Annotated in this window: 52 protein-coding genes, 1 tRNA gene and 1 riboswitch; of the genes, 45 read left to right on the top strand and 8 right to left on the bottom strand. The window is 65.2% G+C overall.

Going from position 1 to position 51,755, the window contains the following annotated elements; all coding sequences use genetic code 11:
* The 4 genes from QQS14_RS03410 to QQS14_RS03400 all read left to right on the top strand — a co-directional run.
* On the top strand, positions 1-863 hold an 863-nt coding region (locus QQS14_RS03410; RefSeq protein WP_285905498.1), incomplete at its 5' end, for a phage Gp37/Gp68 family protein.
* Complete coding sequence (locus QQS14_RS16595) at positions 863-1,900, top strand: DNA cytosine methyltransferase (RefSeq protein WP_425607908.1); 1,038 nt, start codon at positions 863-865, stop codon at positions 1,898-1,900. The genes QQS14_RS03410 and QQS14_RS16595, both read left to right, overlap by 1 nt.
* Positions 1,897-2,127: a hypothetical protein gene (locus QQS14_RS03405; RefSeq protein ID WP_285905497.1), complete on the top strand. Its 231-nt coding sequence runs from the start codon at positions 1,897-1,899 to the stop codon at positions 2,125-2,127. The genes QQS14_RS16595 and QQS14_RS03405 overlap by 4 nt, the downstream gene beginning before the upstream one ends.
* Positions 2,128-2,129: 2 nt before the next feature.
* Positions 2,130-2,390 carry a helix-turn-helix transcriptional regulator gene (locus QQS14_RS03400; RefSeq protein WP_285905496.1) on the top strand — a complete coding sequence of 87 codons (261 nt, stop codon included), beginning with the start codon at positions 2,130-2,132 and terminating at the stop codon, positions 2,388-2,390.
* On the opposite strand, the gene QQS14_RS03395 is transcribed toward QQS14_RS03400, so the two are convergent.
* On the bottom strand, positions 2,347-3,504 hold the full coding sequence (locus QQS14_RS03395; protein WP_285905495.1) for a tyrosine-type recombinase/integrase: 1,158 nt from the start codon (positions 3,502-3,504) through the stop codon (positions 2,347-2,349). The genes QQS14_RS03400 and QQS14_RS03395 overlap by 44 nt on opposite strands.
* A 329-nt stretch (positions 3,505-3,833) precedes the next feature.
* Between QQS14_RS03395 and QQS14_RS03390 the strand changes: the two genes are divergently transcribed.
* Positions 3,834-4,325, top strand: coding sequence for a hypothetical protein (locus QQS14_RS03390; protein ID WP_285905494.1), 492 nt, complete (start codon positions 3,834-3,836; stop codon positions 4,323-4,325).
* Positions 4,326-4,357: 32 nt separating this feature from the next.
* Here the strand turns inward: QQS14_RS03390 and QQS14_RS03385 are convergent, their stop codons facing one another.
* The gene (locus QQS14_RS03385) at positions 4,358-4,747 is read right to left on the bottom strand and encodes a bacteriohemerythrin (RefSeq protein ID WP_285905492.1); all 390 of its coding nucleotides are present in this window, start codon (positions 4,745-4,747) and stop codon (positions 4,358-4,360) included.
* Positions 4,748-4,910: 163 nt separating this feature from the next.
* Between QQS14_RS03385 and QQS14_RS03380 the strand changes: the two genes are divergently transcribed.
* The 3 genes from QQS14_RS03380 (at position 4,911) to QQS14_RS03370 (ending at position 7,761) form a co-directional block, all read left to right on the top strand.
* A complete protein-coding gene (locus QQS14_RS03380) occupies positions 4,911-5,201 on the top strand; it encodes a hypothetical protein (RefSeq protein WP_285905491.1) in 291 nt (96 codons plus the stop codon).
* Positions 5,202-5,300: 99 nt separating this feature from the next.
* The gene (locus QQS14_RS03375) at positions 5,301-7,145 is read left to right on the top strand and encodes a UbiD family decarboxylase (RefSeq protein WP_285905490.1); all 1,845 of its coding nucleotides are present in this window, start codon (positions 5,301-5,303) and stop codon (positions 7,143-7,145) included.
* A gap of 106 nt (positions 7,146-7,251) precedes the next feature.
* Positions 7,252-7,761 (top strand): hypothetical protein, encoded by a 510-nt coding sequence (locus tag QQS14_RS03370; RefSeq protein WP_285905489.1) that lies wholly within the window; start codon positions 7,252-7,254, stop codon positions 7,759-7,761.
* Positions 7,762-7,838: 77 nt separating this feature from the next.
* On the opposite strand, the gene QQS14_RS03365 is transcribed toward QQS14_RS03370, so the two are convergent.
* Both QQS14_RS03365 and QQS14_RS03360 read right to left on the bottom strand, forming a co-directional pair.
* A complete protein-coding gene (locus QQS14_RS03365; RefSeq protein WP_285905488.1) occupies positions 7,839-8,234 on the bottom strand; it encodes an Hpt domain-containing protein in 396 nt (131 codons plus the stop codon).
* Positions 8,231-9,175 (bottom strand): chemotaxis protein, encoded by a 945-nt coding sequence (locus QQS14_RS03360; RefSeq protein ID WP_285905487.1) that lies wholly within the window; start codon positions 9,173-9,175, stop codon positions 8,231-8,233. Before QQS14_RS03360 ends, QQS14_RS03365 begins: the two co-directional genes overlap by 4 nt.
* A 216-nt stretch (positions 9,176-9,391) precedes the next feature.
* Here QQS14_RS03360 and QQS14_RS03355 point away from each other — a divergent pair, with 216 nt between their 5' ends.
* The 23 genes from QQS14_RS03355 (at position 9,392) to QQS14_RS03245 (ending at position 36,592) form a co-directional block, all read left to right on the top strand.
* Complete coding sequence (locus QQS14_RS03355; protein WP_285905486.1) at positions 9,392-12,346, top strand: NAD-glutamate dehydrogenase domain-containing protein; 2,955 nt, start codon at positions 9,392-9,394, stop codon at positions 12,344-12,346.
* Positions 12,347-12,425: 79 nt separating this feature from the next.
* Positions 12,426-12,944 carry a thiol peroxidase gene (tpx, locus tag QQS14_RS03350; protein ID WP_285905485.1) on the top strand — a complete coding sequence of 173 codons (519 nt, stop codon included), beginning with the start codon at positions 12,426-12,428 and terminating at the stop codon, positions 12,942-12,944.
* 130 nt (positions 12,945-13,074) lie between these two features.
* Positions 13,075-13,431 carry an ArsR/SmtB family transcription factor gene (locus QQS14_RS03345; RefSeq protein ID WP_285905484.1) on the top strand — a complete coding sequence of 119 codons (357 nt, stop codon included), beginning with the start codon at positions 13,075-13,077 and terminating at the stop codon, positions 13,429-13,431.
* Positions 13,432-13,694: 263 nt separating this feature from the next.
* Positions 13,695-14,861, top strand: coding sequence for an SO_0444 family Cu/Zn efflux transporter (locus QQS14_RS03340; protein WP_285905483.1), 1,167 nt, complete (start codon positions 13,695-13,697; stop codon positions 14,859-14,861).
* Between the two features lie 111 nt (positions 14,862-14,972).
* Positions 14,973-15,914, top strand: coding sequence for an ABC transporter substrate-binding protein (locus tag QQS14_RS03335; protein WP_285905482.1), 942 nt, complete (start codon positions 14,973-14,975; stop codon positions 15,912-15,914).
* 22 nt (positions 15,915-15,936) lie between these two features.
* Complete coding sequence (locus QQS14_RS03330; RefSeq protein WP_425607909.1) at positions 15,937-16,671, top strand: ABC transporter ATP-binding protein; 735 nt, start codon at positions 15,937-15,939, stop codon at positions 16,669-16,671.
* A gap of 35 nt (positions 16,672-16,706) precedes the next feature.
* Positions 16,707-17,429 (top strand): ABC transporter permease, encoded by a 723-nt coding sequence (locus QQS14_RS03325; protein ID WP_285905501.1) that lies wholly within the window; start codon positions 16,707-16,709, stop codon positions 17,427-17,429.
* Positions 17,430-17,529: 100 nt separating this feature from the next.
* Entirely contained in the window at positions 17,530-18,492 is a 963-nt protein-coding gene (locus QQS14_RS03320; protein ID WP_285905480.1) for a PhoH family protein, read from the top strand.
* Positions 18,492-18,956 carry an rRNA maturation RNase YbeY gene (gene ybeY, locus QQS14_RS03315; RefSeq protein WP_285905479.1) on the top strand — a complete coding sequence of 155 codons (465 nt, stop codon included), beginning with the start codon at positions 18,492-18,494 and terminating at the stop codon, positions 18,954-18,956. The genes QQS14_RS03320 and ybeY overlap by 1 nt, the downstream gene beginning before the upstream one ends.
* Before the next feature lie 16 nt (positions 18,957-18,972).
* A complete protein-coding gene (locus QQS14_RS03310; protein ID WP_285905478.1) occupies positions 18,973-20,538 on the top strand; it encodes an AlbA family DNA-binding domain-containing protein in 1,566 nt (521 codons plus the stop codon).
* Between the two features lie 117 nt (positions 20,539-20,655).
* Complete coding sequence (gene argF, locus QQS14_RS03305) at positions 20,656-21,558, top strand: ornithine carbamoyltransferase (RefSeq protein WP_285905477.1); 903 nt, start codon at positions 20,656-20,658, stop codon at positions 21,556-21,558.
* Positions 21,559-21,588: 30 nt separating this feature from the next.
* Positions 21,589-22,821, top strand: a complete 1,233-nt coding sequence (locus tag QQS14_RS03300; protein ID WP_285905476.1) for an argininosuccinate synthase — start codon at positions 21,589-21,591, stop codon at positions 22,819-22,821.
* 4 nt (positions 22,822-22,825) lie between these two features.
* The gene (argH, locus tag QQS14_RS03295; protein ID WP_285905475.1) at positions 22,826-24,214 is read left to right on the top strand and encodes an argininosuccinate lyase; all 1,389 of its coding nucleotides are present in this window, start codon (positions 22,826-22,828) and stop codon (positions 24,212-24,214) included.
* Positions 24,215-24,407: 193 nt separating this feature from the next.
* Positions 24,408-26,450 carry an ATP-dependent zinc metalloprotease FtsH gene (ftsH, locus tag QQS14_RS03290; protein WP_285905474.1) on the top strand — a complete coding sequence of 681 codons (2,043 nt, stop codon included), beginning with the start codon at positions 24,408-24,410 and terminating at the stop codon, positions 26,448-26,450.
* A gap of 10 nt (positions 26,451-26,460) precedes the next feature.
* Positions 26,461-27,318 (top strand): dihydropteroate synthase, encoded by an 858-nt coding sequence (gene folP / locus QQS14_RS03285; protein ID WP_285905473.1) that lies wholly within the window; start codon positions 26,461-26,463, stop codon positions 27,316-27,318.
* An 8-nt stretch (positions 27,319-27,326) separates the two neighbouring features.
* Positions 27,327-28,076 (top strand): diadenylate cyclase CdaA, encoded by a 750-nt coding sequence (cdaA, locus tag QQS14_RS03280; protein WP_285905472.1) that lies wholly within the window; start codon positions 27,327-27,329, stop codon positions 28,074-28,076.
* Positions 28,077-28,079: 3 nt separating this feature from the next.
* On the top strand, positions 28,080-28,985 hold the full coding sequence (locus QQS14_RS03275) for a CdaR family protein (protein ID WP_285905471.1): 906 nt from the start codon (positions 28,080-28,082) through the stop codon (positions 28,983-28,985).
* A gap of 29 nt (positions 28,986-29,014) precedes the next feature.
* A complete protein-coding gene (gene glmM, locus QQS14_RS03270; protein ID WP_285905470.1) occupies positions 29,015-30,367 on the top strand; it encodes a phosphoglucosamine mutase in 1,353 nt (450 codons plus the stop codon).
* A 29-nt stretch (positions 30,368-30,396) separates the two neighbouring features.
* Positions 30,397-31,269, top strand: a complete 873-nt coding sequence (gene galU, locus QQS14_RS03265) for a UTP--glucose-1-phosphate uridylyltransferase GalU (protein ID WP_285905469.1) — start codon at positions 30,397-30,399, stop codon at positions 31,267-31,269.
* Entirely contained in the window at positions 31,257-32,105 is an 849-nt protein-coding gene (locus QQS14_RS03260; RefSeq protein WP_285905468.1) for a hypothetical protein, read from the top strand. The genes galU and QQS14_RS03260 overlap by 13 nt, the downstream gene beginning before the upstream one ends.
* Before the next feature lie 9 nt (positions 32,106-32,114).
* Positions 32,115-34,493, top strand: a complete 2,379-nt coding sequence (priA, locus tag QQS14_RS03255) for a replication restart helicase PriA (RefSeq protein ID WP_285905467.1) — start codon at positions 32,115-32,117, stop codon at positions 34,491-34,493.
* Between the two features lie 112 nt (positions 34,494-34,605).
* Positions 34,606-35,115, top strand: a complete 510-nt coding sequence (locus QQS14_RS03250) for an OmpH/Skp family outer membrane protein (protein ID WP_285905466.1) — start codon at positions 34,606-34,608, stop codon at positions 35,113-35,115.
* A gap of 10 nt (positions 35,116-35,125) precedes the next feature.
* On the top strand, positions 35,126-36,592 hold the full coding sequence (locus tag QQS14_RS03245) for an SH3 domain-containing protein (RefSeq protein WP_285905465.1): 1,467 nt from the start codon (positions 35,126-35,128) through the stop codon (positions 36,590-36,592).
* A 64-nt stretch (positions 36,593-36,656) separates the two neighbouring features.
* Here QQS14_RS03245 and QQS14_RS03240 read toward each other — a convergent pair whose 3' ends face one another.
* Positions 36,657-37,094, bottom strand: coding sequence for a hypothetical protein (locus QQS14_RS03240; protein ID WP_285905464.1), 438 nt, complete (start codon positions 37,092-37,094; stop codon positions 36,657-36,659).
* A gap of 241 nt (positions 37,095-37,335) precedes the next feature.
* Positions 37,336-37,439: riboswitch (TPP riboswitch) on the top strand.
* A gap of 90 nt (positions 37,440-37,529) precedes the next feature.
* On the opposite strand from QQS14_RS03240, the gene thiS reads away from it, so the two are divergent.
* From thiS to QQS14_RS03205, 7 genes are all read left to right on the top strand, one after another.
* Positions 37,530-37,730, top strand: coding sequence for a sulfur carrier protein ThiS (thiS, locus tag QQS14_RS03235; protein ID WP_285905463.1), 201 nt, complete (start codon positions 37,530-37,532; stop codon positions 37,728-37,730).
* A gap of 13 nt (positions 37,731-37,743) precedes the next feature.
* The gene (locus tag QQS14_RS03230) at positions 37,744-38,526 is read left to right on the top strand and encodes a thiazole synthase (RefSeq protein WP_285905462.1); all 783 of its coding nucleotides are present in this window, start codon (positions 37,744-37,746) and stop codon (positions 38,524-38,526) included.
* Positions 38,523-39,683 (top strand): 2-iminoacetate synthase ThiH, encoded by a 1,161-nt coding sequence (thiH, locus tag QQS14_RS03225; protein ID WP_285905461.1) that lies wholly within the window; start codon positions 38,523-38,525, stop codon positions 39,681-39,683. The genes QQS14_RS03230 and thiH overlap by 4 nt, the downstream gene beginning before the upstream one ends.
* Positions 39,680-40,309 (top strand): sulfur carrier protein ThiS adenylyltransferase ThiF, encoded by a 630-nt coding sequence (gene thiF, locus QQS14_RS03220; protein WP_285905460.1) that lies wholly within the window; start codon positions 39,680-39,682, stop codon positions 40,307-40,309. Before thiH ends, thiF begins: the two co-directional genes overlap by 4 nt.
* The gene (gene thiE, locus QQS14_RS03215) at positions 40,309-40,971 is read left to right on the top strand and encodes a thiamine phosphate synthase (RefSeq protein WP_285905500.1); all 663 of its coding nucleotides are present in this window, start codon (positions 40,309-40,311) and stop codon (positions 40,969-40,971) included. Before thiF ends, thiE begins: the two co-directional genes overlap by 1 nt.
* Positions 40,971-42,275: a phosphomethylpyrimidine synthase ThiC gene (gene thiC / locus QQS14_RS03210; protein WP_285905459.1), complete on the top strand. Its 1,305-nt coding sequence runs from the start codon at positions 40,971-40,973 to the stop codon at positions 42,273-42,275. The genes thiE and thiC overlap by 1 nt, the downstream gene beginning before the upstream one ends.
* 438 nt (positions 42,276-42,713) lie before the next feature.
* Entirely contained in the window at positions 42,714-43,268 is a 555-nt protein-coding gene (locus tag QQS14_RS03205; protein ID WP_285905458.1) for an HU family DNA-binding protein, read from the top strand.
* Positions 43,269-43,392: 124 nt separating this feature from the next.
* On the opposite strand, the gene QQS14_RS03200 is transcribed toward QQS14_RS03205, so the two are convergent.
* Positions 43,393-43,468 (bottom strand) — tRNA-Met (locus QQS14_RS03200).
* A gap of 207 nt (positions 43,469-43,675) precedes the next feature.
* Between QQS14_RS03200 and QQS14_RS03195 the strand changes: the two genes are divergently transcribed.
* The 3 genes from QQS14_RS03195 to QQS14_RS03185 are packed head-to-tail and all read left to right on the top strand — an operon-like array spanning position 43,676 to position 45,403.
* Positions 43,676-44,398: a glycosyltransferase family 2 protein gene (locus QQS14_RS03195; protein ID WP_285905457.1), complete on the top strand. Its 723-nt coding sequence runs from the start codon at positions 43,676-43,678 to the stop codon at positions 44,396-44,398.
* A gap of 4 nt (positions 44,399-44,402) precedes the next feature.
* Positions 44,403-44,696: a lipid A biosynthesis domain-containing protein gene (locus QQS14_RS03190; protein ID WP_285905456.1), complete on the top strand. Its 294-nt coding sequence runs from the start codon at positions 44,403-44,405 to the stop codon at positions 44,694-44,696.
* Positions 44,693-45,403, top strand: coding sequence for a TVP38/TMEM64 family protein (locus tag QQS14_RS03185; RefSeq protein WP_285905455.1), 711 nt, complete (start codon positions 44,693-44,695; stop codon positions 45,401-45,403). The genes QQS14_RS03190 and QQS14_RS03185 overlap by 4 nt, the downstream gene beginning before the upstream one ends.
* 23 nt (positions 45,404-45,426) lie before the next feature.
* Here the strand turns inward: QQS14_RS03185 and QQS14_RS03180 are convergent, their stop codons facing one another.
* Positions 45,427-46,017, bottom strand: coding sequence for a phosphatase PAP2 family protein (locus tag QQS14_RS03180; RefSeq protein WP_285905454.1), 591 nt, complete (start codon positions 46,015-46,017; stop codon positions 45,427-45,429).
* Positions 46,018-46,123: 106 nt separating this feature from the next.
* On the opposite strand from QQS14_RS03180, the gene QQS14_RS03175 reads away from it, so the two are divergent.
* Together QQS14_RS03175 and QQS14_RS03170 are read left to right on the top strand one after the other, a co-directional pair.
* A complete protein-coding gene (locus QQS14_RS03175) occupies positions 46,124-47,254 on the top strand; it encodes a glycosyltransferase family 4 protein (protein ID WP_285905453.1) in 1,131 nt (376 codons plus the stop codon).
* Between the two features lie 4 nt (positions 47,255-47,258).
* Positions 47,259-48,266 carry a glycosyltransferase family 4 protein gene (locus QQS14_RS03170; RefSeq protein WP_285905452.1) on the top strand — a complete coding sequence of 336 codons (1,008 nt, stop codon included), beginning with the start codon at positions 47,259-47,261 and terminating at the stop codon, positions 48,264-48,266.
* A 224-nt stretch (positions 48,267-48,490) separates the two neighbouring features.
* Here QQS14_RS03170 and QQS14_RS03165 read toward each other — a convergent pair whose 3' ends face one another.
* Positions 48,491-49,450, bottom strand: coding sequence for a UDP-glucuronic acid decarboxylase family protein (locus QQS14_RS03165; protein ID WP_425607907.1), 960 nt, complete (start codon positions 49,448-49,450; stop codon positions 48,491-48,493).
* 189 nt (positions 49,451-49,639) lie between these two features.
* Between QQS14_RS03165 and QQS14_RS03160 the strand changes: the two genes are divergently transcribed.
* Both QQS14_RS03160 and QQS14_RS03155 read left to right on the top strand, forming a co-directional pair.
* Entirely contained in the window at positions 49,640-50,359 is a 720-nt protein-coding gene (locus QQS14_RS03160) for a 2-phosphosulfolactate phosphatase (protein WP_285905450.1), read from the top strand.
* A 5-nt stretch (positions 50,360-50,364) separates the two neighbouring features.
* Positions 50,365-51,693, top strand: coding sequence for a GGDEF domain-containing response regulator (locus QQS14_RS03155; RefSeq protein WP_285905449.1), 1,329 nt, complete (start codon positions 50,365-50,367; stop codon positions 51,691-51,693).
* The last annotated feature ends 62 nt before the right edge of the window (positions 51,694-51,755 follow it).

Here is a 51,755-nt window from a genome sequence, read left to right as displayed (position 1 = left end):
AGACGGCCCTGGTGGAGTCGGTACTGGCGACTCCGCTGCGCTGGCGCAAGCCGTGCCGGGTGTTTGTGGGCAGCATGACGGACCTGTTTCACGAGTCCGTGCCGGACAAGTGGCTGGATATGCTTTTCGCCCGTATGGCCGAGACGACACGGATCACCTATCAGATTCTGACTAAGCGGCCCCAGCGGATGCGGGAATATCTGGACAGCATCGGACGGCGAGCGTCGGTCATGCTGGCACGGCATGAAATCTACCTGCCGGACTACCTGAAAGGGACCACCACGGACGTCGAAGACGGAACGCCGTGGCCCCTGCCCAACGTCTGGCTGGGCGTCACGGTCGAGGATCAACTCCGAGCAGACGAGCGTATCCCGTTGTTGCTCGATACCCCGGCGGCGGTGCGGTATGTGAGCTATGAGCCCGGCCTAGGGGCGGTGGACCTGGACCGCATCCAAACGGAAGGGGGTACCTACCACGCCTTAAGTGGTTCGGTCGGCGTCGAAGGCCGGGGCCAGGCACCCTATCGAAAGCTCGACTGGGTCATCTGTGGCGGCGAGTCCGGCCCAGGGGCGCGGCCCATGCACCCGGAGTGGGCGCGGGGGTTGCGCGACCAGTGCCAGGAGGCCGGGGTGCCGTTCTTTTTCAAGCAGTGGGGGGAATGGGGCGACCTGCCCTCCCGACTCATGGCTGAAAAATGCGTGGCCGTCACGCTCGATGGACAGACATATAGCCCGGATGCGGCGGCATTCAACGGCGAATCGTTGCCCTATGGGGCGGCGATCCGCTGCCGTGTCGGCAAGAAGGCGGCTGGCCGCTTGCTGGACGGGCGGGAGTGGAACGAGTTTCCGGGGGTGCGCGTCTGATGCGTAGCCTTACTGTCGGCTCCCTGTTCTCCGGTGCCGGGTGCGGCGACCTTGGCCTGGAGTGGGCCGGGTTCGATCACGCATGGTTCTGCGAGGTGGATGACTACGCCCGCAAGATACTCACGCTGCGCTGGCCCGGCAAGCCCGTCTACCGCGACATACGCGAGGTGGATTTTACGCAGGTTGAGCCCGTGGACCTGCTGGCTGGTGGGTTCCCCTGCCAAGATATATCGGTCGCCGGTCGCGGCTGCGGGATTGAAGGAGCAAGAAGTGGACTGTGGAGTGAATTTGCTCGAGCCATTGCTGAAATACGACCCCAATACGCACTCATTGAAAACAGCCCGGCCCTTGTTGGTCGAGGGCTTGACGTTGTCCTCTCCGACCTTGCCGCGCTCGGGTATGATGCGCAATGGCATTGTGTACAGGCTGCCGCCCTTGGAGCTCCCCACAAGCGGGACCGGATATGGATTGTGGGCTACGCCAGCTGCTACGGACGGGTCCAGGGCCGGGAGAATCACTCCGGGCATGACGGGGCAATCCCTCCCGCAGATGGTCAACACACCGGAGAAATGGCCCACGCCAACGGTGAACGGAAATCACAATCGCAAGGGGTGCAGTCAGAAGAGTGGGGACGGATTGGCGACGGCTGTGGCGAGGCTCACATTCCCGACGCCACGGGCATCGGACGGGAGCCACGGCGGGCCGAACCAGCGGGACAGCAGCGGACGGCTCGGCCTTTCGGCCATTGCAGCCCAATACCCCACGCCATGTGCGCAGGATGCCAAGAACTCGACCTTGCCGCCCTCGCAGCGAGAGCGGGACAGCGTACCGGGCGCGCTCCTGCGGAGTGGGGAGAGGCCTGGTGGGCAGCTGAACCCGAATTGGGTCGAGTGGCTCATGGGACTCCCCATCGGGTGGACCGACTTAAATGCATCGGTAACGGGCAAGTCCCGCACTGCACCTATCTGCACGGGATCATGATTCGGGAGCACGCAAGGGCCACGGGCTGTTTCGGGGCCGTGGAGGTGGCGGCGTGACCCCCAGCTACATCGAGCGGCAGGAGTTCCTGATGCGCGCCCGGCCCGGCATCCATTATGGGCGGCTGGTGTGCGCCCGGTGTCAGGGGCATGGTGTGGAGCCCGAGGAGGACAGGCCTTGGGGAGCGCCCGAGGACGAGCCGTGCAAGGCGTGCCACGGGCATCGCGTGGTTGAGAGGCGGGTGACGGTCATTGTGGAGGACACGCCGGTGGGCGTGAGGAGGTGAGCATGGAGATTCAGGCTGAACAGATCCGCCGCGCCATGGCCGAGGCGCTGGCACCGCTGGTGGAGATTGAGACCCTCAAGGCGCGCGACTATCTGAGCCCCAAGGAGGTCGAGGTGGTGTATCCGCTCCCGGCGAGTACGCTCGAAAAGATGCGCAAGGCCGGGCGCGGACCCCGGTACATCAAGCGGGGCAAGGGCGTGCTCTACCGGCACGCGGACATCAGGGCGTATCTGGATGCGCGCTGTCAGATGACCGGGAACTGAGGACGGACTTGCTATGAAATATCCGCTGAACATGCTCCACGGCCACGCGCTGGACATCGGGGCAGAGGTGGGCATAGCGCTGGGTGGTGACCTGGCTGCTGTGGCCCATGAGGGTGGCGATGGTGTAGAGCGGCACGCCGCTCATGGCCAGCCAGCTGCCAAAGGTGTGGCGCAGGGTGTGGAAGACCACCCGGTCGCGCCTGTCGGTGATGCCCTCATTGAGGCCCAGCTCGGCCACGCAGCGCTCAAAGGTGTCGCTGGGTGCGCGGCGCACGCTGCCTGCCCTGGACGGCCATACCAGCGCGCCCGGAAGCAGGGGCACGCCCGAAAGCGCCTGCGCGGCGGCCGGGGTGACGTAGACCGTGCGGTCTGCGCCGGTCTTGCTGTCTTGCACCCGGATGGTGCCCGCGCCGAGGTTGATGTTCTCGCCGCGCAGGGCGGCCACCTCGCCCCAGCGCATGCCGGTGTGCAGGCTGATCATGGCCATGCGGTACATCATGTCGCTACGGCGCTTGATGCGGCCAAGCAGGCGGCGCGCCTCGTGGGGGGTGAGCCAGCGCTCGCGGCTGTTGCTGACCACGGGCATGGCCACGCGGTCGGTCGGCACCGGGCCGCTGAATTTGTCCCAGGCGACCATCTTGCGGTAGATGCGGCGGATCAGCGCCAGGCCGTGCTTGACCGTCTGCGGGGCGCGCCCCTCACCCTGGAGGCGGGACTTGTACTCCTCAAGGTCCAGCGGGGTGATGGCGGCAAGCTCCAGGTGCCCGAGGTGCGGCTCGACCAGGCTGGACCAGTGGTAGCGGACGGTATCGGCCGAGCGCAGGTTGACCTTGGCGTGGACGCGATACCACAGCGCATACGCCTCGGCCAGGGTCATGGACGTGCGCCTGACCGGCCCCGGCTGCCTGCCGTGGCGCAGCTCGTTGATCATCTCCGCCCGGCGCTGCGAGGCGAAGGCGGCGTTGATGCCCTCGCTGCGCCAGCCGATCTTGATCCACTTTTTCTTGCCGTCGACCCGGAGGCTGATGTAGAAACAGGCGTCCGGCCGACCGTTGTGTCGCTTGGTCTTGGACACGTTCTCGTAGACGCCCTCATACCTCGCGATGCGGTCCATGCGTTTCTACCTTTTTTCTACCCTGGTTGCGGCTTTCTACCTTTTTCCTACCCTGACACGGCGCATCGCAGCGGCATGGAGCGGCATAGATATGCAGTATCCGCAACGGTTAGCGGCGTCAAGCGGAGCGCGGAGGCACACGGCGAAAAGCACGGAATGGCCTCCGGAGCAAGAGGTCGCAGGTTCGAATCCTGCATAGCCCACCACCGCGATGATCAGGCCCGGAACTTTTTTGTTCCGGGCCTCTCGCGTTTGCTGTCTTTACATTCTCCACAGGTCCGTGCATATCATCAAGAGAGTGATAGAACCCGACACGCAACGAGGTGAATATGCGACGGATACTGGTTCTGCTGATTCTTGCGGCCGTCCTGGTGGCGACCACGGTGCCCGCCCGGGCGGACATGGGCAAGAAATTCGCCGCCATCCGGATTCTCGACAACATCACGGTCCTGGTGGATGTGGAGGGCGGCGACATTGATCCTGCCGAGCTTCGCGCTCACGCCATCGATGCCTTCACCAGGAACATGCGCGGCATGGAGATCAACGACGACGCGGTGGTGGACAACTACCCGGCCGCTGGTTTCGAGCTGGTCAACGTCGGCTACATTATCATGAAAATAATGAGCATACGCAGCGAGAGCGGGCTCAATATCTACCATCTGGACTTCGAGTTCGGCATCCCGCCGCGTCAGGTCTACTGGGACACGGCCACCATGGGCATCGGCCCCACCCATCTGGACCTGCGCAAGGAGGTTCTGGAGGACATCGACGAGGTCATGCAGACCTTTGCCGCCGCCTTTTTCGCCGCCAGGGGCGAATGACCGCCGATTGGCGACGGCCGTGCACCGCACATTCAGTGCTCCCTTGCGTGGGGTGCGTAGCGCATGTCCTCGTCCATGATGTGGGCCGCCAACCAGCGGCTGAGAAAGATGAAAATCTGGCTCAGGTCGGCCCGGCTCTCCAGTGAGCGCCGGAAGTCGTCCACAGTGCTCTTGAACTTGGCGTGGTGGAACCTGTGCTCTTCGAGGCCCGGGAACCCGATGTCGCGCATGTACCGCTCCTCGGTGGCGAAGTGCGTCTGGCCGTAGGCGGCCATCTTTTCCACGAGCCGGGGCAGCTGCCCCTCATCCTGCCGCTCTATGGCCTCAAAGGTCTGGTTGATCAGGTCTATGAGGGTTTTGTGCTGGGCGTCGAGTTCCTCGACGCCCACGGACATGGCCTCGTCCCATTGCATCAGCGCCATGGTGTTCCTCCGGAAACAGGTTCTCCGCCGGGTAGCACATTCCCTGCCCGGGGAAAAGCGCGCCGTGGTCTGTCTGGCGGCGGGTCGCGGAATTATAATACCACCGCGCCCGCGCCTGTGCTTGTATCCCATGCTGAGCCATCAGCATGTCCGGAGGGTCGCGATGCGTAAATTGTCAACCATGTCAAACAATTGTCTGAACTGCGTCTTTCACAGGAAAGAGTGCGTGCTGGGCCATCGGCGCCCCTGGAACGCCCAGGGGTGCGACGACTACCGCCCCTACTGCCTCGTGTGCGGCTATCCCCGCATGTTTTGCAACACCTGCCGCAACCTCGCCTCCAAGGGCATGAAGCCCCACGAGTTGGACCTGCGGTCCGACTATGCCCGACACGGTGCCACCCGGTTCGACTGCGTGTGGCGGCTGCCGACCCGGCCCGGTGGCATCGGTCACTGAAAGGCGAAGCGTTCGGCCCCGGGGTCATCGATTCCCCTTAACTTTTCCGCCCGTTCCGTCTAGATTGTCCCGCCAGCAACATCGAAAACGGGAATCGCAATGGGATACATCAATACAAGAGAGTGCCTCGACGCCCTAGAGGCTCGGGGCGAACTGGTGCGCATCGACGTGCCGGTGGACGCCGCCATCGAAGCAGGGGCCATCCAGCGCCGGGTATTCCACGCCGGTGGTCCGGCGCTGCTTTTCACCAACATCAAGGGCTGCCGCTTCCCCATGGCCGCCAACATCTACGGCACGCGCGAGCGGATGCATTTCATCTTCCGGGACACCATCGAGACGGTGCAGCGGCTGATGAAGCTCAAGCTCAACCCCATGGAGGCGCTCAAGAAGCCGTGGCAGTATCTGGGCGCGCCGCGCACCGCCTGGCACACCATGCCGCGCACGGTGGAGACCGGGCCGGTCATGGAGCACGAGGCCGCGCTCTCGGCCCTGCCCGGGCTGGTCTCCTGGCCCATGGACGGCGGGGCCTACGTGACCCTGCCCCAGGTCTACACCGAGAGCCCGGACAATCCCGGCTTTGCGGGCTCCAACCTCGGCATGTACCGGGTCCAGCTCTCGGGGGGCGAGTTCCTGCCCGAGCGCGAGGTGGGCCTGCACTACCAGATTCACCGGGGCATCGGCCACCACCACGCCCAGGCCATCGCCCGGGGCGAGCCGCTGCGGGTCAACGTCTTCGTGGGCGGGCCGCCCGCCATGACCCTGGCTGCGGTCATGCCGCTGCCCGAGGGGCTGGCCGAGATTTTCTTTGCCGGGGCCATGGCCGGGCACCGCATTGCCATGGTCCGCCGCGAAGGCGGGCTGCCCATCCCGGCCCAGGCGGATTTCTGCCTCTGCGGCCGGGTCATGCCTGGCGAGCAGAAGCCCGAGGGGCCGTTTGGCGATCATCTGGGTTACTACAGTCTGACGCACGATTTCCCGGTCATGCGCGTGGACAGGGTCTATCATCGCGCAGACGCGGTCTGGCCCTTCACCACCGTGGGCCGTCCGCCCCAGGAGGACACGGTGTTCGGCGGATTCATCCACGAACTGACTGCCGAGCTGGTGCCCTCGGTCTTCTCGGGCGTGCACGAGGTCCACGCCGTGGACGCGGCGGGCGTGCATCCGCTGCTCCTGGCCGTGGGCAGCGAGCGCTACGTGCCCTATGCCGAGGACAGGCAGCCCCAGGAACTGCTGACCAACGCCATGGCCCTGCTCGGCAACACCCAGACATCGCTCTCCAAGTACGTGCTCATCGCGGCCAAGGAGGACATGGCTCCCGGCCAGTCCTGCCACGACATCCCCGCCTTCCTCGATCACATGCTGCGGCGGGTGGACCTGACCCGCGACCTGCACTTCATCACCCGGACCACCATGGACACCCTGGACTACTCGGGCATCAGCCTCAACCAGGGCTCCAAGCTGGTGCTGGCCGCGGCCGGAGCGGTCAGGCGGACCCTGGCCAGCGAACTGCCGTCCGGCTTCGACCTGCCGCGCGGGTTCCGCGACGCCCGGCTCTTCGCCCCCGGAATCATGGTGCTCAAGGGACCGGCCCATCGCCGCAAGCGGGACCAGCAGGACCCGGCCTTCGACAAACTGGGCGAGGCCCTGGCGCGGGTCAGGGGCATCGAGGGATTTCCGCTGATCGTGGTGGCCGACGATGCCGCCTTCACGGCCCGGGACTGGGACAACTTTCTGTGGGTGACCTTCACCCGCTCGGACCCGGCCACGGACATCTACGGCGCAGGGGCCTTCACCCACGCCAAGCACTGGGGGGCCTCGCAGGCGGTGATCATCGACGCCCGCCTCAAGACCTACCACGCCCCGCCGCTGGAGCCCGACCCCGAGGTGGAGCGGCGCGTGGACGCCCTGGGCGCCTCGGGCGGCCCGCTGCACGGCATCATCTAGGTTGGTTCGCGCCGTAGCGACACGTTCCCGGGCGGCGTGCCATTGTGCCGCGCTCGGAAATGGGCTATCTGCTGCGCTGGGACAGACACCAAAACGGAGGGAGCGCATGGACGCCAAAGTCATCGAGGATCTCAAGCTGGCCTTTGCCTGCGACCTGTACGAGACGGTCAAGGCGGCCAGGAAGCTGCACGGGGAGAGCGTGTTCAGGCACACCATGACCGAGGAGAACGGGACCATGGTCTTTGTGGGCGCGTTTCCCAGGAAGGACATCCTCGAATTCCCGGACCTCTCGGACGAGTTCGTGGCCGGGCTCAAGACCTTCAACCTCATCGGCGTGGTCACGGACGGCAAGAGCGGGCTGGACATGTTTCATCTCGGCGGGATGAACAAGCCCTTCACCTCCCTGACCGACCCCCGGGGGCTGGCGAAAATCCTCACCGACGAGCCGTTCACAGCTTTTTTGCGCATGTACTTCGATGTCCGGGGCATAATGATGGACTTCACGCGCATGACCCACGACGAGTTCATGCGGGCCGTGGAAGGGGAGGTCTTCAAGAACACCTCCTTCGCGCAGATGCAGGAGGCCAGCCAACTGCTCAAGGCCTTCGAAAATTAGGCAGAAAACAGGCGGCATGCAAAAAAGGGACACCCCGAGGGGTGTCCCTTTTTTGCCGTGTGGCGGGCGCGGCCGGGTCAGCCTTCCAGGGATTTCTTGACCGACATTTCGAGCATGGCCGTGTGCAGCCTGATGCTGATGGTGTCGCTTTTGTCAACGTCCTGGGCCAGCTCGCGCAGCTTGTCCACGGCCTCCAGGCTGGCCGTGATGATCATTTCGGTGACGGGAATCTGTTCCTTGCGGAGTTGCTCCAGCACGTTCTCCAGCCTGTGGGCCAGTTCCTCGATGGTCCCCAGCTTGAGCAGATTCGCCCCGGCCTTGACCGAGTGGGCGTCGCGGAAGATGGAGTTGATCAGCCCGGGCTCTGGCTCGGCCGTCTTTTCAAGGCGCAGCAGGCCGGATTCGATGGAATCGAGCCGTTCGGCGGTCTCTTCCAGGAAGACCTCAAGCACTTCGTCGGCAGGTCGGGTCAAGCGTGCGTTCCTTCAATGAGTTCGATGGCCTTGTCGGGAATGGTGTGCAGGTCGGGCTTGGTGATCTGCATGTCAGCCCCAACGGAGTCGCCCTTGTGGCGCAATTCCTTGGTGATGATGGAGGAATACAGGATGACCGGCAGCTTTTTCAGGACCGGGTCCTGCTTGATGTTCTTGGTCAGGCTGAAGCCGTCCATGAGCGGCATTTCGATGTCCGAGACCACGAGGTCCACGAATTCGGTGATGTCCTTGCCCGATTCCTCGGCCAGCCGCTTGTATTCCATGATAGTCTTGAGGGCGTCGCTGCCGTTGCTGGTAATGATGGGCCGGAAGTTGGCCGCTGTCAGGTTGTTTTCGAGCATGGCCCTGATGGTGGCCGAGTCGTCCGCCACCAGCACCTTGTACTCCTTGTCCGACCGTCTGATCTTGACGCCGTCGTCGGGCTCGAATTGGGTCAGGATGGTTTCGAGGTCGAGGAGCTGGATGAAGTGGTCGCCCTTGTCCACCAGCCCGATGATGGAATCCGTGCTCTGGGAGATGACGCTTGAGGGCGGAATGACCTCGCCCCAGCCCACGCGGTGGATTTCGATCACCCCGGAGACGAGGAAGCCGGTCACGGATTTGCTGAACTCGGTGACGATGACGATGTCGCGCTCGGTCTTGGGCATGTTCAGGTCGAGCCACACCGAGAGGTCGAGCACGGGCAGGATCAGGTCGCGCAGGGGGATGGTGCCCATGAACGAGGGATGGGGCGCCGACTCCGGCGGCTCCAGGTTTGGCGTCTCGATGACCTGCATGACCTTGGCCACGTTGATGCCGAAGTAATTCTTGACCGGAGGCTGGCCCTCCTTGAGCGTCTCGTTGATATAAAATTCGAGAATCTCGAGTTCATTGGTCCCGGTTTCCAGCAGGATTCCGGTGTCAGTCGCAAGTTTGCTCATGGCGGTACCTCATCGGGGAACTCCTGCCGGGCCACTATGGTCCGGCTTCTCTGTTCATACCTCGCCCCACTTCGCATGTCCATGATATATGATTGGCAGTTGAACCATTATAATGTGTTGGGCGGTTCCGGAATGATCATTTCATTTCCTTGACGGGTCTGCCCGGCCCATGCACAACTGATAATGGCGGGACAACCTTCAGGCGACGGAGGAATCGTGACCCAGGATGCGACCAGAGGGCCGGAGCGGCTGCGGGAGATGGTGGGGCAACAGCTGCGGGAGGCTGCGGACGACATCGTGCCGTGGTTCGCCGGCAACATGCCGGACTATTACTTCCGCACCCACGACGAGGAGGAGCAGGCCAGGCATGTGCGGGCGCTGATCTCGGGCATGGTTCGCCAGGAGAGGCAGTCCATGATCATGCACAGCCCCTGCGGGACCATGGTCACCCACATCTCTCCGGGCGGCGACATGACGTCCCTGGCCGGTGTGCTGCGCCAGTACCTGGATCGGGACATCCGCATCGCGCGCATCTATTCGAGCCGCGACGACTCCATCCGGCTCGACACCCTCATTTTCGGCCCCCGGGCACGGTGCACGGCCGACAGCCCGGCCCTGGCCCAGGCGCTTGAGACGGCGCGCCGGGGCGGGTTCGACCTCGCGCCCGGCGAGGCCGGGGATTTCGAGGCCTTCCTGGCCCGGTCCAGCGAAGACTATCTGGAGAAGTTCGAGCCGGGCAGGGCGGTGCGCCATTTTCGCACCTGCGGCTGCGTGGCCGGTGTCGAACGGGTGCTGGTCACATTCGACAGGGAGCCGGTGCCGGGGTTCGACCGCGTGTCCGTGGCCATGGAGAATCCGCCCTCGCGGGGGCTGCTGCTGCGGGTGGTCAATGTCTTTGCCTGGGAGGACATTCCCGTGGACCGCGCCTATGCCGATGTTTTCGAGGGTGAGGGCGGGACGGCCACGGCGGTCATGAGCTTCTACCTCGACCGCTCGCGCATCCTGCTGGACGAGGGGAGCGAGGCCTGGGAGCGGCTGCGTCGCCAATTGGAACTGACCAAGTGGTTCGCCTTCCACGGCCTTGAAGCCCTGGCCGACGAGGACGGATGGGAACTGGCCGAGGTCATGCTCATGCAGGCTGCCGCTGAGTTCGCCCACCAGTTTCTCATCAGCAAGAATCTCCACGCCTATGGCTCGGGCCGCATCGTCTACGCGGTGCTCAAGCACAGAGGGGTGGCCCGGCTGCTGCTCGATTATTTCGCCGCGCGCTGCGACCCGGCCCTGCCGGGCGACCGGGCAGCCGCCATCTCTGCCCGGCGGCAGGCTGTCATGGACGCCATCGGCGGCGTGGACAACGAGATACACCGGGACATCCTCAAGTATATCTATCGGTTCTTCCGGTACACCCTGCGCACCAACTACTATCTGCCCCACCGGCTGGGCCTGAGCTTCCGGCTCGACCCGGTCGTCCTCGCGCCCGTGTCCGCAGCCGAGCGGCCTTTTGGCATCTACTGCTTTCACGGGCCTTACTGTTTCGGCTTCCATGTGCGCTATCGCGACATGGCCCGGGGCGGGGTCCGGGTGGTGCGCACCGGCTCCCAGGAGCATTTCGAGCTGGAGTCCAACCGGCTGCTGGACGAGGTGACCAAGCTGGCCCGGGCCCAGCAGCTCAAGAACAAGGACATCCCCGAGGGCGGGGCCAAGGCGGTCCTGCTGCTCGGCCCGGACGCGGACATCGACCTGGCCGTGCGCAGCATGATCGATTCCTTCCTCGACCTGCTGGTGCTCCCGGCCGAGGGCGGCCTGACACCGCCCTTTGTCGTGGACCATCTCGGCCACGACGAGGTCATCTTCCTCGGTCCTGACGAGAACATCACGCCCGCCCACATCGTCTGGATCGCGGCCCGGGCGGCCCGGCGCGGCTATCGCTGGCCCGGGGCCTTCATGAGTTCCAAGCCAGGGGCGGGTATCGCCCACAAGGAATACGGCGTCACCAGCGAGGGCGTGGTGGTCTTTGCCCGCGAACTGCTGCTGGCCCTGTGCATCGACCCCCTGGTCCAGCCGTTCACGGTCAAGATGACCGGCGGTCCGGCGGGCGACGTGGCCTCCAACGTGGTCAGAATCCTGTTTCGCGAGTACGGGGAGAACGCGCGCATCGTGGCCATGACCGACGGCCATGGCGCGGCATACGACCCCGCCGGGCTGGACCACGCCGAATTGCTGCGCCTCATGGACACGGGCAGGCGCACTGCGGATTTCGACACCGCCCTGCTGCGCGGCGAGGGGGCCTTCGTGGTCCCGGTGGGCGACCCGGACGGGGTGCGCATCCGAAACGACCTGCACAATGTGCCCCGGACCGATCTCTTCATCCCGGCCGGCGGCAGGCCCGAGACCATCAACATGGGCAACTGGAAGCGCTTCCTGACCAAGGACGGCACCCCCTCGGCCCGGGGCATCGTGGAGGGGGCCAACATCTTCATCGCGGCCGACGCCAGGGCCGAGCTGGAAAAGGCGGGCGTCCTCGTGGTGCCCGGGCCGTCGGCCAACAAGACCGGGGTCATCTGCTCCTCCTACGAGATCCTGGCTGGGCTCGTCCTCTCGGACGAGGAGTTCCTGGCCATCAAGAAGACCTATGTAGCCGAATTGCTCGACATCCTGCGGGCCAGGGCCGGGGACGAGGCCCGGTTGCTCATGCGCGAATACCGGCTGGCCGGGGGAGAGAAGACCGTCACCCAGCTTTCCTACGCGCTCTCGGCAGCCATCAACGGTCTGGCCGACCGGATCGCGGCCGTGCTGGAGGGGGAGCGGGGCGGCGTGGCCAACGACCCGGAATTGCGCGCCGCGCTGCTGGCCTATTGCCCGCCCGTGCTGGCCGGGCGATACGCTGACCGGCTGGTGAACGATCTGCCGTCCAGGCACCGGACGGCCCTGCTGGCCGCGTCCCTGAGCGCCAGAATGTTCTATCAGGAGGGGCTTGGCTGGGCCGAACGCCTGACCTCGGTACGCGGCGTGCGCGAGGTGGCCTACGCCTACCTCGCCTGCGAGACGGAACTGGCCGGACTCGCGGCCGAGGTCCGCGCCGCCGGGCTGGCCCGTGGCCAGGAGGTGGCGGACATCCTTGAAGGTGAAGGGCGCAAGCGCCTCGTGCTTCGCCGTCTGGGCCTGGAGTAGCCGGGGCCGGTTCGCCCTTTACACCGCGTGCAGGTGGTGATATGAAAATAATAACTATATGCAAATAAAGGAGCGACCCATGAAAGAGAGAAAGAACGTCGTCACCCTCAAGGGCAACCCCGTGACCCTGCTCGGCCCCGAGATCAAGGCGGGCGACAAGGCTCCGGACTTCGCCGTGGTGGCCAATGACCTGAGCGGGCGCACCCTGGCCGATTATGCGGGCAAGGTGCTGATCATCGCGGCCGTGCCCTCCCTGGACACGCCGGTCTGCGACATGGAAACCCGGCGGTTCAACACCGAGGCCGCCGGGCTGGGGGATGACGTGGTCATCCTCACCGTGAGCATGGACCTCCCCTTTGCCCAGGCCAGATGGTGCGGCGCGGCCGGTGTCGAGGCGGTCCAGACCCTCTCGGACCATCGCGACGCCTCCTTCGGACAGGCCTGGGGTGTACTGATCAAGGAAGTGCGTCTCTTGAGCCGCGCGGTCTTCGTGGTGGGCAGGGATGGCAAGGTGGCCCATGCCCAGTATGTAAAGGAAGTTTCCGAGGAACCGGACTACGCCGCAGCCTTGGACGCGGCCAGAAAGCTGACGGCATGAAATCCGGCCGCTCCCTGATCATGACGGGCCGTTCCCCCATCCGGAGGGAGCGGCCTTTGTTCAAGGCTTGACAACTGCTGTCCACATGGGTACATGCATGACAATTGAGTATCTGAGCATGTGAGGTTCCATGTCAAACATTGCCTGCGGAAACACCGAGCAGCACGCGGCCAACGTCAGTCAGGTCCGGTCCGGGATGCTCTCGGAGCGCGATTTTCTGTTCCTGTCCGAGCTCTTCAAGGCCCTTGGCGATTATACCCGGGTGCGCATGCTTTATGCCCTGGCCATTCACGAGCTGTGCGTCTGCGCTCTGGCCGAGGTCCTCGACATGTCCCCCTCGGCCATCTCGCACCAGCTTCGGCTGCTGCGCGCGGCCAGGTTGGTCCGCTACCGCAAGGAGGGCAAGAACGTGTATTACACCCTGGACGACGACCATGTGCGCAATCTCATCGGGCAGGGACTTGACCATGTCCGGGAGCAGGGCTAGCGGGTCAGGCCCGGGCTGAATGGCCTTGCGGAAGTGGGCCGGGGGCCTGCGCTGGGCCGTTGTCACCAGCCGCATGGCAACCGTCGCAGGGAGCCATTGTAGGGAGGTGAAGGCGCTTCCCGACCGGGTTGGTTATTCGGTGCGATGGCATTGGCCGCAGAGCCTGCGGCAAGGCCTGGTGGATGAGTGAGCTTTTTTTTTGACTTTTCTTATGAATATCTATTCAATCATGACTGTGTTCTCACCTGAGGAGTGAAGCCGATATGGGTATGCTTTTCGAGATATTTTTGGCGTCGTGGCACGTCCTTGAGGAGTCCGCGCCCTATGTGCTGCTGGGGTTTTTCGTGGCCGGGCTGCTCAAGGCCTTTGTGTCCGACTCCTTCATGGCCCGGCATCTGGGGGGCCCCTCCTTTGGTTCGGTGGTCAAGGCGGCGGTCATCGGCGTGCCGCTGCCGCTGTGCTCGTGCGGGGTGCTGCCCGCCGCCCTCGGGCTGCGGCGGCAGGGGGCGAGCAAGGGGGCGACCACGGCCTTCATGATCTCCACGCCCGAAACCGGGGTGGACTCCATGGCCGTGACCTACGCCCTGATCGACCCGATCATGACCGTGGTCCGGCCGGTGGCGGCCATGGTCACTGCCGTGACTGCCGGGGTGCTGGTCAACCTCTTCCCCGAGCGTGGGGAGGGGGAGGCAGAAGCGCGACCGTCCGAAACTCAGGTCGCCACGCAGGCCGTAGCGCCCACTGCCCCAGAGGGCGGCATTGAACCCCGTCCCCTGGACATCCCCCAGGCTCCGGCGGCAGATTGCGGGTGCCACGGCTGCGGGGCCGAACCCCGGCACGTCGGCCTCGGCGCCCGGTTCGCCTCGGGCATGCGCCACGCCTTTGGCGAGATGCTGGCCGACATCGGCAAGTGGCTGATGGTGGGCGTGGTGGTGGCCGGGGCCATCGCCGTGGCCATTCCAGACGATATGCTGTCGGAATACGTGGGCACCGGCTTCCCGTCTTATCTCATCATGCTCGTGGTGGCCCTGCCGCTGTATGTATGCGCCACGGCGTCCACGCCCATCGCCGCCTCCCTGCTGCTCAAGGGGCTTTCGCCGGGCGCGGCCCTGGTCTTCCTGCTGGCCGGTCCGGCCACCAACGGGGCCACCATCACGGTCATGCTCAAGACTCTGGGCAGGCGGGCGGCGGGCCTCTATGTGGCCTCCATCGTCGGCTGCTCCCTGGCCCTGGCCTGGCTGGTGGACAGGCTCTATGTCGCCCTCGGGCTCGACATCCGGGCCGTGGTCATGCAGGTGGGCGAGACCCTGCCCGAGTGGGTTGGCGTAGCTTCGGCCGTGGCCCTGCTCCTCCTCGTGGGGCGCAGCATGCTGCGACGCGATTGCGGCTGCGGGGCAGGAGACTGCGCGGAGGGACATGCCGGACGGTAGGGATCGCCGGGTGGCATCCAGCCCGCGAGGCGGTACGGTTCCCGGAGCGGCACTTTTCTTTCGGGGCAGGGCGTGTTACAAGGCCGCCACCTTGATTCATGGAGTTCTGGCATGAGAAAAACCCTGTCCGTCGCGGCTCTTGTCCTTGTCCTTGCCCTTGCCTCGCTGGCGGTCCCCGCCCGGGCGCAGGAAGTCACCATCCGTTTCGGCATCCTGCCCGTGCTCGACACCCTGCCGTTGCAGGTGGCGGTCCGTGACGGCCTTTTTGCCGGGCAGGGGCTCAATGTGGAACTGGTTCCCTTTGCCTCGGCTCTGGAGCGCGACACGGCCATGCAGGCCGGGCAGCTCGACGGCTACTTCGGCGATCTCATCGCCACGTATCTGCTCATCAGCCGGGATGTGCCCATGTACATCGCCCTGACCTCCTGGCGGACCACGCCGGGCTACCCCATGTTCGGCATAGCGCTCTCCCCGGCGGCGCGTGACCGGGGGCCGGACGAGTTGAAGGGTGCGACCCTGGGCATCTCCAGGTCCACTGTCATGGAGTTTCTGGCCGACAGGATGGAGGAGCGCCTGGGCGTCGGTACAGGCTATTTCTCGCGCATGGAGGTCAAGAAGATCCCCATTCGGCTCCAGATGCTCATGGCCAGCCAGATCGACGCGGCCATCCTGCCCGAGCCGCTCCTCTCCCTGGCCCGGCTCAAGGGCGGGGGGGTGCTGGCCACGGCGGACAACCTGGACGTGCCCCTGACCGTGCTCTGCCTGCATCGCAAGTATTTCGCCGATGGTGCCGAGACGTATGTCCGCTTCGTCACCGCCTACAAGGAGGCGGTGGAGCGGCTGGCCGCCGATCCCGAGCGCTATCGCGCCCTCATGGCCGAGACCTGCCGGATTCCGCAGCCCCTGGTGGATGAGTTTCCGGTCTACAGGTATCCGCTGCCCGCGCTGCCCACCGACAGCGAGCTGGACGAGGTGCAGGATTGGATGATCGCCAAGGGACTCTTGCGCGAGCCCATCCCCAAGGAGATCGTCCTCTCCCCAATCATCCCCTGACGCTGCGGCACCCGGCCCAATGATGCTCAGAGCCGACAACCTCGGAAAATCCTTTGGCGGGACGCGCGTCCTCGACGACGTGTCCTTCGACCTCGGAGACGGCGAGACCCTGGCCGTGGTCGGCCCCTCGGGCTGCGGCAAGACCTCGCTGCTCTACATGCTGAGCGGCCTTTCCCGGCCGGACAGCGGCGCGGTCTTTCTCGACGGCGCACCCGTTACCGGGCCGACCCCGGACATCTCCATCATTCTTCAGGATTATGGCCTGCTGCCCTGGCGCACGGTGGTGGACAACGTGGCGCTGGGCCTCAAGGTGCAGGGTGTGCCGCGTGCCAAGCGGCTTGAGCTGGCCCGGGCGCAGCTGGCCGAGCTGGGCATGGCCGGGCACGGCCAGGAGTATCCCGCCACCCTGAGCGGCGGCGAGCAGCAGCGGGTGGCCATTGCCCGGGCCTTTGTCTCGCGGCCCAGACTGATGCTCCTCGACGAGCCCTTTTCGTCCCTGGACGCCCTGACCCGCGAGCGGCTCCAGCGCACCCTGCTCGATGTCTGGACGCGGCGCAAAGTGCCTTACGTGCTGGTCACGCATTCCCTTGAGGAGGCCGTGGTTCTCGGGCGGCGGATCATGGTCATGTCGAGCCGTCCGGCCCGGCCCGTGGCCGTGTTCGACAATCCCGGCTTCGGCGACGCCTCCATCCGCGACACCGAGGCGTGCTTCCGGCTGCTTCGTGAGCTGCGGCACACGGTGGAGGCCCTGTGGTGAGCCTCGAATCCCCTCTTCTGCGCTACGGGCTGGTCATGCTCGTGCTCGGCCTGCTCTGGAAGCTGGCGGCCATGGCCCTGGGCGGCGTCATCCTGCCGCACCCGGAGGACGCGCTGGCCGCCTTTGCCACGGCCCTGACCACACGGATATTCTGGGAGCATTTTGGCGTCAGCGCCTACAGGGCGGTCACGGCCATGGCCCTGGCCTGGGGCATCGCCTTTCCGCTGGGGTTGTTCATGGGCAGCGTCAGGCGGGCGGACGCCCTGTTGGCCCCGTTCATTTTCCTGACATATCCCGTGCCCAAGATCGTGCTCCTGCCCGTGTTCCTGCTCCTGCTCGGCCTGGGCGACGCCTCCAAGATCGCCATGATCACGCTCATCCTCGCCTATCAGATACTGGTCACCACCCGCGACGGGGTGCGCTCCATCCATCCTAAATACTTTGATTCCGTCCGTTCTCTGGGCGGGTCGCGTTGGAACGTGCTGCGCGAGGTGCTCATCCCGGCCGCGCTGCCCCACGGGTTCACGGCCCTGCGCCTGGGCACCGGCGTGTCCGTGGCAGTGCTCTTTTTTGTCGAATCCTTTGCCACCACCCGGGGCCTGGGGTATATGATCATGGACGCCTGGGGGGCCATGGATTACCTGGGCATGTTCACCGGCATACTCGGCATGTCGATGATGGGCGCGGCCCTGTACGAGGTGGCAAACCTCCTGGAGCGCCGGGCCTGCCGCTGGATGTTTCTGCGCCGCAAGACGTGATCGGCCATTGATCTCGCGCCCGATGGCCGTTAGGGTGCGGGCGTTCCCCAGGCGGTCCGCGCCGCCATCCGTCAACCCCAAGGGAGGGCGAGAGCCCGCGATGAAACTCGAATTCGACGACAGCAGGCTGGCCGGGCAGCTCTTCGGCCCGCACAATCAGCATCTGCGGCTCATGGGCGAGCGTATCGGCGTGCGCCTGGAGAGCCGGGGCAATGCGGTGACCATCCTCGCGCCCGAGGGCGAAGAGGCGGCCGAGGGGCTGGCCGCCCAGGTGCTGACCCAACTCTACGCCATGCTCAAGGCGGGCAAGAGCCTCTACCCCCAGGATGTGGACTACGCCTGCCGCATCCTCATGCGCCAGCCCACGGCCGATGTGGGCGAGGTCTTCAAGGGCGATGTCTACGCCACCTCGGGCAAGCGCACGGTCTCGCCCAAGTCCCTCAACCAGCGGGAATATCTCGACGCCATCCGCCAGCACGATTTGACCTTCGGCATCGGCCCGGCAGGCACGGGCAAGACCTATCTGGCCGTGGCCATGGCCGTGGGCGCGCTGCTGCGCCGCGAGGTCAAACGCATCGTGCTCACCCGTCCGGCCGTGGAGGCGGGGGAGAAGCTCGGCTTCCTGCCCGGCGATCTGGCCGAGAAGATCAATCCCTATCTGCGCCCGCTCTACGACGCCCTTCAGGACATGCTCGATTTTCCCAGGATGCAGGAATACCAGGAGAGCGGCGTCATCGAGGTGGCCCCGCTGGCCTTCATGCGCGGCCGCACCCTCAACGACGCCTTCATCATCCTCGACGAGGCCCAGAACACCACGCCCGAGCAGATGAAGATGTTTCTGACCCGCCTCGGCTTCGGCTCGCGGGCCGTGGTCACTGGCGATGTCACCCAGATCGACCTGCCCATCCACGCCCGGTCCGGCCTGCTCAACGCCCGGGTCATCCTCGAAGACGTCAAGGGCGTGAAGTTCATCCTCTTCGACGAGCACGACGTCATCCGTCATCCGTTGGTGGGGCGCATCGTCCGTGCCTACGAGCAGCACGACACCATCAGGACCGAGTGATGGGCGGCCCTGTCAGGATCGTGCGCGAAACCCGGCTCGACCCGGCTTTTCCCCTGTCTCGGCGAGAGCTTGCCGGGGTGGTGGCCACCATTCTTGAGGCTCTGGGCCATGAGGGTGCGACCCTTGAGATCACCCTGGTGGACGACCATGAGATGGCCCGGCTCAACGCCGAGTTCATGGGCTGCCCCGGCCCGACCAATGTCCTGAGTTTTCCGGCAGCGCAGGGGACCGGTCCAGATGCTGGCGTGAGTACCGTCGATGAAGCGGACTACCTCGGCGAGCTGGCCCTGAGCGTGGACACCCTGGCCCGGGAGGCGCACCTGTACGGGCAGCCGGCGCTGGCCCATCTGGCCCGGCTGCTGGCCCACGGTATCCTGCATCTGGCCGGGCACGATCACGGCCCGGACATGGACGATCTGACCGAGTTGGCCGTGGACCGCGTCCTGCTCAGTCACGCAGTCTGATAAAACCGGGAGTTTCATGTTCGAGCAAAGACCGGCGCGCAGCATCATCCGAGGCAAGAATCTCTACCGAATCCTCCAGGCCGGGGTGCTCCTGGCCTGGGCCGCCCTGGGGGCGCTGGTCTTCTGGGGCGTGCGCGAGGTGCGCCACGATGCGGCGGCCGTGGCCGTGGAAAGCTCGGCGCGCGGCCTGGCCGGGGCCGTGACCGTGCTGGTCAACGCCGTGACCTCCTCGGGCGGCGACATGGCCCTGACCCGCCTCGACAGCCTTGACCCGGCCCAACTGCGCCACACCTTTTCCGACATCCTGGGCAGGCATCCGCACATGGCCGCGGTCATGGTCTCGGACGGCAGCGGCCTGCGCTACCTGCTCATCCGACGGCCCGACGGCCTGCTCGAAACCGTGGCCGGGCAGGACGGCGAGGGCTGGACCCTGTGGCGGGCGGACGGCTCGTCCGGCGCGTCGACCGCCTCGGCCCGATTCGACCACTCGGCCCTGAACAACGCCCTGGCCGAGGAATACCGGCATCTTGAGCCGGGTCAGGTCAACTGGCGCAGTCCCGGGCAGCTTCTCGACGCGGGCGAGTCGTGGCTGGCGGCGGCCTCGCTGGTGGAAAGCGGGGCAGGGCGGGTCATGGTCTCCTTCGTCTTCCCGGTGGATGTCGTGATCAGCCAGCTCGACGGCGCGGAAAAAGGCCGGGCGGAAAAGGTCTTTCTCTTCTGGGACAGCGGCGCGGTGCTGCCCATCGGCGATGCGGACCCGGCCGCTGGCGCGGCCCGGCTGCCCACATCTGCGGCCGGGGTGGGCGACCCGGTCATCGCCGGGGCGGTGGAGCGCATGGCTGCCGATACCTCGCTGCGGGGTGTGCCCGTACCCCTGCGCGTGGGTGGCGAGGCATGGTGGGCCTTTCTCGTGCCCCTGTCCGCCTTTGGCGACACCCTGTCCCTGGGTGTGGTCGTGCCCATGGCAGGGGTGATTCCATCCCTGGGCAGCGATACCTTCCTTCAGGTCTTTGGCACGGCCCTGGCGCTTCTGGGCGCGGCGGCCATCTTTGTCCTGCGCCGTAACCGCTCCAGGATAGAGACCCTGGGCATGCGCCACGGCGCGGCCCGCACCGGTGACGAGGTGCTGCGCCTCATCGCCGAGGGCGAGAGCCGGGGACTCGAATTCAAGCAGACCATGCGCTTCAACCTCAAGGCGGGCAAGAACGGGAAGGAGATCGAACACGCCATCGCCAAGACAGTGTCCGCCTTCATCAATTCCGAGGGCGGGACCCTGCTGGTGGGCGTGGCTGACGACGGCACGGTCACCGGTTTTGCCGAGGACAACTTTGCCAGCGACGACAAGGCGTTGTTGCACTTCAACAACCTTGTCAATCAATACCTCGGCACCGAGTTTTCCCGCTATGTCGAGACAATGGCCATCCAGGTCCGGGGCAGCACGGTCCTCCGCGCCCTGTGCATGCCCGCCCGGGTGCCCGCCATCCTCAGGAACGGCCAGAGCGAGGAGTTCTATGTGCGCAGTGGTCCGGCCAGCCGCCAACTGACCCTCAGCCAGTTCCACGAATGGCTCCGCAACCACTGACCGGCATGCCTTTTCGTCAAGGCGGGCCGGGCTCAAAAACCTTTACATCCATGTCAAGATCGGCCACACTTCTTCCCTTTCGCAATGACCGGCAATTGATGATGGAGTGAACTCACGATGCCCAGGAATTTTCTGACCATTCTGGATATGACCAGGGACGAGGCCCGGCAGGTGTTGCTGCGCGCCAAGGCGATGAAGGACGGCGACATCCGCACCGACCTCCTGACCGGCAAGACCCTGCTTCTGATTTTCGAGAAGGCGTCCACGCGGACCCGCGTCTCGTTTGAGGTGGGCGTGCGCCATCTTGGCGGTGACCCGGTCTTCATCACCTCGCGCGATTCCCAGCTGGGCCGCGACGAGCCCCTCAAGGACACCGCCCGGGTCCTCTCGCGCTATGCGGACGGACTCATCGTGCGCACCTTTGGCCAGGAAAAGCTTGAAACCCTGGTCGAGTACGGCACCATCCCGGTCATCAACGCCCTGACCGACGAGTACCACCCCTGTCAAATCATGTCCGACGTGCTGACCATGTACGAGCGCACGCCAGATCTCGACCAGATCAAGGTGGCCTGGGTAGGCGATGGCAACAACATGGCCCATTCTTTTATCAACGCGGCCGCCACCTTTGGTTTTGTCCTCTCCCTGGCCTGCCCCGAGGGGTACCGGCCTGACCCGGCCATCCTGGAGAAGGCGCGCACCCTTGGCGCGGACATCACCCTGACCGACGACCCGGCCGAGGCCGTGGCCGGGGCCCACTACGTCAACACCGACGTCTGGGCGTCCATGGGCCAGGAGGAGGAGCAGAAGAAGCGCGAGGCCGCCTTTGCCGGATACGCCGTGGACGAGGCGCTCATGGCCAAGGCCGCGCCCGGGGCCTGCTTCATGCACTGCCTGCCCGCCCACCGGGGCGAGGAGGTCAGCGAGGCCGTGTTCGAGGGGCCTGCCTCCATCGTTTGGGACCAGGCCGAGAACAGGCTGCACATGCAAAAGGCCATCATTGAATGGATTTACAGCAATTAAAGCATGATAGGATAACGAGGAAATAATCAGATGAGCAAGTTGGAGAAAGTCGTTCTCGCCTATTCCGGCGGGCTGGACACGTCGATCATCCTCAAGTGGATCAAGAACAACTACAATTGCGACGTGGTCTGCATGACCGCCGACCTCGGCCAGGGCGAGGAGATGGACGGCATCGAGGACAAGGCGCTGGCCACCGGCGCGGTCAAGGCCTATGTCGAGGATCTGCGCGAGGAATTCGTGCGCGACTATGTCTTCCCCATGTTCCGGGCCAACGCCCTGTACGAGGGCCGCTACCTGCTCGGCACGGCCATCGCCCGGCCGCTGATCGCCAAGCGCATGGTGGAGATCGCCGAGATCGAGGGCGCCCAGGCCGTGGCCCACGGTGCCACGGGCAAGGGCAATGATCAGGTCCGGTTCGAGCTGGCCACCATGGCCCTCAACCCGCGCCTGAAGACCATCGCCCCCTGGCGCGAGTGGGATCTGAAGTCCCGCACCGACCTCATCAACTACGCCCAGGAGCATTCCATTCCCGTGCCGGTGAGCCGGTCCAAGCCGTGGTCCATTGATGCCAACCTCCTGCACACCTCCTTTGAGGGCGGCGAGCTGGAAGATCCCTGGAACGCCCCGGGGCCTGACTGCTACCGCACCATCACGCCGCCCGAGAAATGCCCGGACGAGGCCGAGGAGATCACCATCGACTTCGAGGCGGGCGATCCCATCGCCGTGAACAGCGTCAAGTATTCCCCGGCGGCCCTGCTGGCCAAGCTCAACGAACTGGGCGGCAGGCACGGCATCGGCCGGGTGGACATGGTCGAGAACCGCTTCGTGGGCATGAAGTCGCGCGGGGTGTACGAGACCCCGGGCGGCACGGTCCTGGCCATGGCCCGGCGCGACCTGGAGGGGCTGACCCTGGACCGCGAGGTGATGCACCTGCGCGACAGCCTTGTTCCGCGCTACGCCGAGATGGTCTACTACGGCTACTGGTTCTCGCCCGAGCGCGAGGCGCTCCAGGCCATGATCGACAAGACCCAGGAAAAGGTCACGGGCACCGTGCGCCTGAAACTCTACAAGGGCAACTGCGTGCCCCTTGGCCGCAAGTCGCCGTTCTCCCTGTACAACGCCGATCTGGCCACCTTTGAGGAGGACGTCGTCTACGATCAGGCCGACGCTGCGGGCTTCATCAAGCTGGTGGGGCTGCGCCTCAAGGGCCGCATGCAGCAGAGCAAGTGGGGCGGCAAGGACCAGGAAGAAAGCTGCGAGTAAACGTATGGCAGACAAGAAGATGTGGGGCGGGCGGTTCACAGGCACGACCGCCGCGTCCATGGAAGCGTATTCGGAGTCGGTGTCGTTCGACTGGCGGCTCTACGCCGAGGACATTCAAGGCTCCCAAGCCCATGCGCGCATGTTGGCGCGCCGGGGGTTCCTGACCGATGACGAGGCCGTTCGCATCTGCGACGGCCTGGACGCGGTCAGGGCCGAGATCGAGGCCGGGGAGTTCGAGTGGAAGACCGGGCTTGAAGATGTGCACATGAACATCGAGTCGCGGCTGACCGAGATCATCGGCCCGCTGGGCGGCAAGCTGCACACCGCGCGCAGCCGCAACGATCAGGTTGCCCTTGATTTCCGGCTCCATGTGGCTGCCCGGCTGACCGTCTGGCAGGAGCGGCTGGCCTCGCTCATCCATGTCTATCTGGCCCGGGCCGACGAGCACCGCGACACCCTGCTGCCCGGCTGCACCCATTTCCAGCCCGCACAGCCCGTGAGCCTCGCCCACCATCTGCTGGCCTACTGCCAGATGTTCAAGCGTGACCACGAGCGGCTGGCCGACTGTCTCCACCGGGTGCGCGTCATGCCCCTGGGCGCTGCGGCCCTGGCCGGGACCACCCACCCCGTCGATCCGGCCATGGTGGCCGGGGAACTGGGCATGGATGCGGTCTTCGCCAACTCCATGGACGCCGTGTCTGACCGCGATTTCGTCATCGAGGCCGTGTTCGCGGGCAGCCTGATCATGACTCATCTTTCTCGCATGTGCGAGGAGATCATCATCTGGGCCAACCCCAATTTCGGCTATGTGCGCCTGCCCGACGGCTACTCCACCGGCTCGTCCATCATGCCCCAGAAGAAGAATCCCGACTCCTGCGAAATCATGCGCGGCAAGACCGGCCGGGTGGTGGGTGCCCTGACCGGCCTGCTTGTGCTGGTCAAGGGGCTGCCCATGACCTACAATCGCGACATGCAGGAGGACAAGGAGCCCTTCTTCGACACCGACAAGACCGTGACCTCGTCCCTTGAGATCATGGCCGGGCTGCTCTCGGAGCTTGAGTTCATGCCGGAGAAGATGCTGGCCACGGTGGAGCGCGGGTTCCTCAACGCCACGGAGCTGGCCGATTATCTGGCGGCCCGGGGCGTGCCCTTCCGCGAGGCGCACCACATCACCGGGGCGGCCGTGGCCCATGCCGAGTCCCTGGGCCTGGGGCTCGAGGACCTGAGCCTCGACGATTTCAGGAGTTTTTCAGACCTGATCGACGACGATGTCTACGCCGTGCTGGACTACCGGGCCGCGGTCAGGCGGCGGTCCACGCCGGGCGGCACCGGGCCGGATTCCGTGGCCGCGCAGATCGACACCCTGGCCGCGTGGCTCGATTCCGCGCGATGAGCCGGGCGGCAGGTGTGCCGCAAGAAGCCGCATTCGGCGGCGGATCGTTTTTTTGCGTTGTTTCCCCTTGATTTTTCACCCGGGGACATTACTTTAGGAAATTGACAGGCCAAAACACTGACCGCGCGCCTTTGCCGCGGTCCGCTCAAGAGGGCGACGCGGCCCCGAGCCGCGCTGTCCGGAGGAATTGTCTTTGAATAACCACATGAAAAATCTCGCTGTCTGGGCCGTCATTTTTGTCTTGATGGTCGTGCTCTTCAACATGTTCAACCAGCCGCCCATGCCTCAGGAGCAGCCCTCGTACAGCGAGTTCCTGTCCATGGTGGATAACGGCAGCGTGGTCGAAGTGAAGATCCAGGGGCAGCGGATCAGCGGACTCAAGTCTTCAGGAGAACGCTTCAGTGTCTACACCCCCGACGACCCCAACCTCATCGACACCCTGATCAAGCGGGGAGTCCAGGTCAAGGCGGAGCCGCCGGACGAGTCGCCGTGGTACATGACGCTGCTCCTTTCCTGGTTCCCCATGCTCCTGCTCATCGGCGTGTGGATTTTCTTCATGCGCCAGATGCAGGGCGGCGGCAGCGGCGGCCGGGGGGCCATGAGCTTTGGCCGGTCCAAGGCGCGCCTCATCAACGAGGAGACGGCCAAGGTCACCTTTGACGACGTGGCTGGCGTGGACGAGGCCAAGGAAGAACTCTCCGAGATCGTCGATTTTCTGCGCGAGCCGCGCAAGTTCACCCGGCTTGGCGGGCGCATCCCCAAGGGCGTGCTCCTGGTGGGCGGCCCGGGCACGGGCAAGACCCTGCTGGCCCGCGCCGTGGCTGGCGAGGCCGGCGTTCCCTTCTATTCCATATCCGGCTCGGACTTTGTCGAGATGTTCGTGGGTGTGGGCGCTTCAAGGGTGCGCGACCTCTTTGCCCAGGGCAAGAAGAACGCGCCGTGCCTCATCTTCATCGACGAGATCGACGCCGTGGGCCGTCAGCGCGGCGCTGGCCTCGGCGGCGGACACGACGAGCGCGAGCAGACGCTGAACCAGCTGCTGGTGGAGATGGACGGCTTCGAGTCCAACGAGGGCGTCATCCTCGTGGCCGCCACCAACCGGCCCGATGTGCTCGACCCGGCCTTGCTGCGGCCCGGCCGCTTCGACCGTCAGGTGGTGGTCCCCAATCCCGACCTGCGCGGCCGCGAGCGCATCCTCAAGGTCCACAGCCGTCGCACCCCGCTGGCCCCGGAGGTCAATCTGGAGGTCATAGCCAGGGGCACCCCGGGCTTTACCGGCGCGGACCTGGAAAACCTTGTCAACGAGGCCGCGCTTCATGCCGCCAAGGTGGGCAAGGACCACGTCAACATGAGCGATTTCGAAGAGGCCAAGGACAAGGTCATGATGGGCGGCCGTGAGCGGCGCAGCCTGCTCATGAACGAGGAAGAGAAGCGCACCACCGCCTACCACGAGGCCGGGCACGCCCTGGTGGGCAAGCTGCTGCCCAAGGCGGACCCCGTGCACAAGGTGTCCATCATTCCCCGCGGAAGGGCCCTTGGCGTGACTCTGTACCTTCCCGAGGAAGAGCGCCTGACCATTTCCAAGGAATATCTCGAAGCCCGCATGGCTTGCGGCATGGGCGGCCGGGTCGCCGAGCTGATCGTCTTCGGCCATTTGACCACCGGGGCCGCCAACGACATCAAGCAGACCACCAAGATCGCCCGCAACATGGTCTGCGCCTGGGGTATGAGCGAGACCCTTGGTCCGCTTGACCTTGGCGACAACCAGGACTCGCTTTTCCTGGGCAGGGAGATCGTCCACAACCGGAACTACGGTGAGGAGACGGCCAAGGCCATTGATGCCGAGGTGCGCCGCTTCGTCGATGAGGCCCACAACACGGCGCATCGGCTGATCACGGAGAACCGCGAGTTTCTGGAAGCCATGGCCCAGGCCCTGCTGGAACGCGAGACCCTGAACAGTCAGGAGATCGACCTGCTCAGGGAAGGCAAGCCCCTGCCGCCCATGGAGACGGTCAATGGCGGCAAACCCGCCTCTTCGTCCGGCTCTCCTTCATCCGGTCCCGACCCGTCCGCTCCCACGGCAGGGTACACCGCCGAGGGCAAGGTCGTGCCCGGTCCCGGCTACAGGCCGGTCAGCGAAGAGGGCTCCGGGGATGACGATTTCATCCTCGAAGAGGACGAAGACAAGGACGATCAGGCCAAGGGGCCGGACGATTCCGATCCCAAGCGTGATTAGCTGGCCGCCTATGCGCGACAACACCACATGGACAGTGAAGGGGGGCAGGGTCTTGGGCCCCGCCCCCTTTTTCATCGCCGGGATCGTTAACGCGACCCCGGATTCCTTCTATGACGGCGGGGCGCACCATGATGCCCGGCAGGCCGTGCCCCACGGGCTGGCCCTGGCCCGCCAGGGAGCGCACATCCTCGACGTGGGCGGCGAGTCCACGCGCCCCTATGCCGACCCTGTGAGCGCGTCGGACGAGCTGGCGCGCGTGCTGCCGGTCGTCGAAGGGCTGGTCGCCTCTGGCGAGCTGGCGGGCGAGGCGGGGCCGGTGGTGTCGGTGGACACCTGCAAGGCCGAGGTGGCGGCCCGCGCGCTGGAGGCGGGGGCGGCCATTCTCAACGATGTGTCCGCCTTTTCATTCGACCCCGCCCTTGGCGACGTCATCGCCCAGTACAGGCCGGGATATGTGCTCATGCACAGCCTCGGGCGGCCGGGGAGCATGCAGGACGCGCCGCGTTATTCGGACGTGGTCGAGGATATCGCGGCCTTTTTCGAGGAGCGGCTTGAGCGGCTCGACATTCTGGGGCTGCCCCGGGACAGGGTCGTGCTTGACCCGGGCATCGGGTTCGGCAAGACCCTGGAGCACAACCTGGACATCCTGCGCGGCATCGAGCGGTTTCTGGCCTTCGGGCTGCCGTTGTTTCTCGGGATTTCCAACAAATCCCTGTGGCAGGGGCTGCTTGGCCTGCCCGTGGACAGGCGGCAGAACGCAACCCAGGCGGCCACCGCGATCATGGCTGCCAGGGGGGTGGCCATCCATCGCGTCCACGAGGTGGAGACCACGCGACAAACATTGACTATCGTTCACGAAATAGCGTAGCAAAGATCATGTTTGAACTTTTCGGGATGGAGATAACCTGGCGCGTCGTGCTCGACATCGTGCTCGTGGGCGTCATCTATTACAACATCATCCTGCTGGTGCGGGGCACGCGGGCGGCCGCCGTGCTCTACGGCATGGTGGTGGTGCTGATCATCTACTACTTCTCCGACCAGTTCAACCTGTACACCTTGAGCACCCTGCTGGGCGAGTTCCTCAGCTCCCTGTTCCTCGTGGTGGTCATTCTCTTTCGCACCGACATCCGCAAGGCCTTGGCCAGTGTGGGGACCAAGCGGTTCTGGACCAAGTCGCAGATGCGCGACGACACGCTGGACAACCTGATCCAGGCGGCCAAGAACATGGCGAGCACCAGCACCGGGGCCATCATAGTCATCGAAAAGAACATGCCCCTTGGCGACATAGTGGAGCGGGGCATCGAGCTTGACGCCAAGGTCAACAAGGAATTGCTGGAGACGATTTTCTTCGCCGACACCCCGCTGCACGACGGTGCGGTCATCATCCGGCGCGACCGGGTCGTGGCCGCAGCCTGCATCCTGCCACTGTCGTCCAAGCTGCGCGGCCAGCCCATGTACGGGACCCGGCATCGCGCCGCCCTCGGCATCAGCGAGGAGTCGGACGCGGTGGTCGTCGTGATCTCCGAGGAACGCGGAGAAGTGTCGGTGGCCATGAACGGGCGGCTGACAACCAGCCTTGACGAAGTGCGCCTTCGGCGCGTGCTGCGCAACGCTTTGGGACGGTAAGGCATGAAGAAGAACTGGCAGACCATGCTGCTGGCCCTGGGGTTGGCCATCTTCACATGGTTTCTGGTGACCGGCCGCGAAGTCATCGAAACCTGGGTGGAAATGCCCGTGATCATGACCAACCCGCCTGAGGGGCTGATGATCGAAGAGGGCATGATCGACAAGATCCAGGTCCGTCTGCGCGGGCCAAAGGGACTGGTGGGCAACCTCGCCTCCCAAACCCTCAATTATCCCCTTGACGTGAGCCGTCTCGGCGTGGGCCAGCAGGTGGTGGAGATAGACGCCTCGCGGCTGCCCCTTTCCTCCGCCTACGAGATCATCGAGGTTCGGCCCAACCGGCTGCGCCTGATGGTGGACCGCCGGATGACCAAGGTCATCGAGCTTGAGGCCGCCTGGTCGGGCCAGCTCAACCAGGACTATGTCCTGCGCGAGGTGCGCGTCACGCCTGCCCAGGTGGAGGTGCGCGGCCCGGAGACCAAGCTGCGCAAACTCACGGCCATCAAGGTGGTCATGCACGAGGACTTTCCCGACACCGTGCCCGCACGCTGGGCCGAGGATGTGGGCGTCGAGGTTCCTGACGAGATCAGGCCCTCGCCCGCCCGGGTGCGGGTGGAGGCGTTTTTCGGGCCCAAGACGCGCGAGATATGGGTCAAGCTACCCCTCTCCTTTGACGAGCCCAAGGGGTTCCGGGCCGCTGTGGCGCAGGATTACGTGCGTCTGCTCATCGAGGGGCCCATCGCCCTGTTCCGCAACAACGATTACCGCAACGACATGGCCGCCACCCTGCTCTTCCCCGGCAAACCGGCCGAGGGTCGGTTCGACTTCGAATTCGCGGTGACGCTGCCTGAAGGGTGCTCGCTGGTGCGCAGGAACCCGGAAACCATTACGACCACGTTGACCAAACGATAGACGCCGCACCGACGGCGGTGGAGCAATGCATGAAGCAGAGGCTTTTCGGAACCGATGGCCTGCGCGGCCAAGGCAATATCTTTCCCATGACTCCCGAGATCGCGCTCAAGCTGGGGCTGGCCGCAGGGCAGTATTTCCGCAACGGCTCGGGCCGCAACCGGGTGGTCATCGGCAAGGACACGCGCTTGTCGGGCTATGTATTCGAGACCGCGCTGACCTCGGGGCTGTGCGCCAACGGCATGGAGGTCTTCCTGGTAGGCCCGCTGCCCACTCCGGCCATCTCGTTTCTGACGCGCAACATGCGCGCCGACCTCGGAGTGGTCATTTCGGCCAGCCACAACCCGTTCATGGACAATGGCATCAAGTTCTTCGGTCCCGAGGGGTTCAAGCTGCCCGACTCGGTTGAGGACGAGATCAGCGAACTGGTGTTGGCCGACAACCCCCGCTGGGAGTATCCCGCGCCCGAGAATATCGGCAAGGCGCACCGCATCGTGGACGCGCAGGGCCGCTACATCGTCTACCTCAAGAACAGCTTCTCGCCCAAGCTGACCCTGGACGGGCTGAAGATCGTGCTCGACTGCGCCAACGGCGCGGCCTACGGCGTGGCCCCCAGCGTGCTTGAAGAACTGGGCGCCACGGTGGTCAAGGTGGGCACCACGCCCGACGGGCTGAACATCAACCACAAGTGTGGGTCCCTCTATCCCGAGGTCATCTCGCACATCGTGGTGGACGAGGGCGCGGACATGGGCATCGCCCTGGACGGCGACGCGGACAGGCTCATCGTCTGCGACGAGAAGGGGCGCATCCTCGACGGCGACCAGATCATGGCCTTGAGCGCCCTGGAGATGATGGAGAAGGGCAGGCTGCCCGGCAACCTGCTGGTGGCCACGGTCATGAGCAACATGGCCCTTGAGCTGTTCATGCGCGAGCATGGCGGCAGGCTGCTGCGCACTGCGGTGGGCGACCGCTACGTGGTCGAGGCCATGCGTCGCGAGGGCGCGAGCCTGGGCGGGGAGCAATCGGGCCATCTGATTTTCATGGATCATTCCACCACCGGGGACGGCCTCCTTGCGGCTCTGCAATTATTGCGTATAATGGTCGAAAAACAGCGGCCGCTCTCGGAGCTGGCCGGGCTGCTCGAACCCTTTCCGCAGGAACTGCGCAACGTCCATGTGGAGCGCAAGGTCCCGTTCGAGCAGGCCCCGGGGCTCCAGGCCGAGGTGGACAGGGTCGAGCAGGCCCTGCGCGGCAAGGGGCGCGTGCTCCTGCGCTATTCTGGCACCGAGGCGGTCTGCCGGGTCATGGTCGAGGGACCGGACGCCGAGGACGTGCGTCGTCACGTCGAGGATCTGGTGGAGGCCTGTGAAACGTTCCTGCGCTAAAGCCCAACGCATACCCACGGAGGATTCCCATGGAGATCACCAAGGCCGTCATTCCCGTCGCCGGATGGGGCACGCGCTCGCTTCCCGCCACCAAGAACGTTCCCAAGGAGATGCTGCCCATCTTCCGCAAGCCCATCGTCCAGTACATCGTGGAGGAGGGCATCAGCGCGGGCATCACGGACGTGGTCTTCGTCACAAACCAGAACAAGACCATCATCGAGGACCATTTCGACCGCAACTTCCTGCTTGAACAGCTTCTGGCCCGGGCCGCCAAGGTGGAGATGCTTGAAGAGGTGCGCCGAGTGGCAGACATGGTCAATGTCATTGCCGTGCGCCAGAAGGAGCAGCTCGGCCTGGGACACGCCGTGCTCACCGCCCGCGAGGTGTGCCGCAACGAACCCTTTGCCGTCATGCTTGGCGACGACCTCATGTTCGGCCGCGACACGGGCATCGGCGAGCTGATCAAGGCTGCCAGGATCGAGAACAAGGCCGTGGTGGGCGTCATCGAGGTTCCCAGGCACAAGGTCAGCAAGTACGGGGTGATCAAGGGCACGGAGTTTGCCAAGGGCATGTACACGGTGTCGAGCCTCGTGGAGAAGCCGTCGGCCGAGCAGGCCCCGTCGAATCTGGCCATCATCGGCCGCTATGTTCTGCTGCCCGAGATCTTCGACATCCTTGAGGGCCAGAAGGCGGGCGTGGGCGGAGAAATCCAGCTGACAGACGCCCTGCAGGGGCTGGCCGACCGCGACAAGCTCATTGCGGTGAAGCTTCAGGGTCAGCGGTTCGACGCCGGTGACTGGGTGGAGTACCTGACCGCCAACATCTATTTCGCCCTACAGGACGAGGAGCTTCGCGACGACCTTGTCAAGCGGCTCCAGGAGTTGCTGTCTTGCCCAAGCTGATCTGGTCGCTGTGTCTCGCGGCCCTGGGCCTCCTGGCGGTGGTGCCCGCCACCGCCCAGTCGCCCCGGGTCCAGTCGTCCGGCGCCCAGTCTTCCGAGAGCGAGGAGCTTGCCCGGTCGCTGCGCAGGCACTATGGCGGGCTGACCTCCTGGGAGGCGGTCATGACCTTTGCGGACCATCCGGGGGTTTCCGCTCATGTCTGGCAGTCGCGTGGCCGCTGGCGGCAGGAGTGGACGTTTTCGGTCGCGGCTGCGCCCGAAACTCCGGGTGAGGGTTCGGAGAGTGTGCCCGCCATCGAGTCCGGTCCGGTCGAGGCCGTGGCCGTGGCCGTGGGCATGAATGATCGGGTGGTGGCTTCCTGCCCGGAAGGCGGGTTCGCCCTGCCGCCCCTCATGTTCTGGCTGCCCGCCGACCCGTTGGCCCGGTGGAAGGCCTGGGGCGTGGACATTGCCGAGCGCAGCTACGGATTTTGCGGCGACGCGCCCTGTCTCATGCTCGGTGCTTATTCCGGCCACGGGGCGGGCGGCGAGGCAGGCCCGGCCGTGTGGCTGCACAACGAGGACAAGTCGCCGCTCATGCTCCGCTACCGGGCCGGGGGCCGGGTGGTGAGCCTTGATTTCGACGAATACCTGACCATGGGCGGCTTCAGGCTGCCGGGGCGGGTGACTGTCCGGGCGGGCGAGGCCGTGGTGGCCGCCACCGTGCGCTGGGTCGCGGTCAACCGCGCCGACGACGAGGCGTTGTATGCCCGCGATCAGGTGGGTGCATCGCAGTGCGTTGCGCCGCCTCCGCCCTTTGACCTCCTGCGCGACCTGCGCCATCCCGCAGCGGAATAGGTGGCCGTCATGGCCGATCTCTGGCTGGTCACCCTTGTCAGCCCTCCCTACCAGACACTGACCTACGAGCGGCCTCCGCATTTTCCCGGGCTGGTCCCGGGTCTGCGGGTCATCGTCCCCCTAGGGCGGTCCCATCGCATGGGCGTGGTCGCCGGTCCGGCCGACGACAAGGCCCTGAGTCAGCCCGAAGGCGTGGTCATCAAGCCCATGATCTGGCCGCTGGAGACGACCCCGCTCCTGGACGCGGCCTATCTCGATCTGGCCGAAAATCTCGCCACCCGGCAGATGGCCAGCCCGGGCCGCATCCTCGAAACCCTGCTGCCGCGGGGCCTGCGCACCGCTGCCGTCACATTCCGGGTGGACCGGCACATGGCGGACCGGCCCCTGCCCGGCTCCATCCGGCCCGCCGAGCTTGCCCGGCTGCCCGAGACCGACAGAGTCGCCCTCATGGAGTTGTGGCTCGCCGGGCGCATGCGCGTGCGCGTCAATGTCAAGCGCGAGGAGGAGGAGCGTTTCGCCTCCCTGGTCTCGGACCCGCCCTGGGCCGTGCGGCCCAATGCCAAGCGGCAGATCAGGATTCTCGAACACCTGCTCGACAACGGGCCGCAGAGCCTCTTTTCGCTGCGCCACGGCCTGGGCGAATGGGCCGTGACCGCTGCTGCCAAGATGGAAGGGGCCGGGCTGGTCACCCTGGGCGAGCTGACCGCCGACCGACTGGCCGAGGTGGACGCCGGGCCGGGCCGCTGCGCCGGGCAGGAGCCTCCATCCTACGTCCTGACCGCCGAGCAGCGTGCGGCACTGGATGGGCTGATGGCCACCATGAACGGCCCTGGCGGGGCGCATTTGGTCCACGGCGTCACCGGCAGCGGCAAGACCGTGCTCTATCTGGAACTGGTCCGCGCCTGCCTGGAGCGGGGCCGCTCGGCTATGCTTCTGGCCCCGGAGGTGGCGCTGGCCTGCCGGCTGCATCGCGTGGTGGCCGAGTATTTTCCGGGGCGCCGCGTCATCTTCTATCACGGCTACCAGAGCCCCCTGAAGCGGGAAACAGCCTTTGTGGACGCCGCCCGTGACCAGGGGCCGGTCGTGGTGGTGGGCACGCGCTCGGCCCTGTTCCTGCCCGTGCCCGACCTCGGGCTGGTGGTCCTTGATGAGGAACACGACGAGTCGTTCAAGCAGGACGAACGGCTGGCCTACCACGCCAAGGAGGTGGCCTGGTTCCGCGTCGAACGCGGGCGCGGGCTGCTGGTGCTCGGCTCGGCCACGCCGGACGTCAAGACCTTCCACGCCGCACGGAGCGGGTCCATCGCGGTGTCCACCCTGGCCGAGCGGGTGGGGGAGAGCGTGCTGCCCGAGGTGGAGTTGGTGGACATCTCGGCCCTGGCCGGATCGGCCGCCCCCTTTGCCCCGGCCACGGAGGAGGCGATCCGGCAGACCGTGGAGCAGGGGCATCAGGTCATCGTTATGCTCAACCGGCGAGGCTACGCGCCCCTCATGTACTGCCTCGACTGCGCAGAGACCGTGCGCTGCTCCGAGTGCGAGGTGGGCATGACCTACCACAAGGGCCGCGAGCGGGTCATCTGCCATTACTGCGGCAAGTCGCACTCCTATCCGATGCTGTGCGCCAAGTGTGGCGGCGGCAATTTCGTACCCATGGGCGAGGGCACGGAGCGGATCGAGGAGCACCTGGGCGAGCTGCTGCCCGAGGGTGTCAAGGTGCTGCGCCTGGACCGCGACGCCACCCGGCGGCAGGAGCGCCTGGAGGAAATACTGGGCACCTTTGCCCGGGGCGAGGCACAGGTGCTGGTGGGTACGCAGATGATTTCCAAGGGGCACCACTTTCCGGCCGTGACGCTGGTGGTGGTGGCCGACGGCGACCTGGGCCTGAGCCTGCCCGACTATCGCGCCACCGAGCGAACCTTCCAACTGCTGGTGCAGGTGGCGGGCCGGGCCGGGCGCGGCCTTGAGCCGGGCCGGGTGCTCATCCAGACCCGCAACCCGGGCCATCCCATCTGGCGCGATGTGCTCAGCGCAGACTACGCGGCCTTTTTCGAGCGCGAGATCGGGCGGCGCAAACTTTTTGGCTACCCGCCCTTCACCCGGCTCGCCCTGGTGCGCATCAGCCATCCGACGGACTTTGCCGATGGCCCGGCAACCCTTGATCTTCTGGGCCGGGTGCTGACCGGCCGGGCTCCGGGTCTGGGCATCGCCGCCCTGGGACCGGCCCCGGCCCCGCTGGCCATGCTGCGCGGGCGCAGGCGGTTCAACTGTCTGCTCAAGGGCGATGACTGGGGCCGGATCAGGACCCTGTTCGCCCACCTTGTCCAGGCCAACCCCTGCCCGGCCAAGGTGCGCCTCGGCCTCGACCTGGACCCCCTGACCACCTTGTGACCCGCCTCGACAACCCGGGCCGTTTGCGGCTACAGTGCCCCAACCGTGGCGGGGCGGCGCATCCGTTCCCGTCGCCGAGGTTTGTTTTGTCGAGAGAGAGGAAAACACCCGCATGAAAATGCCGAAGACATGTCTGTTCATCCTGTGCCTTGTCCTGGCCCTGGCCGCGACCGCATCGGCCCAGGCCTCCAAGGTGGGGTTCGTCAACCCCCAGCGCATCATCAATGAATCCCGCATCGGCCGCATCGCTCAGGACGATCTGGCCCGGCTGGGCAGGGAGAAGGATCGCCGCGTGCGCGAATCCCTGATGCGGGTTGAGGCCATCAAGGCCGAGCTTGAGAAGGGCACCCTGTCCGTGTCCGAGGAGCAGGCCCGCGAGCGGGCGCTGCGGCTGGCCGCCCGGGAGTATGAAATGCTGGTGGAGGAGAGCAATGCGGACATCCAGTCCGAGGAGCGGCAGCTCATCCAGTTCGTCATGCGCCGGGCCGATTCCATCCTGCGCCGCATCGCCGAGGAGGCGGGATTCACCATGATCCTCACCGACCCGGAGATCATCGGCTACGTGGCCCACTCCATGGACATCACCGACCGCGTCATCAAAGAACTTGACGCCATGATATAGGCGGCACCCGATGCACAAGACATATTTGATCATTTTGACGGCCCTGTGTCTGCTGCTCGTGGGCGCGGCCACTGCCGCCGCCTTCGGCGAGATACGGTATCCTGACCGCCCCCTGAATCTGCGGGCGGATCGCTCGGCCCAGGCCCGCTGGGTCGGCAGTCTCCATCCGGGCCAGAAGGTCCGTGTGGCCTTCATGAAGGACGGCTGGGTGGCGGTGTTTGAACCCGGCGAGACCCGCGCCGACGAATCCGCAGCCGTGGGGTATTCCAACGTCCGCTACCTGCTGCCCAAGCCCACTCGGGTGGAGCCCGAGACCTGGGGTGAACTGGTCTACACCCCGCGCAAGCTCAACATCCGCGACGCTTCATCCATCAACGGCAAACTTGTCGGCTCGCTGGAGGCCATGGAGCGGGTCAAGGTGGATTTTCCCGAGGGCGACTGGGTCATGGTCTTTCGCGAAAGCGCCACCATCCGCTCGCAGATGAACGCCCTGGGCTACTGCGCGGCCACGTATTTCGAGCCTGTCACGGCCGGGGCATCCGGTACCCAGGCGGCGCAGCCTGCCGAAGACCCGGGGGCGAGCGGCGGGGCCGAGGTGCGCGGGGCGGCCGTCACCCCGCCTGCCGTGCAAGCTCCTCCCGTGCCCCAGCCCGCTGCCGCAGCGCAATCCCCGGCACCGGAATCCGTGGCGATCACGGACGCTTCCGGCGACTGGGGCAAGGTGGTCACCCTGCAACGCGAGGTCAGCCTGTGGCGCGACCGGACCTCGGGCTCGACCCAGGTCCGCACCCTGAAGGCGGGCGAGCGGGTTCGCGTGGATTTCCTCAAGGGCGGCTGGTACGCCGTGTTTGAGGAGGGCGAGGTGTTGCGTAGCGAGAACCGCGCCCTGGGCTACGCCCTGCGCGCCCTGGTGGACGGCGAGGGCGGCGACGCGGATGCCCCCCAGGCCAGTCCGGCCCCGGCCAGTCCCGAACCGGCCAGTTCGGCCCAGACTAGGCCCGAACCGGCACGGCCTGAATCGGCACGGCCTGAACCGGCAAGGCCCGAACCGGCACGCCCCGAACCGGTCCAGCCGGAAAAGACGGCGGCCGCGAGCGGGGGGGAGAGGCAGACCCTGGTCATGGACCGCAGCCGGTTCTCCGGTGCCAAGCGGCCGGACCCCACGCCGGACAAGAACGCCCACGGCTACCAGTATCGGCTGCTGGAAAAGTCCGAGACCAAGAAATACGGCGTGACCTGGATCACCCTCAAGGTGTTCCTGTCCACCACCAAGCTGCCCGACTCGAACCAGCTCAAGGATTTTTCCACCACCCTCTGGAACGAGCATAGGCGGGCCATGCGCAACCTCGTGGTCCACATCTACCTGCCGGGCATGGACACGGACGACATCTCCTACGGAGTGGTCAGTTTCGACGACAAGGCCATGCTCGAACTGTGGGTCAGGCAGGTGGCCCTTTTCGGGACCAAGTTCCTTTAGGAATTCATCGCGCGGGCTGAATGGAACAGGCGCGGCTCCGAGGCGGGGCCGCGCCTGTTTCTTTCTACACCATGTCGCGTTCGATGAAGAGGGGGATGGCCTTCCTGAGACTCCCGCGCGGGGCGGGGCGTTTGGCAGGAACGGCTGTCGTGGATGGAATCAGGTACAGGCTTCGGCAGTTCTGGCATTCCCAGTTGTTTTCCCGGCGCTGGAGATTGATCAGCAGCCCGTCGCGGTCGTAGCAGACCTGGCAGTAGGGGCCTTTTTTCTCCCCGCCGTCGGCCAGCCAGTACTTCTGGCCGTCGAAGCGCACCTTGTCGGCCAGATCGAGCACGGCCGCCACCTCGTGGAGCTGGGACTTGAGCGCCTCGTTCTCCTCGCACACGGCCAGAAATTCGTCCTGGAGGCTCTTGAGGAGCGCCTCGGCCTCGTGGTGCCTGCCTTCGCGGCTGAGAAGCAGGGCGCGCTTGAATCCCGTGGCCTGGAACAGAGTCGAAGACATGGAACGTTTCTCCTGTTTTGGAGTGGGTTACGGGAACCTTATCGGCATGGTTTCGAGTCCACTTTAGGATTCCTGGACCGAAAAAGAACAGGGAGGAACGGTCCGGTCAGGGATTCTTTCATCCGGGTGGAGAGGGCAATCTTGTGTCGTCGTCATGTAATACCCCGATATGCTGTCGTTTATTGTCTTCAATGTTGGCAGGAAACACCGCCTTTACACGGCGTCCGCTTTGGCATAGGGTCTTGGCAGCTAGGGGTGCCTCGTGGAGGCTGAGATGGGCGAAACGCCTGACCCTTTGAACCTGATGCGGGTAATCCTGCCGTAGGGAAGCTGCAATAAGTCTGTGATTTGATTTGCAGTATGCGCTTGCCCCTCAGTGGCGGGCGCGTTTTTTTTTGACGGTGGGGCCTGGCCCCGGCCGCGAGGGAGTACGTCATGATCGTCGTGGTCAATGGAACACAGCGGGAAATCGATCCCGGAACCACTGTGCTCGGCCTGCTTGAGGGGCTGGGCATCGCCCCGGACACCGTGGTGGTGGAGCGCAACCGGGAGATCGTGCCCTCGGCCACCTTTGCCGGGGCCGTCCTGAACGAGGGCGATCATCTCGAAGTGCTCCGCTTTGTGGGCGGCGGCTAGACAGGAGCGGAACATGAGTGAAGACAGGTTCGTTATCGGCGGGGTGGCCCTAGAGAGCCGCCTGTTCACCGGCACCGGGAAATACGCGGACGACGCGGTCATCCCCGAGGTCTGCGCGGTCTCAGGCTCGCAGGTGGTCACCGTGGCCCTGCGCAGGGTGGACCTCGACTCGGCCGCCGGCAATGTCATGGACCACATCCCACAGCACATGAAACTGCTGCCCAACACCTCCGGGGCCAGAACCGCCGACGAGGCGGTGCGCATCGCCCGGCTGGCCCGGGCCATGGGCTGCGGCGACTGGGTCAAGATCGAGGTCATATCCGACAGCCGCTACCTGCTGCCCGACGGCTACGCCACCTGCAAGGCCACGGAAATCCTCGCCGCCGAGGGCTTTGTGGTTCTGCCCTACGTCAACGCGGACCTGTATGTGGCCCGCTCCCTGGCCGATGCCGGGGCTGCGGCCATCATGCCCCTTGGCGCGCCCATCGGCACCAACCGGGGCCTCAAGACCCGCGAGATGATCCGCATCCTCATCGAGGAAATGGCCCTGCCCGTTATCGTGGACGCGGGCATCGGCCGCCCGTCCGAGGCGTGCGAGGCCATGGAGATGGGCGCGGCCGCCTGCCTGGTGAACACGGCCATTGCCACGGCGGGCGATCCGGTGGGCATGGCCCGCGCCTTTGGCCGGGCGGTGCGGGCCGGGCGCGAGGCATATCTGGCTGGTCTTGGCGCGTCGCGCGGGCTGGCCGCGGCCTCGTCGCCGCTGACCGGCTTTCTGGGCCAGGGGGATTCGTGAGTTTTTACGCCCAGTGTGCCGAGTACCGGGCCATGCCCCTGGCCGGGTATTTTGCCGCCGTCACCGGGGCCGAGGTGCGCCGCGTCCTTTCCGGCCCGTGCCGCGCGCCCGGCGATCTGTTGACCCTGCTCAGCCCGGCTGCCGTGCCGTTTCTGGAGGAAATGGCCGGGCGGGCCAGCCAATTGACCCTCCAGCATTTCGGCCGGACCATCCAACTCTTCACGCCACTCTATCTTTCCAATCATTGCGCCAATCACTGCGTCTACTGCGGGTTCAACGCCACCAACGACATTCCGCGCACCCAGCTGACCCTTGAGCAGGTGGAGGCCGAGGCCCGGGCCATCGCGGCCACGGGCCTGCGCCAGTTGCTCATCCTCACGGGCGAGTCGCGGGCCAAGGCGTCGCCCGAGTATCTGGAATCGTGTCTGGGCGTATTGCGCCGCCATTTTCCGTCCATATCCATGGAGATATACGCCATGGAGCAGGACGACTACGAGCGCATGATCCGGGCCGGGATCGACGGCCTGACCCTGTTCCAGGAGACCTACGACGAGGCGTTGTACACCCGGCTCCACCCGCGCGGACCAAAGCGCGATTACCGTTTCCGACTCGACGCGCCAGAGCGGGCCTGCCGGGCCGGGATGCGCGTAATCAACATCGGCGCGCTGCTCGGCCTGGGCGACTGGCGAAGGGAAGCGCTGCTCACGGGCCTGCACGCCGCCTACCTGCAACGCAGGTATCCCGAGGTGGACATCGCCGTATCCCTGCCGCGCATGCGGCCCCACGCGGGTGCGTTCCAGCCCGCCAGCATCGTCACTGACGCCCATCTGGTGCAGATCATGCTCGCCCTGCGGCTCTTCCTTCCCCGGCTGGGCATCACCATCTCCACCCGCGAGACGGCCGGGCTGCGCGACAATCTGCTGCCGCTCGGCGTGACGCGCATGTCGGCCGGGGTGTCCACGGCCGTGGGCGGCCACTCCCAGTCGGGCGACAAGGACGGCGACAAGGTGGGCCAGTTCGAGATCAGCGACGAGCGCAGCGTGGACGAGATGTGCGCCATGCTCCGGGCGCGCGGCTTCCAGCCCGTGTTTGCCGACTGGCAACCCCCGGCGGACGGGGCCATCCCAGCAGAGCACCGGGCCGGGGGGGCGGCATGAACGCCACCGAGCAGGGCATCGCCGTCTACCTGGGCGCGGCGCGGCTGCGCCATCTCCAGGGCGTGACCGTGGGCATCGCCGGGGCCGGGGGGCTGGGCAGCAATTGCGCCATGCTCCTTGTGCGCAGCGGGTTCAAGCGCTTCGTGCTGGCCGATTTCGACCGCGTGGATGCCTCGAACCTCAACCGGCAGGTGTACGACGCGGACCAGATCGGCCAGCTCAAGGTGACGGCCCTGTCGCGCACCATGCTGGCCGTGAACCCGGACCTCTCCATCGACCTGCGCACCGTGCGTGTCACGCCGGACAACGCGGCGGCCGTGTTCGCGGGCTGCGACACCGTGGTCGAGGCCTTTGACGACCCGCAGTGCAAGCGGGCGCTGGTGGAAACCCTGCTGCCCACGGGGGTGCTGCTGGTGGCGGCGTCCGGTATCGGCGGCCACGGCAACGCGGACGCCGTGACCACCCGCCGGGTGCGCGACAATTTCATCCTCATCGGCGACATGGAGACCGAGTGCTCTGCGGAGCATCCACCGCTCGCGCCGCGCGTGGCCCTGGCCGCGGCCAAGCAGGCGGACGTGGTGCTGAGCCATTTTCTCAATACATTCAAACGGCAAGGAGGCACATGATGGGGCCGCGCGCGATCATCCGCCAGTCCATTCTGGACACGGACATCTACTGCCTGACCGCCGAGAAATTCTCACGCGGCAGGAGCAATATCGAGGTGGTGCGGACCATGCTCGATCATGGCATCCGGCTCGTCCAGTATCGCGAGAAGGACAAGAAAATTGGTGCCAAGTACGAGGAATGTCTCGAAATCCGCCACTTGACCCGCGAGGCCGGTGCCGCCTTCATCGTCAATGACGACATCGACCTCGCCATACTGGTGGGGGCGGACGGGGTACACATCGGCCAGGAAGACCTGCCGCTGGAGGCGGTGCGCCGTCTGGTGGGCAAGGACATGGCCATCGGGCTGTCCACCCACTCGCCCGACGAGGCGTTGGCCGCCGTGCGGCGCGGGGCCGACTACATCGGCGTGGGGCCGATCTTCCGCACCTTCACCAAGGAAGACGTCTGCGATCCCGTGGGCTTTGAATATCTGGAATACGTGGCCCGCGAGGTGGATATCCCCTTTGTGGCCATCGGCGGCATCAAGCGGCACAATGTGGCCGAGGTAGTGGGCCGGGGCGCGCGCTGCGTGGCCGTGGTCACGGAAATCGTCGCGGCCGACGACATGGGCGAAGCAATCATCGGGCTGCGTGAGGCCATGCAGTCCGCCAAGGAGAAATAATGAAGTATACGACACAGATGGACGCGGCCCGCAAGGGCATCATCACCCCCCAGATCAAGACCGTGGCCCGCAAGGAAAACATGCGCGTGGAAGACCTGATGGAGCGCATGGCCCGTGGCGTGGTGATCATCCCGGCCAACCGCAACCATGTCAATCTCGACCCCGAGGGCGTGGGCGAGGGCATGCGCATCAAGATCAACGTCAACCTCGGCATCTCCAAGGATTGCAGCGCCATCGAGCCGGAGCTGGACAAGGTCCGCGCCGCCCTTGATCTCAAGGCCGAGGCCATCATGGACCTGAGCTGCTACGGCAAGACCCAGGAATTTCGCAAGCGGCTGGTGGAGATGTCGCCCGCCATGATCGGCACCGTGCCCATCTACGACGCCGTGGGCTTCTACGACAAGAATCTCCAGGACATCACCGTGGACGAGTTCTTCGACGTGGTGCAGCGGCACGTGGAGGACGGCGTGGATTTCCTGACCATCCACTGCGGCCTGAACCGGCACACCGCCGAGAAGATCAAAAAGGCCAAGCGCTTGACCAACATCGTCTCGCGCGGCGGTTCGCTGCTCTTCACCTGGATGGAAATCAACCAGGCCGAGAACCCGTTTTACGAGCACTTCGACCGGCTCCTCGACATCTGCGAGGAGTACGACGTGACCTTAAGCCTTGGCGACGGCTGCCGTCCCGGCTGCCTTCACGACGCCACCGACGCCTGTCAGGTGGAGGAGCTGATCACCCTGGGCGAGCTGACCAAGCGCGCCTGGGAGCGCAACGTCCAGGTGATGATCGAGGGACCGGGCCACATGGCCATGAACGAGATTCCCGGCAACATGATGATGGAGAAGCGGCTGTGCCACGGCGCGCCCTTCTACGTCCTCGGCCCGCTGGTCACGGACGTGGCCCCGGGCTACGACCACATCACCGCGGCCATCGGCGGGGCCATCGCGGGCATGTCCGGCGCGGACTTCCTGTGCTACGTCACCCCGGCCGAGCACCTGCGCCTGCCCACCCTTGAGGACATGAAGGAGGGCATTATCGCCACCCGCATCGCGGCCCACGCCGCCGACGTGGCCAAGGGCTACCCCGGCGCCCGCGCCTGGGACGACGCCATGAGCAAGGCCCGCGCCGCGCTCGACTGGCCCGGAATGTTCGACCTGGCCATGGACCCGGTCAAGCCGCGCCAGTACCGCGAATCCTCCAAGCCCGAGCACGAGGACTCCTGCACCATGTGCGGCAAGATGTGCGCCGTGCGCAACATGAACCGCGTCCTAGAGGGCAAGGACATTCAACTGGACGATTGATCGGGGAGGGTGGGCGGTACTAGCTGGATTTGATTGATGATGAAACGTGAAAGGGGCGGCTGGAGCCGCCCCTTTTTGTGTGGGTCATAGGAGTGTTGAGTGGCATCCCCTCTACAACAATCCCGATAATCAATGCCCAACGCTTCGGCCAGCTTCCTGGCGTTGGCCTTGCCGATGGGTCGGCGCTGACGGTGCCGTCATAAAAAACGTGAAGACCGGGCGCACCGTGGCCACGTTTCCGGCAGACCCAGACCACCCTGGCAAGGCCCGGCGCTTTGCCGATGCCGCTGTTCAACCGGCTGCGTGGGCACAGGGTGAAGGCGATGAAGAGGATGGGTCGGTTATAGCATGAGGCGAAAGAACATTGCTTCCGGCAATCGTTGTCATAGAGAGTCGTTTTGGGTTATGCTGATTTTCAAATCTCTCCAGGAGGCTACTATGACCAAGCAGGAATTTGCCAAAATGTTGGCCGACAGGGCCGGGCTGGATTCAGCTGCACAAGGCGGTATAGTGATCGATACCGTGTTGGAGTCCATCAGGGATGAATTGGCTTCTGGCGGCACCGTGGCCCTCAAAGGGTTCGGAAGGTTTTCAACCTTGGACAGAAAAGCCCGCGCCGGACGCAACCCCCGGACCGGGCAAACCATCCAGATCAAGGCATGCCGGGTGGCCAGGTTTACACCGGGTAGAGAATTGAGAAATTCGGTAAACTCTTCCCATTTCGGCACGGACTGGCTCAAATTCAAGGACCTCTACTCACGGGTGGATTACTTCAAGGGCAAGATTGAGTCAAAAATCAAAAATGCCGACCAGCTCGGCAAAGAGGCCAGGCGGTACCTCGACAAGGCTCATGCTCTGTATGAGGACGCCAGCGAGCAGCTCAGGAAAGCATCTGATTCCAGCGGGAAGGCCTGGGCGGACGTCAAGGATGGTCTGGAAAAAGCCTACTCGGAACTGAAGGATGCATGGGAAAAAGCCAGGAAGCATTTTTAGGCAGATTGGAGCAAACGGCAATCCGTGGTTCGTGGCCAAGAACATTTGCTCTGTGCTGGGCAGCAATAGAGTGGCACAAAGAGAAAGCGGTTACGACATTGTGTCGTAACCGCTCTGTCTTCTCTGGTAGCGGGGATAGGACTTGAACCTATGACCTTCGGGTTATGAGCCCGACGAGCTACCAACTGCTCCACCCCGCGTCACGTGAGAAGGAGGTTCTAGGTGGTGGGCCGGATTTTGTCAACCTCTTATCGGGGGAAAGTGTAGATTTGTTTGGATGCTGAGTTGAAGTGGTGGAATATCAAGGTGATGTGGTCGATTTGTGCGGGGTGATGGTTTGGGGGCGCGGGGTCGGGCGCGGGTTGCGTGTTTACATTGTCCGGCAAATTCCGTAATCCAATTCGCCTATGAGCAATCAAGAGAAGTTTTCCGTGGTGCTGCCTGTTTTCAACGAGCAGGACAACCTTGAGACCCTGTTCGCCGAGATCAGGCGGGCGGCGGATTCCACGGGGCGGCCCTGGGAGGCCGTGTTTGTGGACGATTGCAGCACGGACCGCAGCCTGGAGATCATCCGAGGGCTGGCCGAGCGGCACCCCGAGGTGCGCTATGTGGCCTTTGCCCAGAACCGGGGGCAGTCGGCCGCCTTTTGTGCCGGGTTCGACGCCGCCGACTCGCAGGTCATCGTGACCATGGATTCGGACCTGCAAAACGATCCGGCCGACATTCCCAAGATGCTCGCGGCCTTTGGCGACGAGTGCGAGATGGTGGTGGGCTGGCGGGCCAAGCGCAAGGACACCCTGGTCAAGCGGCTCTCATCGAGGATAGCCAACGCCATCCGCGACTGGTTCACGGACGACGGCGTCCACGACACCGGCTGCTCCCTCAAGGTCATGCGCGCCGACATGCTCCGGCGGCTGCCGCGCTTCAAGAACATGCACCGCTACTTCCCCATCCTCATGAAGATGCAGGGCGCGCGCATCCGCGAGGTCAAGGTCAACCACCGCGAGCGGTTCAGCGGCGTGTCCAAGTATGGAACCCTGGACCGCGCCCTGGCCGGGATATACGACCTCATCGGCGTGCAGTGGCTCATCAAGCGCCACATCGACTACGCGGTGAAGGAAAAGAAATAATTCCATGGCCTTGCCCGCCTACTGGTGGCTCCTGGCCCTTCCTGTGGTCATCCAGGGGGCTTTTTTCGCGCGATTTGTCGTTGTGCGACTTGGTGGCAAGGCGTTACAACCCCTGTCGGGGCGGGCGGCTTTGGCGCTGTATGCGTCGGTGGCGGCCGGGACGGTCTATGGCGTGGTCCAGCGCGACCCGTTGTTCATCATCGGCCAGGGATGCCTGCTGGTTGTTTTTTTCAGGATGCGGAATCCCGGGGACCGGGACAGAAAGACCGGATCGCAACGGGCGGAAGATAGGGAATGAGCGACAGGCAACAGTGCGAGAAGAGAAGGGGCCTCGGGGCCGTGATCAAGGGACTGGTTATGCTGGCCGGGCTGGCCCTGGCCGTGTACCTGGGCCGCAGCCTGGGCCTGGACGACATGCTCCGCAACACCCGGTGGTTCAATGACCAGGTGCTGGGTACCGGCCCCATGTCGGTGTTCATTTTTCTGGTCGTGGGCGCGATGTTCACGGCCGTGGGGCTGCCGCGTCAGGTGATCAGCTTCCTCGGCGGGTTCGCCTTTGGCGCCCTGGGCGGCACGCTGCTCTCCACGCTGGGGGCTGGCCTGGGGTGCGGGCTGGCCGCCGGATACGCCCGCTGGGGCGGTCGCGAGTTCGTGGCCCGCAAGCTGGGGGAGCGCATCCGCCGGGTGGACGGATTCCTGCGCCACCGGCCCTTTCGCACGGCCCTGGCCATCAGGATATTCCCCTTTGGCAGCAACGGGTTGACCAACCTTGCCGCCGGGGTCAGCGCCATTCCCCTCGGGCCGTTCATCCTCGGCTCGACCCTCGGCTATATTCCGCAGAATTTCATCTTCGCCCTGTTCGGCGCGGGCATGAACAAGGACTCGACCACGGGCATGGCCCTGTCCATCGGCATGGGCGTGGTCCTGTTCGCGGGCTCCATCTGGATGGGCACGGCCGTGTACCGCAGCTACCGGGCCGAGCTTTTGGCCAACGGGGACGAGTAGCCCGACCGTCGGACCGGAATCCTTCAGAATCGACTGGAATACCGGCGCAGGCCGTAACGCCAGACCAGCCAGACCGTCATCGCCACCGCCAGCCCGAGCAGCCATCCGGCCAGCACGTCCGTGGGATAGTGCTTGCCTACGTAGAGGCGCGAATAACCCACCAGCAGCGGCAGGAGGAGGGGCCATTTGCCCAAGGCGGGCCAGAGCAGGCAGATCAGCACGGCCAGGCACATGGTGTTGGCCGCGTGGGCCGAGGGGTAGGAGGTGCCGCGCTCCTTGGTCTGCTCGAAATCCTGGGGCCGCTGGTCCCAATGGCCGTGGGCCTGATGGAAGGTGCCGGCCACGGCATTGAGCGGGCGCACCCGGCCGACTTCGCCCTTGACCACGTCCGTGGCCGAGTTGGCGATGCCCATGGCCATGAAAAGGATGAGGAACAGGATGATCTGCCGCCGCCCGAAGCGGTATGCGGCAAAGATCATGGCCAGCCCCAGGCAGACGAAGAGCATGGTCATGGACGAGAGCACGGGCATGATCAGGTCGAACAGCGCGTTTCGCCACTGCTGGTTGACGAGCAGGAAGAGCTTGAGGTCAAGGCCGGGCGTCAGAAAGAACATGGAACTCCTCGGGGTGTGAATGTCCCGGTCCAATACCGTCATTTGCCGCGTCCGGCAACAATCTCCGTCTTGTCAAAGCCGGAAATATCGTTCACAAGGGTTCCCTATGTCGAACCCCGAGACAAAAGGCCGAATCGCCCTGGTCATGCCGCGCCTGAGTCGGTACGGCGGGGCCGAGTCCTTTGCCTGGAGACTGGCCGAGGCCTTGGCCCGGCGCGGGCATGCGGTGGACTTCATCTGCGCCCGCTGCGAGACCGAACCGCCCGAGGGGGTCAGGCCGGTGGTGGTGGGGCGCTTTGGCGGGCTGCGGGCGATCAAGATCCTCTGGTTTGCGCTGATGGCCGAGCGGGCGTGCCGCCGGGGCGGTTATGATCTGGTCTTTGGCATGGGCAAGACCGTCAATCAGGACATCCTGCGCATCGGCGGCGGCCCCATCGCCACCTTCTGGAAGCTCTCCCGTCATGCCTGGCCCGCCGGATTTCCCCGCTGGTTCAAGATGGCGCGGCGGCGGCTTTCTCCGTCGAGCTGGGCCATCCACCGCATCGACGTCGTCCGTTTCCGGCGCACGCCGCGACTGGTGGCGGTGTCGCATCTGGTACGCGACTGGACCGTGGCCGCGTTTCCGCATCTGGACCCTGCGGCCATCGAGGTGATCTACAACAAGCCGGACCTTGCGCGATTCTCGCCAGCGAGCGAGGAGGAGCGCCTGGCCCTGCGCACCGGGGCGGGCATCAGGCCGGGGCAGGTGGTCATCGGCACAGCGGCCACCAATTTCGCCCTCAAGGGCGTGCGCTCCCTGCTCCAGGCCCTGGCTCGGCTGCCGCACAATTACGTGTTGCATGTGGCTGGTGGACGCGGCCCGGGCAAATATCTGCGCCTTGCCCGAGAGCTGGGCGTGGCGGACCGTGTCCGTTTTCTGGGCCGGGTGGAGGACATGGCGTCCTTCTACCGGAGCCTGGATGTTTTTGTGCTGGCCACCTTCTACGACGCCTGCTCCAATGCGGTGCTGGAGGCCCTGGCCTGCGGCTGCCGGGCGGTATCGAGCGCCCGGAACGGCAGTGCCCGGTTCCTGCCTGCGCACTGGGTGTTCCCGGACCCGGCCGATGTGCCGGAGCTGGCCGCCGTGCTCCTGCGGGTGTCAGCCGAGGAGCGTCCGGACCCCTTTGTCTGGCCGCCGGAAGTTCCGTGCGGGCTGGAACCCTATGTTGAAATGATCGAACAGGCCATTGCGCGATGAGTATATGAAGACAGTCTTTCTCGTCCCGAGCGGGGCGCGGACCTATGCCGCCTTTCGGGTCGATGCCCATGTGGCGGCGGGCCGGGCCTCTGGCCGGGATGTTTCGGCGCTGACCGTGCCCGCCTCGCCCCTGGCGCGCTACGCCTTTTTCAGTCGGCTGGGCAAGGCGGACGTGATGGTGATCCATGGCGAGCTGCTCAGCGAGTATGAGCTGCGCACTCTGCGTCGGCTCGCGCCGAAAATCGTCTACGATGTGGCGGACGCGGCCTGGACCCTGCCGCAGCGGCGGATGGAGGGCATGCTGGGGCGGCGCCGCGCCTTGCGGGCGGCCCGCTGTTTCGAGCGCATGTGTACCGGGACGGACCTGTGTTTGGTGGAGAACATGGTCCAGGCCAAGGCGGTGGCCCCGTTCCAGGAGCGGGTGCGCATCCTTCCGACCCCTCTTGATACCGGTATCTATGTCCCTGGCACGGCGGCGAATGGCGGAAATCCCGGCTGTGGCCCGGTCCGCGTGGGCTGGATGGTCACCGGCGGCGACAGGCAATGCCTGGCTGACATTGTGGGCGGCCTGACCGGGCAGGGCGGGGCAATCCAGTTTTTCATCGTCTCGGACGAACCCTACGACGGGCCGGGAAAGGACTTCGTCTTCTGGTCGCGGCCCGAGCCCGGGCGCGAGGTGGCGGCCCTTCAGGACATGGACATCGGCCTGGCCCCGTATCCCGACGACGAGTATTCGCGGGCCGGGAGCGGGCTGGACACGCTGCGCTACATGGCCTGCGGTGCGGTGGTGGTCGCCTCTGACAAGGGCGGGGCTGCCGAGGTGGTTGACCACGGCATCGACGGCTTCCTGGCCCGCGACGCCGCCGACTGGACCCGTCATGTCATCCGGCTGGCCGAGGACGCGGACCTGCGGCGCGGCATGGCCGAGGCGGCCCGGCACAAGGTGGTGGGCAAGTTCGGCCTGGACACGGTCTCGGCCCAGCTCTGGGATGCGCTGGAGAGTCTGCGCTAGGCCGGTGGTTCGGAATACGCTGATGAAAAAAGCCGGGGCGACCCGGCTCAGGCTGTTGATAAAGGCCCGATTGCGTCGTTGCTTCAAAAAAGGCAAACCCTCGCGTATTGCAAATACTCGTCGGCCTTGCCTTTTTTTCGCGCCTAGCACTCGAACCTTTCTCAACAGCCTGCCAGAGCGGACTTTGTAAATACTCTGAGCCGGGTCGCCCCGGCTTTCTTTGTTTATGCTGTTTCCAGAACGCGGCTGAAGTATTCCACGGTTTTGACCAGCCCCTCGCGCAGGGGGGTGCGGGGTTCCCAGCCCATGGCCTTTTTGGCCAGGGCGATGTCCGGCTTGCGCTGCATGGGGTCGTCAGAGGGCAGGGGCTTGAACACGATGCGCGAGGCCGAGCCGGTCAGGTCGATGACCTCCCGGGCCAGCTCCAGGATGGTGAACTCCACGGGGTTGCCCAGGTTCACCGGACCGGTGAAATCGTCCGGGGTTCGCTCCATCAGGCGGAAGATGCCCTCCACCAGATCGTCCACATAGCAGAAGCTGCGGGTCTGCTGGCCCTCGCCGTAGACGGTGATGTCGTCGCCGCGTAGCGCCTGGACCACGAAGTTTGAGACCACGCGGCCGTCGTCCATGGCCATGCGCGGGCCGTAGGTGTTGAAGATGCGGCCCACCTTGATGCGCAGGCCGTGCTGGCGGTTGTAGTCGAAGAACAAGGTTTCGGCGCACCGCTTGCCCTCGTCGTAGCAGGCGCGGATGCCGATGGGGTTGACGTTGCCCCAGTAGTCCTCGGTCTGGGGATGCACGGCCGGGTCGCCGTAGACCTCGCTGGTGGACGCCTGGAAAATCTTGGCCTTGATGCGCTTGGCCAGGCCGAGCATGTTGATGGCCCCGTGCACCGAGGTCTTGGTGGTCTGCACCGGGTCGAACTGGTAGTGGATGGGCGAGGCCGGGCAGGCCAGATTGTATATTTCGTCCGCCTCGACATAGAGGGGAAAGGTCACGTCGTGCCGGATGACCTCGAAGAAGGGGTTGTCCATCAGGTGCAGGATGCTTTCTTTGCGCCCGGTATAGAAATTGTCCACGCAGAGCACTTCGTGCCCCTCCTCCAGCAGCCGTTCGCAGAGGTGTGATCCGAGGAAACCCGAGCCGCCGGTGACAAGAACACGTTTTTTCTTCATCGCGATCATCTTTCAAAATAGTCCGGCTTTGTCAATACGGCGGGCGGAATATGGTTGATATGAGCCGTTTCGGGCGGTTTCGGGCGATTTTACATATTCTTGCCGCCGATGTTGAAAAGAAAACTGTGTAAAAGGTTGACGTGCCCGGGGTGGCATGACATTCAAATACGTAAAACTCTATGTTTTGGAAGTGTGTAAATGATTGTAAACATTGTTGAATGCATCGAAGGAGCGCGGCGGGCCGCAGGCGTGGCCGTGGTCATCGACGTCTTTCGCGCCTTCTCGGTGGCCTGCCATGCTGTGGAGAACGGGGCCGGGGAATACTACGCCACGGCCGATGTGGAGGTGGCCCGAAAGCTGGCCGCAGAGCGCGGCGGCATCCTCATGGGCGAGCGCAACTGCATCATGATCGAGGGGTTCGACTACGGCAACTCGCCCACCGAGATCGAGGGGGTGGATTTTGCCGGAAGGACGCTGGTCCACACCACCAGCGCGGGCACCCAGGGGCTGCTGGCCTGCGCCGGGGCCGACGAGGTGATCACCGGGGCCTTTGTCAATGCGGGGGCCGTGGTGGAGTACCTGCGTGCCAGAGATCCCGAACTGGTGACCCTGGTGGCCATGGGCACCGGGGGTGTCATGCGCGCCCAGGAGGACATGATGTGCGCCATGTATCTCAAGAACGCCCTGGAGGACTATCCCAACAGCTTCGAGACCCTCAAGACCTTCCTGGCCCAGGTGGACAGCGCGCAGAAGTTCTTCGATCCGGGGAAGACCTACGCCCCGGAGCGTGATTTCGAGCTGTGCATGGCTCTTGACCGGTTCGATTTCGTGCTCAGGGCCGCGCCCGGCCCGGACGGGGTGGTCAAACTCGAACGGGTGGTGGTGGAGCCTGCGGCAGGACAGGCCCCGCAGGGGTGAACGCCATGCAACAGAAGGTTCTCATCGTAGACGATTCGCCGACCAACCTGGTCCTGCTCGATCATGTCCTGCGGCCCACAGGCTGCGTGGTGATCCAGGCGACCACCGGCATCGAGGCCGTGGCCCTGGTGGCGGACGACGATTTCGCCCTGATCCTGCTCGACATCCAGATGCCGGGCATGAACGGCTACGAGGCGGCCATGCGCATCAAGGAGCTGCCCCGGGGGCGCCATGTGCCCATCATCTTCATCACCGCCATCTATCAGGACGAGGACAACGTCCGCCTGGGCTACGAGACCGGGGCCGTGGACTACCTATTCCGCCCGGTCAACGTGCAGACCCTGACCAGCAAGGTGCAGGTATTCCTCGAAATGAACCGCCAAAAGCTCAGGCTGGAGCGCGAGATCGAAACCCGGCTCAGGGCCGAGGCCGCGCTGCGTCAGGCCGAGGCCAAGTACCGCGCCATCTTCGAGCGCGCCGTGGAGGGGATATTCCAGTGCTCGCCGAACGGGGAGTTCTGTGAGGTCAATCCGGCCATGGCCAGGATTTTCGGCTACGAGAGCCCGGCCGGGATGATCGGGGTCGCCGGGCTGCGCCAGCGGCTCATGGCCGAGTCGGGCGATTTGGCGCGCTACATGGGCCTGCTGCGGCGTGACGGGTATGTCTCGAATTTCGAGTTTCGCGGCCGCCGCCTGGATGGCGACCCCTTCTGGTGCTCGGAGAGCGCCCGGCTGGTGGTGCTCGACGACGGCAGCGAGATGGTGGAGGGCGTGCTTGAAGACATCACTGGCCGCAAGCAGACCGAACTGGAGCTGAAGCATCTGGCCTCGGTGGACAGTCTGACAGGCGTCTACAACCGCCACCTGTTCTTCGACCGGATCGAACACGCGCTGGTGACGGCCAAGCGGGCCGAGTCGCTGGTGGCGGTCCTGTTCATCGATCTTGACGATTTCAAGCGGGTCAACGACACCTATGGTCATCAGGCGGGCGACGAACTGCTGCGCATGGTGGCCGGGCGGCTCAAAAACCGCATCCGCGAGGCCGACACCCTGGCCCGCCTCGGCGGCGACGAGTTCGGCGTGCTCCTGGAATGCCTCGACGACCAGGAGGGGGCGCTGACCGTGGCCCGCAGTCTGCTTGAGGTGATGAACACCCCCTATGTGGTCACGGGCGAGTCCATCCGGGTGGGGGCCACGGTGGGCATCAGTTTCTTCCCCGAGGATGGCAAGGACGGGGTTTCGCTCATCAGCCGGGCCGATTCGGCCATGTACGGGGCCAAGCGGCGCATGGGGCCGAAGTACGGCACCTTCCGCGAGTGCGGGGTCCCCAGGTAGCCCCTTCCGAATCATCGAACACGGTGAAAACGGGTTGACCGAAGTCCGCCTTGTGCTATGAC

Source organism: Pseudodesulfovibrio pelocollis (genome assembly GCF_030282845.1).
GTDB lineage: Bacteria > Desulfobacterota > Desulfovibrionia > Desulfovibrionales > Desulfovibrionaceae > Pseudodesulfovibrio > Pseudodesulfovibrio pelocollis.
Note: the sequence above shows the minus strand (reverse complement) of the source record. Positions and strands in the feature narration are given on the sequence as shown.

Bases quoted from the DNA above. Each gene is read 5' to 3' on its own strand.
- argF (WP_285905477.1), top strand. From the start codon at position 20,656: ATGCCCAGGAATTTTCTGACCATTCTGGATATGACCAGGGACGAGGCC.
- QQS14_RS03165 (WP_425607907.1), bottom strand. From the start codon at position 49,450: ATGATCGCGATGAAGAAAAAACGTGTTCTTGTCACCGGCGGCTCGGGT.
- thiS (WP_285905463.1), top strand. From the start codon at position 37,530: ATGATCGTCGTGGTCAATGGAACACAGCGGGAAATCGATCCCGGAACC.
- QQS14_RS03170 (WP_285905452.1), top strand. From the start codon at position 47,259: ATGAAGACAGTCTTTCTCGTCCCGAGCGGGGCGCGGACCTATGCCGCC.
- QQS14_RS03250 (WP_285905466.1), top strand. From the start codon at position 34,606: ATGAAAATGCCGAAGACATGTCTGTTCATCCTGTGCCTTGTCCTGGCC.
- galU (WP_285905469.1), top strand. From the start codon at position 30,397: ATGGAGATCACCAAGGCCGTCATTCCCGTCGCCGGATGGGGCACGCGC.
- QQS14_RS03310 (WP_285905478.1), top strand. From the start codon at position 18,973: ATGTTCGAGCAAAGACCGGCGCGCAGCATCATCCGAGGCAAGAATCTC.
- QQS14_RS03155 (WP_285905449.1), top strand. From the start codon at position 50,365: ATGCAACAGAAGGTTCTCATCGTAGACGATTCGCCGACCAACCTGGTC.
- QQS14_RS03345 (WP_285905484.1), top strand. From the start codon at position 13,075: ATGTCAAACATTGCCTGCGGAAACACCGAGCAGCACGCGGCCAACGTC.
- QQS14_RS03190 (WP_285905456.1), top strand. From the start codon at position 44,403: ATGGCCTTGCCCGCCTACTGGTGGCTCCTGGCCCTTCCTGTGGTCATC.
- glmM (WP_285905470.1), top strand. From the start codon at position 29,015: ATGAAGCAGAGGCTTTTCGGAACCGATGGCCTGCGCGGCCAAGGCAAT.
- QQS14_RS03400 (WP_285905496.1), top strand. From the start codon at position 2,130: ATGGAGATTCAGGCTGAACAGATCCGCCGCGCCATGGCCGAGGCGCTG.
- QQS14_RS03335 (WP_285905482.1), top strand. From the start codon at position 14,973: ATGAGAAAAACCCTGTCCGTCGCGGCTCTTGTCCTTGTCCTTGCCCTT.
- QQS14_RS03370 (WP_285905489.1), top strand. From the start codon at position 7,252: ATGGACGCCAAAGTCATCGAGGATCTCAAGCTGGCCTTTGCCTGCGAC.
- QQS14_RS03245 (WP_285905465.1), top strand. From the start codon at position 35,126: ATGCACAAGACATATTTGATCATTTTGACGGCCCTGTGTCTGCTGCTC.
- QQS14_RS16595 (WP_425607908.1), top strand. From the start codon at position 863: ATGCGTAGCCTTACTGTCGGCTCCCTGTTCTCCGGTGCCGGGTGCGGC.
- QQS14_RS03385 (WP_285905492.1), bottom strand. From the start codon at position 4,747: ATGGCGCTGATGCAATGGGACGAGGCCATGTCCGTGGGCGTCGAGGAA.
- tpx (WP_285905485.1), top strand. From the start codon at position 12,426: ATGAAAGAGAGAAAGAACGTCGTCACCCTCAAGGGCAACCCCGTGACC.
- QQS14_RS03320 (WP_285905480.1), top strand. From the start codon at position 17,530: ATGAAACTCGAATTCGACGACAGCAGGCTGGCCGGGCAGCTCTTCGGC.
- QQS14_RS03205 (WP_285905458.1), top strand. From the start codon at position 42,714: ATGACCAAGCAGGAATTTGCCAAAATGTTGGCCGACAGGGCCGGGCTG.
- folP (WP_285905473.1), top strand. From the start codon at position 26,461: ATGCGCGACAACACCACATGGACAGTGAAGGGGGGCAGGGTCTTGGGC.
- QQS14_RS03160 (WP_285905450.1), top strand. From the start codon at position 49,640: ATGATTGTAAACATTGTTGAATGCATCGAAGGAGCGCGGCGGGCCGCA.
- QQS14_RS03300 (WP_285905476.1), top strand. From the start codon at position 21,589: ATGAGCAAGTTGGAGAAAGTCGTTCTCGCCTATTCCGGCGGGCTGGAC.
- cdaA (WP_285905472.1), top strand. From the start codon at position 27,327: ATGTTTGAACTTTTCGGGATGGAGATAACCTGGCGCGTCGTGCTCGAC.
- QQS14_RS03375 (WP_285905490.1), top strand. From the start codon at position 5,301: ATGGGATACATCAATACAAGAGAGTGCCTCGACGCCCTAGAGGCTCGG.
- argH (WP_285905475.1), top strand. From the start codon at position 22,826: ATGGCAGACAAGAAGATGTGGGGCGGGCGGTTCACAGGCACGACCGCC.
- QQS14_RS03175 (WP_285905453.1), top strand. From the start codon at position 46,124: ATGTCGAACCCCGAGACAAAAGGCCGAATCGCCCTGGTCATGCCGCGC.
- QQS14_RS03330 (WP_425607909.1), top strand. From the start codon at position 15,937: ATGCTCAGAGCCGACAACCTCGGAAAATCCTTTGGCGGGACGCGCGTC.
- QQS14_RS03395 (WP_285905495.1), bottom strand. From the start codon at position 3,504: ATGGACCGCATCGCGAGGTATGAGGGCGTCTACGAGAACGTGTCCAAG.
- QQS14_RS03340 (WP_285905483.1), top strand. From the start codon at position 13,695: ATGGGTATGCTTTTCGAGATATTTTTGGCGTCGTGGCACGTCCTTGAG.
- ybeY (WP_285905479.1), top strand. From the start codon at position 18,492: ATGGGCGGCCCTGTCAGGATCGTGCGCGAAACCCGGCTCGACCCGGCT.
- thiC (WP_285905459.1), top strand. From the start codon at position 40,971: ATGAAGTATACGACACAGATGGACGCGGCCCGCAAGGGCATCATCACC.
- QQS14_RS03380 (WP_285905491.1), top strand. From the start codon at position 4,911: ATGCGTAAATTGTCAACCATGTCAAACAATTGTCTGAACTGCGTCTTT.
- QQS14_RS03230 (WP_285905462.1), top strand. From the start codon at position 37,744: ATGAGTGAAGACAGGTTCGTTATCGGCGGGGTGGCCCTAGAGAGCCGC.
- QQS14_RS03325 (WP_285905501.1), top strand. From the start codon at position 16,707: ATGCTCGTGCTCGGCCTGCTCTGGAAGCTGGCGGCCATGGCCCTGGGC.
- QQS14_RS03180 (WP_285905454.1), bottom strand. From the start codon at position 46,017: ATGTTCTTTCTGACGCCCGGCCTTGACCTCAAGCTCTTCCTGCTCGTC.
- QQS14_RS03360 (WP_285905487.1), bottom strand. From the start codon at position 9,175: ATGAGCAAACTTGCGACTGACACCGGAATCCTGCTGGAAACCGGGACC.
- QQS14_RS03185 (WP_285905455.1), top strand. From the start codon at position 44,693: ATGAGCGACAGGCAACAGTGCGAGAAGAGAAGGGGCCTCGGGGCCGTG.
- QQS14_RS03195 (WP_285905457.1), top strand. From the start codon at position 43,676: ATGAGCAATCAAGAGAAGTTTTCCGTGGTGCTGCCTGTTTTCAACGAG.
- thiE (WP_285905500.1), top strand. From the start codon at position 40,309: ATGGGGCCGCGCGCGATCATCCGCCAGTCCATTCTGGACACGGACATC.
- priA (WP_285905467.1), top strand. From the start codon at position 32,115: ATGGCCGATCTCTGGCTGGTCACCCTTGTCAGCCCTCCCTACCAGACA.
- QQS14_RS03240 (WP_285905464.1), bottom strand. From the start codon at position 37,094: ATGTCTTCGACTCTGTTCCAGGCCACGGGATTCAAGCGCGCCCTGCTT.
- thiF (WP_285905460.1), top strand. From the start codon at position 39,680: ATGAACGCCACCGAGCAGGGCATCGCCGTCTACCTGGGCGCGGCGCGG.
- QQS14_RS03390 (WP_285905494.1), top strand. From the start codon at position 3,834: ATGCGACGGATACTGGTTCTGCTGATTCTTGCGGCCGTCCTGGTGGCG.
- QQS14_RS03275 (WP_285905471.1), top strand. From the start codon at position 28,080: ATGAAGAAGAACTGGCAGACCATGCTGCTGGCCCTGGGGTTGGCCATC.